This is a genomic window from Thiomonas delicata, from assembly GCF_900088825.1.
Classification (GTDB): domain Bacteria; phylum Pseudomonadota; class Gammaproteobacteria; order Burkholderiales; family Burkholderiaceae_C; genus Thiomonas_A; species Thiomonas_A delicata.
Genome location: NZ_LT592170.1, coordinates 1256294 through 1310381 on the forward strand (window position 1 = coordinate 1256294; position 54088 = coordinate 1310381).

The 54088-nt window shown below is 66.4% G+C and carries 59 protein-coding genes (1 of these 59 only partly in view); 42 read left to right on the forward strand and 17 right to left on the reverse strand.

Annotated features, from left to right (window positions below; genetic code table 11):
* Positions 1–960: the 3' portion of an IS21 family transposase gene (gene istA, locus THIARS_RS05985; protein WP_094158946.1), read on the forward strand. It extends 585 nt beyond the left edge of the window; 960 of the gene's 1545 nt are visible here — the last part of the coding sequence; its start codon lies off the left edge, out of view; its stop codon occupies positions 958–960.
* Positions 961–986: 26 nt separating this feature from the next.
* A complete protein-coding gene (istB, locus tag THIARS_RS05990) occupies positions 987–1766 on the forward strand; it encodes an IS21-like element helper ATPase IstB (RefSeq protein ID WP_094158947.1) in 780 nt (259 codons plus the stop codon).
* 378 nt (positions 1767–2144) lie between these two features.
* On the opposite strand, the gene THIARS_RS05995 is transcribed toward istB, so the two are convergent.
* A complete protein-coding gene (locus tag THIARS_RS05995) occupies positions 2145–3086 on the reverse strand; it encodes an AraC family transcriptional regulator (RefSeq protein ID WP_094159852.1) in 942 nt (313 codons plus the stop codon).
* 105 nt (positions 3087–3191) lie between these two features.
* On the opposite strand from THIARS_RS05995, the gene THIARS_RS06000 reads away from it, so the two are divergent.
* The 7 genes from THIARS_RS06000 (at position 3192) to THIARS_RS06030 (ending at position 8083) form a co-directional block, all read left to right on the forward strand.
* A complete protein-coding gene (locus THIARS_RS06000) occupies positions 3192–3959 on the forward strand; it encodes an iron-containing redox enzyme family protein (RefSeq protein WP_141202341.1) in 768 nt (255 codons plus the stop codon).
* Positions 3956–5119, forward strand: coding sequence for an MFS transporter (locus THIARS_RS06005; protein ID WP_233224691.1), 1164 nt, complete (start codon positions 3956–3958; stop codon positions 5117–5119). Before THIARS_RS06000 ends, THIARS_RS06005 begins: the two co-directional genes overlap by 4 nt.
* A gap of 315 nt (positions 5120–5434) precedes the next feature.
* Complete coding sequence (locus THIARS_RS18900) at positions 5435–5575, forward strand: hypothetical protein (RefSeq protein ID WP_233224692.1); 141 nt, start codon at positions 5435–5437, stop codon at positions 5573–5575.
* 1 nt (position 5576) lies between these two features.
* Complete coding sequence (locus tag THIARS_RS06015) at positions 5577–5882, forward strand: helix-turn-helix domain-containing protein (RefSeq protein ID WP_094159854.1); 306 nt, start codon at positions 5577–5579, stop codon at positions 5880–5882.
* 257 nt (positions 5883–6139) lie between these two features.
* Positions 6140–7354: a hypothetical protein gene (locus tag THIARS_RS06020; protein ID WP_094159855.1), complete on the forward strand. Its 1215-nt coding sequence runs from the start codon at positions 6140–6142 to the stop codon at positions 7352–7354.
* Between the two features lie 134 nt (positions 7355–7488).
* Positions 7489–7800 (forward strand): BrnT family toxin, encoded by a 312-nt coding sequence (locus tag THIARS_RS06025; protein WP_094159856.1) that lies wholly within the window; start codon positions 7489–7491, stop codon positions 7798–7800.
* Positions 7781–8083, forward strand: coding sequence for a BrnA antitoxin family protein (locus tag THIARS_RS06030; RefSeq protein WP_094159857.1), 303 nt, complete (start codon positions 7781–7783; stop codon positions 8081–8083). The genes THIARS_RS06025 and THIARS_RS06030 overlap by 20 nt, the downstream gene beginning before the upstream one ends.
* A gap of 74 nt (positions 8084–8157) precedes the next feature.
* Here the strand turns inward: THIARS_RS06030 and THIARS_RS18215 are convergent, their stop codons facing one another.
* The gene (locus THIARS_RS18215; protein WP_141202342.1) at positions 8158–8652 is read right to left on the reverse strand and encodes a hypothetical protein; all 495 of its coding nucleotides are present in this window, start codon (positions 8650–8652) and stop codon (positions 8158–8160) included.
* Positions 8653–8746: 94 nt separating this feature from the next.
* On the opposite strand from THIARS_RS18215, the gene THIARS_RS06035 reads away from it, so the two are divergent.
* The gene (locus THIARS_RS06035; RefSeq protein ID WP_094159858.1) at positions 8747–9808 is read left to right on the forward strand and encodes a GSU2403 family nucleotidyltransferase fold protein; all 1062 of its coding nucleotides are present in this window, start codon (positions 8747–8749) and stop codon (positions 9806–9808) included.
* Between the two features lie 306 nt (positions 9809–10114).
* A complete protein-coding gene (locus tag THIARS_RS06045; protein WP_094159860.1) occupies positions 10115–10444 on the forward strand; it encodes a PH domain-containing protein in 330 nt (109 codons plus the stop codon).
* A 19-nt stretch (positions 10445–10463) separates the two neighbouring features.
* Here the strand turns inward: THIARS_RS06045 and THIARS_RS06050 are convergent, their stop codons facing one another.
* The 3 genes from THIARS_RS06050 to THIARS_RS06060 all read right to left on the reverse strand — a co-directional run bounded on the left by THIARS_RS06050 (position 10464) and on the right by THIARS_RS06060 (position 14057).
* Positions 10464–10778: a helix-turn-helix domain-containing protein gene (locus tag THIARS_RS06050; RefSeq protein ID WP_222423034.1), complete on the reverse strand. Its 315-nt coding sequence runs from the start codon at positions 10776–10778 to the stop codon at positions 10464–10466.
* Between the two features lie 189 nt (positions 10779–10967).
* Positions 10968–13490: an arsenate reductase (azurin) large subunit gene (locus THIARS_RS06055; RefSeq protein WP_094159862.1), complete on the reverse strand. Its 2523-nt coding sequence runs from the start codon at positions 13488–13490 to the stop codon at positions 10968–10970.
* Positions 13491–13517: 27 nt separating this feature from the next.
* Positions 13518–14057 carry an arsenate reductase (azurin) small subunit gene (locus tag THIARS_RS06060; RefSeq protein ID WP_094159863.1) on the reverse strand — a complete coding sequence of 180 codons (540 nt, stop codon included), beginning with the start codon at positions 14055–14057 and terminating at the stop codon, positions 13518–13520.
* 208 nt (positions 14058–14265) lie between these two features.
* Here THIARS_RS06060 and THIARS_RS06065 point away from each other — a divergent pair, with 208 nt between their 5' ends.
* The 17 genes from THIARS_RS06065 (at position 14266) to THIARS_RS06145 (ending at position 31004) form a co-directional block, all read left to right on the forward strand.
* Positions 14266–15156, forward strand: coding sequence for a PhnD/SsuA/transferrin family substrate-binding protein (locus THIARS_RS06065; protein WP_094159864.1), 891 nt, complete (start codon positions 14266–14268; stop codon positions 15154–15156).
* Positions 15153–16589, forward strand: a complete 1437-nt coding sequence (locus THIARS_RS06070) for a histidine kinase dimerization/phospho-acceptor domain-containing protein (RefSeq protein WP_094159865.1) — start codon at positions 15153–15155, stop codon at positions 16587–16589. Before THIARS_RS06065 ends, THIARS_RS06070 begins: the two co-directional genes overlap by 4 nt.
* Before the next feature lie 68 nt (positions 16590–16657).
* A complete protein-coding gene (locus tag THIARS_RS06075; RefSeq protein ID WP_094159866.1) occupies positions 16658–18013 on the forward strand; it encodes a sigma-54-dependent transcriptional regulator in 1356 nt (451 codons plus the stop codon).
* Between the two features lie 155 nt (positions 18014–18168).
* Positions 18169–20199 carry a ribonucleoside triphosphate reductase gene (locus THIARS_RS06080; RefSeq protein ID WP_094159867.1) on the forward strand — a complete coding sequence of 677 codons (2031 nt, stop codon included), beginning with the start codon at positions 18169–18171 and terminating at the stop codon, positions 20197–20199.
* 37 nt (positions 20200–20236) lie between these two features.
* A complete protein-coding gene (gene nrdD, locus THIARS_RS06085; protein WP_094160650.1) occupies positions 20237–20434 on the forward strand; it encodes an anaerobic ribonucleoside-triphosphate reductase in 198 nt (65 codons plus the stop codon).
* A 37-nt stretch (positions 20435–20471) separates the two neighbouring features.
* Positions 20472–21149, forward strand: coding sequence for an anaerobic ribonucleoside-triphosphate reductase activating protein (locus THIARS_RS06090; RefSeq protein ID WP_094160651.1), 678 nt, complete (start codon positions 20472–20474; stop codon positions 21147–21149).
* 50 nt (positions 21150–21199) lie between these two features.
* Positions 21200–22213, forward strand: coding sequence for a ubiquinone anaerobic biosynthesis protein UbiU (gene ubiU / locus THIARS_RS06095; protein WP_094160652.1), 1014 nt, complete (start codon positions 21200–21202; stop codon positions 22211–22213).
* Positions 22214–22220: 7 nt separating this feature from the next.
* Positions 22221–23210 carry a U32 family peptidase gene (locus THIARS_RS06100; RefSeq protein ID WP_245845555.1) on the forward strand — a complete coding sequence of 330 codons (990 nt, stop codon included), beginning with the start codon at positions 22221–22223 and terminating at the stop codon, positions 23208–23210.
* Positions 23211–23227: 17 nt separating this feature from the next.
* On the forward strand, positions 23228–23755 hold the full coding sequence (gene ubiT, locus THIARS_RS06105; RefSeq protein ID WP_245845557.1) for a ubiquinone anaerobic biosynthesis accessory factor UbiT: 528 nt from the start codon (positions 23228–23230) through the stop codon (positions 23753–23755).
* A gap of 26 nt (positions 23756–23781) precedes the next feature.
* On the forward strand, positions 23782–25422 hold the full coding sequence (gene ipdC, locus THIARS_RS06110) for an indolepyruvate/phenylpyruvate decarboxylase (RefSeq protein WP_094159868.1): 1641 nt from the start codon (positions 23782–23784) through the stop codon (positions 25420–25422).
* Between the two features lie 100 nt (positions 25423–25522).
* A complete protein-coding gene (locus THIARS_RS06115) occupies positions 25523–26191 on the forward strand; it encodes an ArsR/SmtB family transcription factor (protein ID WP_094159869.1) in 669 nt (222 codons plus the stop codon).
* 15 nt (positions 26192–26206) lie between these two features.
* A complete protein-coding gene (locus tag THIARS_RS06120) occupies positions 26207–26557 on the forward strand; it encodes a DsrE/DsrF/TusD sulfur relay family protein (protein ID WP_094159870.1) in 351 nt (116 codons plus the stop codon).
* A gap of 21 nt (positions 26558–26578) precedes the next feature.
* Positions 26579–27310 (forward strand): MBL fold metallo-hydrolase, encoded by a 732-nt coding sequence (locus tag THIARS_RS06125; protein WP_094159871.1) that lies wholly within the window; start codon positions 26579–26581, stop codon positions 27308–27310.
* Positions 27311–27318: 8 nt separating this feature from the next.
* Entirely contained in the window at positions 27319–28686 is a 1368-nt protein-coding gene (locus THIARS_RS06130) for an MFS transporter (protein ID WP_094159872.1), read from the forward strand.
* A gap of 64 nt (positions 28687–28750) precedes the next feature.
* Positions 28751–29887, forward strand: coding sequence for a YeeE/YedE family protein (locus THIARS_RS06135; protein ID WP_094159873.1), 1137 nt, complete (start codon positions 28751–28753; stop codon positions 29885–29887).
* A 3-nt stretch (positions 29888–29890) separates the two neighbouring features.
* Positions 29891–30466, forward strand: a complete 576-nt coding sequence (locus THIARS_RS06140; protein WP_094159874.1) for a DUF4352 domain-containing protein — start codon at positions 29891–29893, stop codon at positions 30464–30466.
* Positions 30399–31004: a TlpA family protein disulfide reductase gene (locus tag THIARS_RS06145; RefSeq protein ID WP_245845560.1), complete on the forward strand. Its 606-nt coding sequence runs from the start codon at positions 30399–30401 to the stop codon at positions 31002–31004. Before THIARS_RS06140 ends, THIARS_RS06145 begins: the two co-directional genes overlap by 68 nt.
* Positions 31005–31015: 11 nt before the next feature.
* On the opposite strand, the gene THIARS_RS06150 is transcribed toward THIARS_RS06145, so the two are convergent.
* Complete coding sequence (locus tag THIARS_RS06150) at positions 31016–32728, reverse strand: multicopper oxidase family protein (RefSeq protein ID WP_094159876.1); 1713 nt, start codon at positions 32726–32728, stop codon at positions 31016–31018.
* 213 nt (positions 32729–32941) lie between these two features.
* Positions 32942–33418, reverse strand: a complete 477-nt coding sequence (locus tag THIARS_RS06155; protein WP_094159877.1) for a MarR family winged helix-turn-helix transcriptional regulator — start codon at positions 33416–33418, stop codon at positions 32942–32944.
* 65 nt (positions 33419–33483) lie between these two features.
* On the opposite strand from THIARS_RS06155, the gene THIARS_RS06160 reads away from it, so the two are divergent.
* On the forward strand, positions 33484–33981 hold the full coding sequence (locus THIARS_RS06160) for a carboxymuconolactone decarboxylase family protein (protein WP_094159878.1): 498 nt from the start codon (positions 33484–33486) through the stop codon (positions 33979–33981).
* Positions 33978–34421, forward strand: coding sequence for a GNAT family N-acetyltransferase (locus tag THIARS_RS06165; protein WP_094159879.1), 444 nt, complete (start codon positions 33978–33980; stop codon positions 34419–34421). Before THIARS_RS06160 ends, THIARS_RS06165 begins: the two co-directional genes overlap by 4 nt.
* 52 nt (positions 34422–34473) lie before the next feature.
* On the opposite strand, the gene THIARS_RS06170 is transcribed toward THIARS_RS06165, so the two are convergent.
* Positions 34474–35340 carry a LysR substrate-binding domain-containing protein gene (locus THIARS_RS06170; RefSeq protein WP_094160655.1) on the reverse strand — a complete coding sequence of 289 codons (867 nt, stop codon included), beginning with the start codon at positions 35338–35340 and terminating at the stop codon, positions 34474–34476.
* Between the two features lie 116 nt (positions 35341–35456).
* Between THIARS_RS06170 and THIARS_RS06175 the strand changes: the two genes are divergently transcribed.
* From THIARS_RS06175 to THIARS_RS19265, 4 genes are read left to right on the forward strand one after another with little or no spacing between them, the layout of a single operon-like run.
* Complete coding sequence (locus tag THIARS_RS06175; protein ID WP_094160656.1) at positions 35457–35804, forward strand: carboxymuconolactone decarboxylase family protein; 348 nt, start codon at positions 35457–35459, stop codon at positions 35802–35804.
* 14 nt (positions 35805–35818) lie between these two features.
* The gene (locus THIARS_RS06180; RefSeq protein WP_094159880.1) at positions 35819–36208 is read left to right on the forward strand and encodes a tautomerase family protein; all 390 of its coding nucleotides are present in this window, start codon (positions 35819–35821) and stop codon (positions 36206–36208) included.
* A 29-nt stretch (positions 36209–36237) separates the two neighbouring features.
* The gene (locus tag THIARS_RS19260; RefSeq protein WP_186436582.1) at positions 36238–36474 is read left to right on the forward strand and encodes a DUF4865 family protein; all 237 of its coding nucleotides are present in this window, start codon (positions 36238–36240) and stop codon (positions 36472–36474) included.
* The gene (locus THIARS_RS19265; RefSeq protein ID WP_094159882.1) at positions 36471–36662 is read left to right on the forward strand and encodes a DUF4865 family protein; all 192 of its coding nucleotides are present in this window, start codon (positions 36471–36473) and stop codon (positions 36660–36662) included. Before THIARS_RS19260 ends, THIARS_RS19265 begins: the two co-directional genes overlap by 4 nt.
* A gap of 258 nt (positions 36663–36920) precedes the next feature.
* Here the strand turns inward: THIARS_RS19265 and THIARS_RS06195 are convergent, their stop codons facing one another.
* The 3 genes from THIARS_RS06195 to THIARS_RS06210 all read right to left on the reverse strand — a co-directional run bounded on the left by THIARS_RS06195 (position 36921) and on the right by THIARS_RS06210 (position 40939).
* Positions 36921–37925, reverse strand: coding sequence for a hypothetical protein (locus tag THIARS_RS06195; RefSeq protein ID WP_094159883.1), 1005 nt, complete (start codon positions 37923–37925; stop codon positions 36921–36923).
* Positions 37922–39475: a bifunctional aminoglycoside phosphotransferase/ATP-binding protein gene (locus tag THIARS_RS06200; RefSeq protein ID WP_094159884.1), complete on the reverse strand. Its 1554-nt coding sequence runs from the start codon at positions 39473–39475 to the stop codon at positions 37922–37924. Before THIARS_RS06200 ends, THIARS_RS06195 begins: the two co-directional genes overlap by 4 nt.
* Positions 39476–39646: 171 nt before the next feature.
* On the reverse strand, positions 39647–40939 hold the full coding sequence (locus tag THIARS_RS06210) for a D-amino acid dehydrogenase (protein ID WP_094159886.1): 1293 nt from the start codon (positions 40937–40939) through the stop codon (positions 39647–39649).
* Positions 40940–41068: 129 nt separating this feature from the next.
* On the opposite strand from THIARS_RS06210, the gene THIARS_RS06215 reads away from it, so the two are divergent.
* Entirely contained in the window at positions 41069–41536 is a 468-nt protein-coding gene (locus THIARS_RS06215) for a winged helix-turn-helix transcriptional regulator (RefSeq protein ID WP_094159887.1), read from the forward strand.
* 93 nt (positions 41537–41629) lie between these two features.
* Positions 41630–42610, forward strand: a complete 981-nt coding sequence (locus THIARS_RS06220; RefSeq protein WP_094160657.1) for an aldo/keto reductase — start codon at positions 41630–41632, stop codon at positions 42608–42610.
* Positions 42611–42625: 15 nt separating this feature from the next.
* Here THIARS_RS06220 and THIARS_RS06225 read toward each other — a convergent pair whose 3' ends face one another.
* The 6 genes from THIARS_RS06225 to THIARS_RS06255 form a co-directional block, all read right to left on the reverse strand.
* Positions 42626–43090, reverse strand: a complete 465-nt coding sequence (locus THIARS_RS06225; protein WP_141202344.1) for a permuted SH3 domain-containing protein — start codon at positions 43088–43090, stop codon at positions 42626–42628.
* A gap of 241 nt (positions 43091–43331) precedes the next feature.
* Positions 43332–43982, reverse strand: coding sequence for a DUF1345 domain-containing protein (locus THIARS_RS06230; RefSeq protein ID WP_094159889.1), 651 nt, complete (start codon positions 43980–43982; stop codon positions 43332–43334).
* Between the two features lie 86 nt (positions 43983–44068).
* Positions 44069–44467 carry a copper-binding protein gene (locus THIARS_RS06235; RefSeq protein WP_094160659.1) on the reverse strand — a complete coding sequence of 133 codons (399 nt, stop codon included), beginning with the start codon at positions 44465–44467 and terminating at the stop codon, positions 44069–44071.
* Between the two features lie 37 nt (positions 44468–44504).
* A complete protein-coding gene (locus THIARS_RS06240; RefSeq protein WP_094159890.1) occupies positions 44505–45878 on the reverse strand; it encodes a multicopper oxidase family protein in 1374 nt (457 codons plus the stop codon).
* Between the two features lie 398 nt (positions 45879–46276).
* Complete coding sequence (locus THIARS_RS06250; protein WP_094159892.1) at positions 46277–47716, reverse strand: TolC family protein; 1440 nt, start codon at positions 47714–47716, stop codon at positions 46277–46279.
* A 150-nt stretch (positions 47717–47866) separates the two neighbouring features.
* A complete protein-coding gene (locus tag THIARS_RS06255; protein ID WP_094159893.1) occupies positions 47867–48247 on the reverse strand; it encodes a hypothetical protein in 381 nt (126 codons plus the stop codon).
* Between the two features lie 167 nt (positions 48248–48414).
* On the opposite strand from THIARS_RS06255, the gene argB reads away from it, so the two are divergent.
* The 6 genes from argB to THIARS_RS06285 all read left to right on the forward strand — a co-directional run bounded on the left by argB (position 48415) and on the right by THIARS_RS06285 (position 54087).
* A complete protein-coding gene (gene argB, locus THIARS_RS06260; RefSeq protein ID WP_094159894.1) occupies positions 48415–49329 on the forward strand; it encodes an acetylglutamate kinase in 915 nt (304 codons plus the stop codon).
* A gap of 28 nt (positions 49330–49357) precedes the next feature.
* Positions 49358–50041 (forward strand): Dph6-related ATP pyrophosphatase, encoded by a 684-nt coding sequence (locus tag THIARS_RS06265; protein ID WP_094159895.1) that lies wholly within the window; start codon positions 49358–49360, stop codon positions 50039–50041.
* Entirely contained in the window at positions 50031–50759 is a 729-nt protein-coding gene (locus THIARS_RS06270; RefSeq protein ID WP_094159896.1) for a pyrimidine 5'-nucleotidase, read from the forward strand. The genes THIARS_RS06265 and THIARS_RS06270 overlap by 11 nt, the downstream gene beginning before the upstream one ends.
* Positions 50756–51373: a nucleoid occlusion factor SlmA gene (gene slmA, locus THIARS_RS06275; protein ID WP_245845564.1), complete on the forward strand. Its 618-nt coding sequence runs from the start codon at positions 50756–50758 to the stop codon at positions 51371–51373. The genes THIARS_RS06270 and slmA overlap by 4 nt, the downstream gene beginning before the upstream one ends.
* A gap of 145 nt (positions 51374–51518) precedes the next feature.
* Positions 51519–52253, forward strand: coding sequence for a TetR/AcrR family transcriptional regulator (locus tag THIARS_RS06280; RefSeq protein ID WP_094159898.1), 735 nt, complete (start codon positions 51519–51521; stop codon positions 52251–52253).
* A gap of 37 nt (positions 52254–52290) precedes the next feature.
* Positions 52291–54087, forward strand: coding sequence for an acyl-CoA dehydrogenase C-terminal domain-containing protein (locus THIARS_RS06285; RefSeq protein ID WP_094159899.1), 1797 nt, complete (start codon positions 52291–52293; stop codon positions 54085–54087).
* Position 54088: the final 1 nt, after the last annotated feature.

The window sequence follows — 54088 nt, forward strand, 5'->3', positions numbered from 1 at the left end:
GGCGCCACGGCGCGCGCGCTGACCTTCTTTGGCGGCGTGCCGCAACTCATCGTCCCAGACAACCCACGCGCCTTGGTCAAAAGCGCCAACCGCTACGAGCCACAGTTGAACGACACCGTGCTCGACTTTGCCCGCCACTACGGCTGCTCGGTGCTGCCCGCGCGGGCTTATCACCCACAGGACAAAGCCAAGGTCGAGCTCAGCGTGCAACTGGTGGAGCGCTGGATCTTGGCGCGCCTGCGCAAGATCCAGTTCGCCACCATCGACGACGTCAACGACGCCATGGCCCCGCTGCTGGAATACCTCAACCAGCGCGCCTTCCAGAAGCTGCCCGGCTGCCGGGCCAGCGTGTTCAAGGAAATCGATGCCCCGGCGCTGATGGCGCTGCCGCTGCAAGCCTGGGAATGGGCGGTCTTCAAAACCGTGCGCGTGCATATCGACAGCCACATCGAGTTCGAAGCCCACCGCTACAGCGTGCCCCACGCCCTGGTGGGCATGGCGCTGGAGCTGCGCATCACGGCCAGTGCCGTGGAGGTGGTGCACCGCGGGCAACGCGTGGCCAGCCACAGGCGCTGTGCGCACCCGGGGGGCTTCACCACCGTGGCTGAACACCTGCCCGATCGGCACCAAGCCCAGGCCCAGTGGACGCCCGAGCGGCTCATCCATTGGGGCGAGCGTGTCGGCGTGGCCTGCGCCCTCACGGTGCGCCGGATGCTGGAGCGGCAGCGGCATCCCGAGCACGCGTACCGAGCGTGCCTGGGGTTGTTGTCCTTGAGCAAACGCTACGGCGACGCACGCCTGGAGGCGGCCTGCGTGTTGGCGTGCGCGTTGGGCACCTCCAAGTACACGCACATCCGCGACATCTTGGTGAACCGGCGCGACCTGCTGCAAGCCAGCACCACGCCCGAGTGGACGAGCCCGTCGCACGCGCATGTGCGCGGCGCGGATTACTACCAATGAACATCCCACACGAGAACGAGACGACCATGATGATGAACACGACCCTGAATCAGCTGCGCGGCTTGCGGCTGGAGACCATGGCCCAGGCCCTGGAGCAGCAACTGCGCACCGGCGGCATGGCCGCCATGAGCTTTGAGGAGCGGCTCGCCCTGCTGGTGGACCGCGAAGTGCATGGCCGGCAGGACCGGCGCTGCGCGCGCCTGCTCAAGTTGGCCAAGCTCAAATACCCACAGGCCGCCATTGAGGACTTGGACAGCCGCAGCACGCGCGGCATTGAGCGCAGCGCGGTGATGAGCCTGGCCCTGGGCGATTGGGTGCAGGCCGGGCATGCGGTGCTGATTACCGGCCCCACCGGGGCGGGCAAATCGTGGTTGGGGTGCGCCTTGGCGCAGCACGCTTGCAGGCGTGGCCACAGCGCCATCTACCAACGCGTGCCCCGCCTGGGCGAGGAGCTGCGCATACGGCACGCCAATGGCACCTTCACGCGTTGGTTGGACACGCTCAAGAACACGGACGTGTTGCTGCTCGATGACTGGGGGATGACGGCCATGGATGCGCAAACGCGGGCCGATTTGCTGGAGATCATTGATGACCGGGCGGCCAGCCGCGCCACGATCATCACCAGCCAGTTGCCCATTGAGCATTGGCACGAATGGATTGGTGACGCCACGATGGCCGACGCGATGCTGGATCGGCTGATGCAAAGCCATCACCGACTCACGCTCACCGGAGAGTCGTTGCGCAAGAAGGTGCCGGCCAAAGGCAAGGCGGGCTCGCAGGCGCCCGCAAGCAAAGATACCGATTGATTCTCTGATGCCTGTCGAGCGGGATCATGCATACATGCCCGATCGGGGGGTGCCTCCGGCGGCCTGGCGGGGGCCTGACGAAACCGTTTCAACAACAATTTGAGAAAGGAAAGCCAACCCTCAAAGCAAGCCAAACCTAAAATCAAGCCGCGCAACACCACCATCGGTCACGATGACCGGAATCAGCGGTCACGTTCGCCGGAATACGCATCTTGCGCTACGGCTGGAGCGCAATGTGCGAGTTGAGTATCGTGCTGGCCTGTTTCGGCTTCGGCCTTACGCTGATGAATCATCGGCGCGCTCGGCGCGAAGACAATCGGATGCCATCATTGGATGATGAAGCTGTTTAGTCTGACCACCGACAAGTGGCAGAGTGCCCTAATCATTCGTTCGGCAGTTCCGCGGCGAGACGCCGTAGCGCTCCTTGAACAGCCTGCTGAAATGTGCGGGATCCTTGAAGCCGCATTGATAGGCGATGGAGGCGATGGCCTGCTCCCGGTAGGCCTCGCATTGCAGCATCGCTTGCGCGGCCTCGAGACGCTTGGCCAGCACGATCCGCGAGAAGCGCAGTCCTCGCTGGGCGAACAGCCGGTGCAGATAGCGTTCTGACACGCCGATCGCTTGCGCGCAGGCCACGGCGGACAGAACGTCCGCGTCGTACAAATGCTGCTCAACGTAGTCGAGCGCCTGTTGCCAGCGCAGTTCATTTCCGGCTCGGATGGCGGGCGCTGGCGCTGAATCACCGTGATAGGCGGCTGCCAACAGCCACGGCAGCGCAAAGGACATGTAGAAATCGGCGGTACCGCACGAGCCATCCATGGCCATGCCAGAGAGAGCCCGGCGGACTGTCTCAGCAGGCAGAGCGGCGCCGCGCGCGATCCGCGGCGCAAGGGGGCGGTACCTCGCGTGGTCCGCACGATGGAGGCGTATGGCCGTTGCCGGCAGGCGTAGGGCGTAGAAGCTGCCGGGCGTCTTGAACACGACACGCGATGGCTCGGCAAGGTTGCGGAACGAGATGTCCCCGGCGCCGAAGGACAGGCGCGTGCCGTTCTGTTCAATGAAGCCGTCGCCTTCGACAACGACGTGAGCGACGATGGATGCGCGTACCTCGGCCGATAGCGTGCCGAGATCTGGAACCGCGTGAGTGATCGACTGCGGGCGAACCGATAGCTGCGCCAACCACAGCCTGTTGAACTTCGCATGCTGCTCCAGGCGGCCGCCGGGGCCGCCGTCATCGAGGATGACCTGGCCTGGCACGAAGCGATCTGCCAGCAGCCGCTCCCATGCGTGCGCCGACGTCCCCTGCGTCTGGTTTTCCACGTGTTCATCTCCTTCCAAAAATTCGGTTCATGTAGCGGCAAGCTCGCCGACTGGTGCTTCTTAGACTGTTTGTCACCCGTTTTCATCCCAAAGGAGAGGGAAACCATGTCCGCCATCATGACCGATTCCCATGCTTCCGTGGTTTCTGCGCCTCCCGTTCAGCCTGATGCCGGATTGGATGACTTGCTGAAATTGCGTACCGCGCTGGTCCTGGAGCATCCCCTCAATCAGGCGGTCGGGGGTGACCCCGGAAGGCTTTTCCTGATGTTCGAGCTGTACGCCGACTTCGTGTACGACTTTACCGAGTACGTCTGCCGCTTGTTCATGGCGTTGCGGGATGAGGAGATGAAATCCGTGATCTATGAGAATCTGGTCGATGAGCTTGGTCTTGGTTCGGCGAAGCCAAGCACTTGGAAGGTACAGCATGGGGAACTCTACCGCCAGTTCATCCACAGCCTACGCTTGATCGAACCCTACCGGGCGACGGGCATCGGACAGCGCATTACCACTATCGAGAACGCGTCGAAAGCCATCTCCAGACGCTTCTACGACGCACACGCGGCGATCATCACCGACGGCGATGACCTGCAAAGCTTTGCCGCGTTCTCAACCATCGAGTGCTGGGTCTGCGACTTGTATGCCTTCTGGAAGCGCGCTCTCGTGGGCATGGGCTGCAGCGAAGAGAGCCTGGACATGCGGACCATCGATCTGCATTGCATCTGTGACGTCGAACACAGCGCTGCGCTGGATGGCCTTCTGCGGAGAAAGCTGTCGCAGGGCGCTGACGCGCTGCACCGGATGAGGAAGGGGGTCGTGCGCGGCATGGCGGCTTCCGAGCGGCTGTTCTCCGATATCCACCGGGAACTGGCATGATGGTGTCGGCCCGTGGCGAGAGCACCGGGTGGCGATGGCCACCCATGCTGCTGCTGGCGCCGTTCCAGTTCATCTTCGGGCTGATCTATTCCTGGGGCGCCATCGCGCCCGCCATCCATGCCCAAAGCGGCTGGCCTCGGGCGACTCTCGACCTGGCGTTCTCGCTGACGCCTCTCGCGTTGCTTCCGGCTGTTGTCCTGGCCGGCCATGGGCTGCGGCGGATGTCGCCCAGGGCGATGCTGGCGGTGGCGCTCGGCTGCTTCACGATCGGTGGCGCGGTCGGTTTGGTGTTCGGGGATTCGCTGCCGTTCATGCTGGGCTACAGCATCGTGGCCCTGGGGATTGGCGCCGGGTTGTCCACGGCGGCCTGCATCGCCGTCGTCGCGCGCCTGTACCCACAACGCCGGGGTGTGCTGGGCGGCGCACTGCTGGCGCTGTATGGCATGTCGTCGGTGGTAAGCGCGCCCTTGTTCGAGTCGCTCAATGGTCACTTTGGCTGGCGCGCGGCGCTGGCTTTGCTGCTCGGCCTGTATGCCGCACTGGGCTGGCTGGCCTGGGCCGGCCTCCCGGTTCTGCCTGCGCAGGACGTGCACTTGGCCCCGCGTATCGGAATGCGGACCATGCTGGGCCATCGGTCGATGCGCTGGGCACTGGGTCTGGTGTTGATCGCCGCCCCTCTGGGGTCGGCGTCATTCGCGACGGTTGGACATCTCACCCGCCAACTTGGCTTCGGCTCGAGCTTCGCCCTCGTTGCGGTCGCTGCCATGGCGATCGGAAACGGCCTGGGGCGGTTGGGCTTCGGCGCCTTGGCCGACGTCCGGGGCGGACGCTTCAGCCGCAAGGTGGTGCTGGCCGTCAACGCCCTGGCTGCGGCGATCCTGCTGGCCGTGCTGCATGGCCTGGACGCGAGGGCGTTCGCCCTGTATCCCTTGCTCATGGGCCTGGCCTTCGGCGGCATGGCAGGCAAGCTGCCGGCGCTGGCCGCACATGTCGTCAAGGATGGCCATGCCGAGACGGCGTTCGGCTTGCTGTTCGGTGCCTTCGCATTGGCCAGTTTCCTGGGGCCGCTGGCCAGCGCTGCATTCGGTACGCGCGAGGCACTGGAAGGTTTCGCCGTCTGTGCGATCGCAGGCTGGTTGTCGGCGCTCGTCGCTCCTTGAACTGGAGGTGAACGCAGTATCCAGGCCGGTAGCGCGAAGGCCAAGGCGTGCCGCATGGGGATTTACGACCAAGTGGCTGAAGCAGGCCTACGGAAATCCAGTACAAAATTTAGCCATGTGCACGGTCATCGAAACGCCGGGCCACCCCAAGTTTCCCTGACCCTCACGGGGGACGGGTCGGCGAGCCGACCCTGGGGGCACTCAGAAGCAGGCCGATCGCATCTGGGCCGAAGGAGGCGGCTGCAGTTCATCACATAGATCGTCGAGCATGCTGACGCGGTCGACGTGATTCCTGGGGCGGATGGATCCCGCAAGGTGCGCTGGCAGCGGCAAGTCCGGCGGGCGCGCCTGATCTACTTGAATCTGACCGACGAGGAGGCCGTGCTATTGGTGGCGGTCTACGCCAAAGTGGAGCAGGACAACATGCTTCCCAAGGACATCCGAAAGGTGGTGTGACATGGACGTGAACAAGATCGCCAAGGCCATCGAGGCCGACGCGGGAGAGCCGCTGCCCGATCTGCTTCAGGCGCTGGACGATGCGCGGACGCGGGCGGGGCGCGTGATGACTCCCGAGCAGCTTCTCGTGCGCAAGGCCCGAGAGGCGTCGGGATTGACGCAGGCAGCGTTCGCGGAACGCATCTCGACACCAGTCGCCACCTTGCGTGACTGGGAGCAGGGGCGTTTCGCTCCGTCCGGCGGCGTGCTGTGCTTGCTGCGCCTCATCGCCCGTCACCCGGACTTGACGCAAGAACTTGCCGCCTGAAGAGGCAAAGAAGGCAAAGGGGGCGCTTGAGGAATGCCTCTGAGTGCGCATCACATGGTTCTAAATTGGGTATCGACCAGGGACTACATCGCAGCCGCGAAGGTGGCGGCGACGCGATCCAGATTTGCCTCGATCATTCGCATTCGGAGTAATGCATGGCGAGAAATGTGCTGCGACACGAGCTGGGGGCTGGAGAATCAGATGCCGACGACGACTGAAGGAGATCGGAGATTTTGGCGACAAACAGAAAAGAGCCCTTGACCAAGCACGCCTGGCAGTTCGCACCGAAGTTTCGCCGTGGCGCGTTCGGCTGGCGGTCGGATCTGCCGATCCAGCGGATCAAGGAAGCGGTCTCCGAGATCAAGGCGATGTCCCGCAAGGAGCCTGTCCTTGCCGCGGAAGGTGCTGTCATCCTGCTGGAAAAACTCTCTCCCGCATTGGAGCAGGTGGACAGTTCTTCGGGGGCGATCGGCTCGGCAGTGAATCGGGCCATCGACACCCTGGTGCCAATCATCGCTGAGGCAACTGTGGATGTCGGTGTGCGGCAGCGTTGGCTGCAGCGTCTATGGGCCGCCGTCGAGAATGACGGCATGTCCTACATCGAAGCACTGGGTGAACTCTGGGGTGATCTGTGCGCAACGCCCGAGATCGCGGTGGCCTGGGCGGAGGAGTTCCTGCCGGGTTTGGAGTCAGCCTGGGGGTCACCTCAAGGTGAGCATCGGTACTACGGCGGCACAGCCGCCTGTCTTGCTTGCCTATACGCAGCAGGGCGCAACGAGCAGCTTCTGGCGCTCCTCGAGAAAGCCCCGTTCAAGTGGTGGCGCGACCGGCGTTGGGGTGTGAAGGCATTGGTGGCCATGGGTCGGCGGGCCGAGGCCTTGCGCTATGCCGAGGAATCGCGCGGACTCAATGACCCGCCCTGGCAGATCGCCCAAGCGTGTGAGGCGATCTTGCTGGAATCGGGTCTCGCGGAAGAGGCGTACAAGCGCTTTGCGATCGAGGCGAATCAAGGCGCCACCTATCTCGCGACGTTCCGGGCGATCGCCAGGAAGTACCCGGGAATTCCGAAGGCGGCAATCCTGCGCGATCTCGTGGCCAGCACGCCGGGCAGCGAGGGCAAGTGGTTCGCCGCGGCCAAGGATACGGGGCTATTCGCCATGGCGACCGAGTTGGCCAGGCACCGGTCGGCTGACCCGCGCACCCTGACGCGTGCTGCCCGTGACCATGCGGAAATGCAGCCGGGGTTCGCGCTCGCCGCCGGTCTGGCTGCATTGCACTGGATGGCGCTCGGGTATGGCTACGACATCACCGGAGCCGATGTGCTCGATGCCTACACGGCGGCGCTGCGGGCTGCACCGGCAGCGGGCGTTGCGGTCGACCATGTGCAAGCGCAGGTCCGTGACCTGATCGCGGCGGCCCACCCAGGGAGCAAGCTGTTGGCGACAATGCTCGGGCAGCGCGTGGGTAGATAGTCTGGCAACTGAATGTCCAAATTACCCGCTGGGGGTCGAACGGAACGAGCTGCTGAGCCGCACCGCTCTGTGTGCCTCAGCGTCCAGGGGGATTTGCGAGTGTTGATTGACAAAAATGCAACTACAATAGCGGCATGACAACCAACTTGCGCTTTGAGTGGGATGAGGCCAAGAACCGCGCCAATCAGCGCAAGCATGGGGTGAGCTTTGAAGAGGCTGTTCACGTCTTCCACGACCCATTGCAGGTCTCCATCCAGGATCGCATTGAAGGCGGCGAGCAACGCTGGCAGACCTTCGGTCTGGTCAGTGGTGTGGTTCTGCTGATGGTGGCGCATACCGTGCGCGAGGACGATGAAAACGGCCACGCCATCGAGGTCATCCGTATCATCTCGGCGCGTCGCGCCGACCGCATGGAAAGACAACGCTATGAAGAGCAAAATCGTTAGACACACTATGGACTCGCTGCCGCCCCTGACGGCGACACAGCAGGCCCACCTGAAGGCGCTGGCTGCGCAGCCTGACAGTACCATCGATACGAGCGACAGCCCTGTGTTGAGCGCAGCGCAATGGGATACCTCCGTGCGTGGGCGGTTCTATCGACCGATCAAGCAGCAGATCACGGCCCGCATCGATGCCGATGTGCTGGACTGGCTCAAGGGCCAGGGCAAGGGCTACCAATCGCGCATCAATGCCATCTTGCGCAAAGAAATGCTGGCACAAAAGGCTTGAGCGAGCTGCGATTTCAGCGCTGGTCATGTCGGTGCGGCACCACTGAATATGGTACCAATCATGGTATCAATACACTAAGTGGATGATTTTATGAACAAAACGAATCCCCCTCTCTCCGCCAATGATTTCCTAAGCCATTGATTCGTAAGCGCATTTTTTTTACGATTCAGTGGCTCGCTTTCCGGGTTGCTGTACTTTTTGTTGTACACGCCATTCGACGCTAGGCTTCCGCGACGTTGTTTTTCAACGCTTCCGGAGGCCATCAGATGGTGTACATGACCCAGCAGCGCGGCGCTTATTTCTTTCAGATGCGCGTGCCGCGCAAGCACCGCGTCGAGTTCGGCGAACTCATCCGCGTACAGCTCAACACATTCGACCGCGAGGTTGCGCGCATCCTGTCCATGAGCCTGGCTGCTCAGTGGCTTGCACGGTTCTCGGGTTTGCAATTGCCCGCCGGGGGCGTCAGCCCCGCAATCGACCACGCTCCGAGCGCGCCTTTGATGGACCCGTTGAGTGAGCGGCATCAAGCATGCCCAGCAACTGCGTCTCCTACCACTCATGCGCTGCATGGGGCTAGCCTCCACGAAACCCGGGGCGGTTCAGTGAGAGACGCCATCGATCTTTCAGTAAACTATTTGAAATTACTGAAATTCGCGCAACGCCATGCATGCCTTTGCCCTGTACCGGGTGCACGAACAGGCCTACAGCACGCTGTTTGCCAGTCTGGCTCAATCGGCTGCCACGCAGGAGCAGGTTCTCTTGGGCGCGCCCGGCACCATCATCGAGCACAAACGGGGCGCACACGTCTATTTCGCGCGGCAGTTCATGAGTCCGGAAGGCAAGCGGTGCGAAGAAACCCTAGGGGGCACCGCCAGGGACCCTGACGTGCTGCAGCGTGTACAAACCATGCGCCAACGCATGGAGCGCAGCCACGGCCTCATCGCGCGCATTCGCGAGCTTGGGCGGCTGGGCTTTCAACTCGCCGACAACAAAACGTGTGCCACGGTTGGTGTCTTGTACAACCATGGTCTGTTTGCCGCCGGTGCCGTCCTCGTGGGCTCACATGCCTACGCCGTGCTGCTGAACATGCTGGGCATCCAGGCCGTGGCTTACCGCACCGAAGACGTCGACATCGCTCGCGGGCACCCCTTGGCCTTGGCCGGCGTACCCGACGATGGCCTCTTGGGCATGTTGCGACAAACTGGTATTGCGTTTGTGGAGGTTCCCGGCCTGCATCCGGCTGAACCCGCAACATCGTTCACCCAAATCGGCCCCTCTCGCTTCCATGTGGACCTGTTGGTGCCGGCCAGAACGCAGGACTTTGCCACCGTCCCGGTACCCGAGTTGCGCGCGCATGCCACGGCGCTGCCCTATCTGGGCTACCTGCTTGAAAACACCCAGATGAGCGTGCTGCTGGCCCGGCACGGCGCAGTTCCGGTCCGCATTCCTGACGCCGCACGCTTTGCCCTGCATAAGCTGGTTGTCGCGCGGATGCGTCCTGCTGCGATGCACGCCAAAGCCAGCAAGGACCTCCAGCAAGCGGCCACCTTGTTGGCCATGCTTGCCGAGCAGCGCCCGGGGGACATCGAGGACGCCTGCCAGGCCTTGCCAAGTGCCGCGCGCGCGAAGGCTCGAGGTGCCTTGTCTTTTGTGAAGAGCCTTTTGCAAAACGCGCACCCTGCGGCCATTGAGGCGTTGCAAGCTGGCCTGAGTGCCAAGGCCTGAGACCTTGTGGCGACGATTTTGCAGGCTTCGGGGCCGGCGATTTCAATCGTGGAAGCGCATGGCTTTGTCGTTACGTCGTTACGCGGTTACAGCGTGACGCCGCCGCATCAACATCGGCTCGCGCTTTGCCCGGGGCCGCCCATTGCATCTCCAATCCGACGACGCCTCTGACCTCCGCATATTGCCGAATCGCGGACTTCTTCCGTCCCCCCGCTACTTTCGCCGCTAAGCTAGCCACACGAAGGCGGCCACGGCGCAAGACCAAGCCGCCAGCCGCGCCAGGCGCGGTCCAACAAGGGGTAGTTGATGAGCCACATCGACCAGCATCTGCAGGCCAACGAGCAAGTCCTGCACCGCGGTCACCTTAACGGTGCCGTGTTCATCTCGCCGTGTCTGCTTTTGCTCCTCGGCTTCGCCGTTCTCGCGCTCGACGGCGATGTCGGCGTCATTCTCCTGCTCGCAGGTTTGGTTGGTTTGCTCAGTGGCTTCATCCGCTACAAAACATCCGAATTCGTCGTGACGAACAAGAGAGTCATCCTGAAGACGGGGCTCATTCGCAAGACCACGGTGGAAATCGCGATCAACAAGGTCGAGGGCAGCACAGTCGACCCCGGCGATTGCGAGAAAGGTTGTTGATTTCGGCGTGCCGGGGACTTCAACGCCCTTCGCGGTGGTTGGGCTCGACGATATGAAAACGTGACATTTGCCGATACAGCGTCGACCGGCTGATCCCCAGCTGGCGCGCCGCCGCGGAAACATTCCATCGATAGCGCTGCAGCACCTCGACCAGTGTGGATCGCTGGTACTTCCCCTCCGTGGCATGGCCTGGCGCGGCGGCCGAGGCGGCATCATGCGCGCACGGTTCTTGTGGTGCGTGCGGCTCGCTCAGGCAAGGCTCGTCAGGCAGGTGTTGCAGGTGCCATTCCACCCCCGTGCGCCGCGGCAACGACTCCGCAGCGTCGCGCAACACGATGGCATCGACCGCACCATTTGCGACGGTTGTCGCGGACAGGTGTCGCAATAGTTCTGCGGCACGGCCGATCCTCGTCGCGTGACAAAAAAACGGGCTCCCCTGCAGGGGAGCCCAAGGGAGTCGCCACCCGAGGAGGAAATCGGCTCTCCCAAGCCCGTGGGAAACTCCGGGAAGACGCTTGAGACTTCAAGCGCCGTACATGCGGCTCTTGGTCGAGACGGTGCGTTGCCAGTCCGGCATCGAGCCGACGCGGCGGATATTGCCCCAGCTTCCCTTGTAGTAGGGGAGAAAGTGTTCGTCCAACGCCGTCGTCGTCACCGAGCCCTGTACGCCCTTGGGGGCGCCGAACACCATGAAGGTTTCGTGCCGCTTGAGGGTGGCTTCGGGGTAGGCCATCGCCGTGGTGGTTCCGTAGTCGTTGTAGATCTCCACCACGTCGGTCGGCTTGACGCCGAGCGCGGCCATGTCGTCCGGGTGCATCTGGATGATGGCCACCGGATAGCGGTCGGTGATGAACTTGTCATACTGGTTGTTGAACCAGGACTGCCAGACTTCGTTGAGGCGGCCGTTGTTGATCCAGAACTTGTATTTCGCCTTCTGTTCGGCTGCGGGCTTGAGCAGGCCGTTCCACTTGGCTGGGAACACGTGCACCTTACCGTTCGGCGTGTCGAACTTGCCGTCCGTGTACAGCATCTCGGTGCCGACCAGCGTCTCGCCCTCGACCTTCTGCACCGGCAACTGCACGCCGTTGTTGGCAGCCTTGCGCAGCAAGGGATAGGTGGCCATGTAGCCGGTCTTGCCGCCCTGGCTGTCGATCTCGCCGACGCCGGGCTGGCCGGCACGCCGGAAGCCATCGTTGAAGGCGTCTTCCTCGGTGGCCCACTCGAACCCTTCGAAGCGCTTGGCCATCTTGACCTTGCCCTCGGCCTCGTACAGGACGCGGACGGTGTTGGCGATGCGCGCGGCGATCAGGCAGTCGGGAAGCGCCTCGCCGGGCGGGTCGATGAATTTCTCGGAGAGGCGCATGCGGCGCTCGCCGTTCATCGAGGTGAGGTTCATCTCGCCCGAGACCGCGGCCGGGAACATCACGTGGGCGGCTTCCGCGAGCATGGTCGGATAGATGTTCATCATGCCGACGAACAGGCCACCCTTTTGCGTCGCAGCGTAGATGACATCGACCATTTCCTTGGGGCTTGCACCCCGCGCCTTGGCCATGGCCTGCCTGACGATCTGGCTGCGACGGATCACGGCTTCGCGCAGGGCCTGGGCGTTGTTCGTCGTCTGGAAGCTGTTGCAGGCCCAGTAGGTCATCATCTTGCCCTTGCCGTTGATGAGGTAGTCATCCACCTCGATCAGCTTGTCGTGCATGGGAATGGGGAAGCTGGCCGCCGGGTAGCGGTGTGCGGGCTCCGGATAGCCCGGGCGGCAATAGCCCTCCTGGTGTCCTCCCATGCGCACCCAGCCCGTGCCGCGCCGTCCCACGTTGTGCGTGGCGACCACGACGGCGCCCATGGCTTGTTCGGTCAGGTAGTTGTTGTTGCCCCAGATGATGCCCTTCTCGAACGCATGCATGACCCGAGGCAGCTTGCCTGGCGCCTTGGGCTTGTAGCTCCACGCCGCGGCCTGCTGGATCTGCGCCACGGGGAGTCCGGTGATGCGGCTGCACTCGTCGAGCGACATCTTGTTGGCCTTGACCGCAGCGTCGAAACCCTCGGTGTGGTTGGCGATGAAGTCCTTGTCGATCCAGCCCTGGTCGACAATGTAGGTGAGCAGGCCGTTCCACAAGGCACCGTCGGTGCCCGGATTGATCGCCAGATGCAACACCTGATCCTTGGCGATGCTTTCGCTGATCGAGATCGACGGCGTGCGGCGCGGATCGACGAAGATGAACTTGCCTGCGGCGACGGGCTCGTCCGGGAACATCTTTTTCTTCTTGTCCAGCGTGGCGCCCTGCAGATTGGGCAGCCAGTGCACGAGGAAGTAGTTCGACTGGTTCTCGTAGGGGTTGTTGCCGTTGGACCAGATGACATCGGCGAGTTCGGCGTCTTCGTAGCTGTTGTTCAGCTCGAATATGCCCATGTCGCGGTTGCCGAAGCATTCGGAGTTGTACGCCGGGCGGTTGTGGATGCGCACCGTCGGGGTCTGGATCGCCGAGAACACGAGCTTGCCCGTGCCCCAGGTGTTCTCGAAGCCGCCGCCCGATCCGCCATGGTCGAACATCGCCACCGCGATGGCGTCCGGGCCGTCCTTGTCGAGAATCTTCTTGACCAGGCCGCCATAGATCTGCAGGGCATAGTCCCAGGAGGTGTCGAGCCATTCGCCGCCTTGGTAGACGCGGGGATGGAGCAGGCGTTCCCGGGTGATGCCGTCTGCGTTGTAGAAGTAGGACGCCATCTTGCCTCCCCGGGTGGAACTCTGCCCTTGGTTGACCACGCAGTCCTTGTCCGGCACGATCATGACGTTGTAGCGCTTGCCGTTCTTGTCGGTCAGCACATTGGTCATCGCCGGGGTCATGATGGTGGCGAAAGGCGGGAGCTGCTTGCGGAAGTCCAGTCCCAGCGCGTTCTGATTCGGGGCCCGCCCGCCTTCGCGCTCAGCATCCCACTTGTACGCGTGGTAACCGCAGCCAACGATACAGAATTGGCAGGTCAGGTTGGTCTTCTTAGCATCGACTGGCGGCAGCGCGACGCGATCCTTGAATTGCGACATGGTGTTCGTCTCCTCGGTGGTTCGGGTTTACAGCACGTTGGCCTGGCGGCCGTAGATCAGGCCGGTGACGGCCACGGCGTGCACGGTATCGGTGGCCGCGTCGTAGCTGAGCTGGATCTGGGGCAGGTCCTCGGTGGCCTGGCCGCAGATCATCTGGCCCGACTTCTCGGGGTCGAACATGCTGTAGTGGCAGGGGCACTTGAAGCTGCGCGTTTGGGGGTCGTACATCAGCGGACAGCCCATGTGGGTGCACAGATTGCTGTAGGCGACGACGTCGCCGTCCGGGCCGACGCCGCCGGCCACGCGCTGGCCCATCTTGATCGCCACGCAGGGCGAATCGGCGTCCGGGTAGCTGAACGACACCGGGGTGTTGACCTGCATGCTCCTGGCTTGGCCCACCAGCGCCTTGGGATACGGCAGCACCGCCGCTCCTGCTGCGGCCTGGATAGCGGCCTGGTTGTTCCCCGCAGCCATGGCGGGGCCGACCGGACTGACGGCGGCGCCCACGCCTGCTACGCTGGTTCCGGCGACTTTGAGAAAAATGCGACGCGATACTTTTTCGGTCATGATGCCTCCTCGTGGTTGTGAAACGCTCAATCGCGCGCTCTGCATTGCAAGCGTCATGCCAACGTCCGCCGTGCAGCCCCACGAACCACCGATCAACGCGTTGCGCGCCTTTTCAAGCCCAAGACGCAAGCTGAAGCGTTGTGTGCGTTACCTCCACGTAACGCGTTTCGCTCGGCATGTTTCCATCTCGTAACGACGGAGCCCGGCCATGGACCGCAGAACCCTGCTCGCGCTGTTCGGTGCCACCGCCGCGCTGCCGGCATGGGCACAGGGCAAGAGCGTCTTGCGCGCCAATCCGTTTCGCTTCGGCGTGACGGACGTCTTCCTGCACGACGGGGCGATTCACCTCTGGCAGGACTTCTTGCAATCCAGGCTCGGCATGCCGGTGCAGATCATCCAGAAATCCAGTTATCAGGAAGCGCTCGAAGCCTTGCGCTCCGACGAAATGGAGGCGGCATGGATCTGCGGCTTTCCCTATGTCGTGGCCAAGGGTTTCGTGCGCCTTTGCGCGCAACCCGGCTGGCACGGGCAGCCTTGGTATCAAAGCTATCTGATCACTTCGGCCGGGCGAACCCAGGCTCACACCCTTGCCGACCTCCAAGGCGATGTGTTTGCATTCGACGACCCGCTATCCAATTCCGGTTACCTGGTGCCGGTCGTCGCCTTGCGGGCGATGAACCAGACGCCGCAGCGTTTTTTCCGAGGCACCTTCTATACCTACTCGCTGCACAAAGTCGTCGAGGCGGTCGGCAGCGGGCTGGCCGATTCGGGCACGGTCGATGGCTATATCTGGGAAATCCTGCATCAGAAGCGATCGCCGTCGGCTCTCAAAACCCGGATCGTCGCCAAATCGACGCGCTACGGTTTCCCGCCCATCGTCACGCGCAAGAACCTCGATCACGGCCTGCATCTGCACCTGCAGCAGGCGCTGCTCAGTGCGCAAAACAGTGAGGAAGGACGGCGATTGCTGCAGAGCCTGGACTTGAGGAACTTCCTCATGCCGCAGGAAAACTGGTTTTCGGGCATCCAGGAACTGGTTGAAATCCTGGATGGAACGCATGCTCCCATACCGTTGAGCAAGATTTACGAAACAGCATGAGCACGGCGCGCCCGAGCCTGGGCAATTCCCTCCTGCTCCGGCTGCCGCTCGCCGCTGCGACCCTGGTGGTCTTGACGGCCCTGCTGATGGCCGCCGGCTTGGGTCTGCTCACCCAGCGCTACCTGATCGAAGACGTCGACTCGGGCGCTTTCCAGGCCATGTCGTCCTGGACCAAGAGCCTGCCGACGCTGATCCAGCAGGACAATGTCTGGGCCGTTTACGAAGCCCTGACCTCGGTGACGGGCGCGGATGCGGAGCAGCACCGCAACCAGGCGCTCGCCGTGGTGCTGGGGCCGGGAGGCCGGGTGTTCGCCAGTTCCGACCCCCGCGCGTTTCCCACCGCGCGCGCGCCGGACTGGTCGCCGCTGTGGAGCCCGGGAACGCTGAGGCTGTCCCCTCCGGAACAGGCGACACGTCGCGGGCGTTCCGGCCTGTCCCCACCCATTCAAAGCGGACATTGGCGCATCTATATCGGCGCGCTGCGCGGCGGCTCCGGCCCTGGCGTGGGCACCTTGGTCTATGCCGTGAGCGACACCTTGTATCGCTCGCGCTTGCTGTCCATGCTGTGGTGGATCGCCGGCATCACCGCCCTGGCCGTCGCCGTGTTCGTGCCGGTCATCTGGGGCCTGAGCCGGCGCATGCTCCACCCCCTGGGGCAACTGCGCCGTTCCATGACCCAGGATGGCGAGCAGGCGCAGCGCGTGGGCGCCGCACTTGCCCGCCGGCCTGACGAGGTCGGCGCCCTGGCCGGCGCCTTCGTCCGGCTGCTGGAACAGGTCGATCAAGCGCGGCAGGCCGAAAAGCTTGCCGCGGTCGGCAGCCTGGCGGCGGCCACCGCGCATGAAATCAACAATCCGCTCGGCGGCATGATCAATGCGGTGAGGACGGCCGAGCGTTTCGGAACCTACGACGGCACCACGCGTCAGACGCTGGAACTGCTCGACCGCGGCCTGGAACAACTGCGCACCATCGCGCAGGCGCTGCTGGCGCAGACCCGGCCGGCCGAGCGTGATCTGGCCCGGCAGGACTTTCATGATCTGGTCGAACTGATCGGCCCTTGCCAGCATGAGCGCGGGATCGAACTGCAGACCGGGTTCGACATCCCCGCGCGCATCCCGGTGGCCGCCGGTCCGGTTCGCCAGGCCACCCTGAACATCCTGCTCAACGCCTGTCACGCCGCATTGCCGGGCTCCGTCCTGGGTTTCAGGGCCGAGGGCTCGAGCGCGGGGCTGCTGCGCATCGCCGTGCGCAACCAGGGACCCGCGCCACCGGCCGCCATGTTGTCCAGTCTCGCCCCATCGAGCATGCCGATGGCCTCCGGTGTCGGTCTCTGGGAAAGTCGTCGGCTGTTGTCGGACATCGGCGGCAGTCTGGCGCTTTCGCATGAGGCGGGCTGGACCACGGCACTGATCGAAATCCCGCTACGCGCTTGATGCCGGACGGGATTACATTTCGCTCACACGGCCATCAGAGCCGAGAACGAAGGCCCGAGGAGACAGTCGTGCGCGATCAGCCCATTTTGTTGGTGGAGGACGATCCCATCATGGGCGAATCCCTGCTGCAGCGGTTGCAACTGGAACATTACCGCTGCCAGTGGGTTCGCGATCTCGGCCAGGCGCGCGCCGCACTGCACGAGCGGCTCTATCCCCTGGTGCTGAGCGACATTCGCCTGCCCGATGGAGACGGCGAAAGTCTGCTTGCCGCCATGATGCAGCGCTACGGCGGGTGCTGTCCGCCGGTGGTTTTCATGACGGGCTATGGCTCGATCGCCCAGGCGGTGCGCCTGGTGCGCGAAGGCGCCTGGGACTACATCCAGAAACCCTTCGATGTCGATGTCTTGATGCAGCGCATCGGCGAATGGCTGCCGCTTTGCGGCGCGTCCCCTGACGCCTGGTTCGGCGTCTCGCCGGCTTCCCGCGCGCTGGAGCAGTTGATCGCGCGGGTCGCCACCCTCGATTTGCCCATCCTGATCCACGGAGAATCGGGCACGGGCAAAGAGATCGTCGCCCAGCACATCCATGCCCGCATGTGCCAGGATCGCATCGGCAAGGGAGTGCCGCCGCTGGTGGCGATCAACTGCGCCGCCATCAGCGAGGGCCTTCTCGAGTCGGAGCTTTTTGGCCATGAGCCCGGCGCATTCACAGGCGCCGGCAAGCGGCACATCGGCGTCTTCGAACAGGCCGACGGCGGCATCCTGTTCCTCGATGAAATCGGGGATATGCCGCTCAACGTCCAGGCCAAGCTGTTGCGCGTGCTGCAGGACGGTCAAATCAGGCGGGTCGGCAGCGAGAAGACTATCCAGGTGGCCGTGCGGCTGATTTGCGCCACGCATAAATCCCTGGACGCACTCGTCGATGCGGGCGAATTCCGGCAAGACCTCCTGTTCCGGATCAGCGGCGTGCCCATCCACCTGCCACCGTTGCGCGAACGCCAGGAAGACATCGCCTGGCTGGCGCATCGGCATGTCGACAGTCTCAACGCCAAGCTGTGCCAGACCAAGCGCCTCGACCCTCAGTTCCTCGCCTGGGCCAAGGTGCAGCCCTGGGAGGGCAACGTGCGCGAGCTGTTCGCGGTCATCGACCGCGCCTATCACTTTTCCGCGGATTGCTGGGTCCGCTGGGAACGATCCGGCCTGCCCTGCTCGGAGCGCGCGCACGCGGCCATGTCGGCCGAGGCAGCGCAGCCCCACGAGCGCCTCGACCAGTACCTGGCGCGGATCGAGCGCGACTACCTTGAGAAGTGCGTCTCCGAGCACAAGGGACAGATCGTCAAGACCGCGGACAGTCTCGGCATCAGCCGGAAAACGTTGTGGGAAAAGATGAGGCGCCACAGGATCAAGGCGTCAACCGCGCCGTGAACGCCCGCTGTGGAGTGGCTCGCTCGGACCTAGGCGCGGGGTGTCGATCCGGGGTCGAAATCTGCATCTTGTTTGACCCATGTCATGACTACATCTAGTTGATTCCATGGGTCTGTAACGCTAGATATAGTGTCTCCTGTTGTCAGGAGACCAAGATGCATCGAACAGCCGCAGAGCGCAGTCTGACCCTTCCGCGCGAGATCATCAAGCGCAACGGCCTTCGCGTCGCATTCGATGCGGGCAAGATCTTCTCGGCGCTGTCGAGGGCGGGCGAGGCCAGCGGCGAGTTCGGGTCCGAGCAGGCGCAAACGCTGTGCGACGCGGCGGTCAAGGTCCTCATCCACCGCTTCGGCCATCAGGCCGCGAGCGTCGAGCAGGTTCAGGACGTGGTCGAGCAGACGTTGATCGCGGCGGATCACTTCAAGACCGCGCGCGCCTACATCGTCTATCGCGAGCAGCATGCCAAACTGCGCCAGGACCACAAGGCCCTGGTCGATGTGGAAAGCTCGGTGAATGAATACCTCGGCCGCACCGACTGGCGCGTGAATGCCAATGCCAACCAGGGCTATTCCCTGGGCGGGCTCATCCTCAACGTGGCCGGCAAGGTCACGGCGAACTACTGGCTGTCGCACGTCTACCCGGCCGAGATCGGCGAGGCGCATCGCAACGCCGACATCCATATCCATGATCTGGACATGCTGTCGGGGTATTGCGCCGGCTGGTCGCTGCGCACCTTGCTCAACGAGGGGCTGAACGGCGTGCCGGGCAAGGTCGAGTCGGGGCCGCCTCGGCACATGAGTTCCGCGGTCGGGCAGATCGTCAACTTCCTGGGGACCTTGCAGAACGAATGGGCGGGAGCGCAGGCTTTTTCCTCGTTCGACACCTATATGGCCCCTTTCGTGCGCAAGGACCGGATGCCCTACGCGGCCGTGCGGCAGTGCATGCAGGAACTGATCTACAACCTCAACGTCCCCTCGCGCTGGGGGACGCAGACGCCTTTCACGAATCTGACCTTCGACTGGACCTGTCCCGAGGATCTGCGCGCGCAGACGCCCCGCATCGGCGGCGAGGACATGCCTTTCGCCTACGGCGATCTGCAGGCCGAGATGGACCTGATCAACCGCGCCTACATCGACGTCATGACCGCCGGTGACGCGAAGGGCCGTGTCTTCACCTTCCCGATCCCGACCTACAACATCACCAAGGATTTCCCGTGGGAGTCGGAGAACGCGCAGCGCCTGTTCGACATGACCGCGAAATACGGTCTTCCCTACTTCCAGAATTTCATCAACTCCGAACTCTCCCCCAACATGGTGCGGTCGATGTGCTGCCGTCTGCAGCTCGACCTGCGCGAGTTGCTCAAGCGCGGCAACGGGCTGTTCGGCTCGGCCGAACAGACGGGTTCGGTCGGGGTCGTCACGGTCAACTGCGCGCGGCTGGGCCATCTCCATCGCGGCGACGAGGCGGGCCTGTTCCGCCGGCTCGACACCCTGCTGGACATGGGCAGGCAAAGCCTGGAGATCAAGCGCAAGGTCATCCAGCGACTCATGGACCAGGGCTTGTTCCCCTACACCAAGCGCTACCTCGGCACCTTGCGCAACCACTTCTCGACCCTGGGGGTCAACGGCGTCAACGAGCTGATCCGCAACTTCACGGCGGACGGCCACGACATCACCACGCCATGGGGGCACGACTTCGCCGTGCGCCTGCTCGATCATGTGCGCGGGCGCATCGTCGCCTTCCAGGAACAAACCGGGCACCTCTACACCCTCGAGGCCACCCCCGCCGAGGGCACGACCTACCGTTTCGCCAAGGAAGACCGCAAGCGCTACCCCGGCATCCTGCAGGCCGGCACGCCCGAACAGCCCTACTACACCAACTCGACGCAGTTGCCGGTTGGTTTCACGGACGACGCCTTCGAGGCGCTGGAACGGCAGGAACCCCTGCAGTCCAGGTACACCGGCGGCACCGTGCTGCACCTGTACATGCGCGAACAGCTGTCCAGCGGCGCGGCATGCCGGGAGCTGGTGCGGCGCGCGCTCACGCGCTTTCGCCTGCCGTACATCACCGTCACGCCGACGTTTTCGATTTGCCCCAGGCACGGCTACCTGTCCGGCGAGCACCGCTTCTGCCCGAAGTGCGACGAAGAGGCGCTCGCGCGCAAGCGCAGCCTGCTCGCCGCCTGAGGTTTGCAACGCGCATCACCCACCCCGGAGGACCATGATGAACCCTGTTTCCAACCCCGTCCCGAGCCACACCGCCCTGGAGCCCCAGCTCCGCGACGACGAGCGCCAGCCTTGCGAGGTCTGGACCCGCGTCATGGGTTATCACCGTCCCGTGTCGAGCTTCAACATCGGCAAGCAAGGCGAGCACCATGAGCGCCGGTTCTTTGCGGAACAGCGCTGTGCCCTGGGGGCCTGAACCGACGCGTCGCGAGCCCACGCTGCGCGTGGGCGGCATGACCGCGCTGACCAGCATCGACTTTCCGGGCCGGCTTGCCGCGGTGATCTTCTGCCAGGGCTGCCCATGGCGCTGCGGGTATTGCCACAACCCGCATCTGCTCGACGCCGGCGCCGCCGCCGGCATGCACTGGAGCGCCGTGATGGCTTTCCTGGCGCGGCGGCGGGGTCTGCTGGACGGCGTGGTGTTCTCCGGCGGCGAGCCCACCCTGCAGGCCGCCTTGCCCGAGGCGATGCAGCAGGTGCGCAGCCTGGGCTTCGCCGTTGCCCTGCATACGGCGGGGATGTATCCGGAGCGCTTCGCCGAGGCGCTCCATCTGGCCGACTGGGTCGGGTTTGACGTGAAGGCGCCCTGGGATCGCTACGACGCGGTGACCGAAGTCCCCGGCAGCGGCGAACGCGTGCGGGCGTCCCTGGACCGGCTCTTGGCCGATGACGTGCCCTTCGAATGCCGGACCACCTGGCACCCCGGCCTTTTCGATGAGACGGAACTCCTGGCCATGGGCAAGGCGCTCGCCGGCCGCGGCGTGCGCCACTGGGCGGTGCAGGCCTGCCGGCTTCCCGGGGAGCCGGCAACGGGCGGCGCCGGCCTGGACCGCGCGCGTCTGCGGGCGCAGATCGAGACCCTGCGGATGCCGGGCTTCGTGCTGCGCGGCGCAGACGCCCAAGCCGCTTGAAGACCGCCGTCCCCGCCGAAACCCCAAACCTGTCTCGGATGGAACCCACGATGTCGACAATGAAGCGCCAACCTGAACTCGTCTGCCCGGCGGGCTCGCTGCGGGCCCTGGAAATGGCGGTCGATGCGGGCGCGGACGCCGTGTATCTGGGCCTGCGCGACGCCACCAACGCGCGCAATTTCGCCGGCCTGAATTTCGATGACGCCCAGGTTCGCGCCGGCGTCGCCTACGCCCACGGGCGCGGCGCCAGCGTTCTCATGGCGCTCAACACCTATGCCGACGCCCGCGACCCCAGGCCCTGGTTTGCCGCCGTCGACCGCGCGGTCGACATGGGGGCCGATGCGCTGATCGTGGCCGACGCCGCCGTGATGGCCTACGCCCGGCGTCAACATCCGGCCATGCGCCTGCATCTGTCGGTGCAGGCTTCGGCGACGACCTACGCGGCCATTGCGTTCTACCGCGAGCGCTACGGCATCCAGCGCGCGGTTCTGCCCCGGGTGCTGACGATGTCGCAGGTGGCGCACGTCATCCGGAACACCGAGGTGGACATCGAGGTGTTCGGCTTCGGCAGTCTGTGCGTGATGGTCGAGGGCCGCTGCGCGCTGTCGTCGTACGCGACCGGGCAGTCCCCCAACAATGCCGGGGTGTGCTCCCCCCCTTCGGCGGTTCGCTGGATCGACCGCAGCGGCGCCGTGGAGGCGCGCCTGAACGATGTCCTCATCGACCGCTACGCGCCCGACGAGCCTCGCGCCTATCCCACCCTGTGCAAGGGCCGCTTCGACGTCGGCGGCGTGCGCGACTACGCGCTGGAAGAGCCCACCAGCCTGAACACGCTGGAACTGCTGCCGCAGCTGATCGATGCCGGCGTCAAGGCCATCAAGATCGAGGGGCGCCAGCGCAGCCCGAGCTACGTGGCCGAGGTCACGCGGGTCTGGCGCGCCGCCATCGATCTGGCCGCCTCGTCCAGCCGTTATGCCGTGCAGCCCGCCTGGTCGGCCGAGCTCGGCCGGTGGGCCGAAGGCCAGCAGCACACGCTGGGCGCGTATGACCGGCCGTGGAGATAGCGATCCGATGCCGTCTGAATGGATGAACGATATGCCCGAAGCCTCGACCCCCGCAAGAATCGCGCTGACCGTGGGACCGGTCCTGTACTGGTGGCCCAAGCCCGCGCTGATGGATTTCTACGCCGGCATCGCCGACAGCCGCGCGGACGCCGTCGTCCTGGGGGAAACCGTCTGCTCGCGCCGCCACGAGGTGAAGCTGGCGGACTGGCTGGCCCTGGCCCGCGAACTCCGCGCCGCCGGCAAGGACGTGATCCTGGCCTCGCAGGCCCTGGTGATGAGCGAAGCCGAGCTGCGTTCGGTGCGCGATCTCGTCGAGCAGGCGGAATTTGCGGTCGAAGCCGGCGACGTCTCGGCGGTCCAGCTCCTGGCGCAGCGGCGGCGCGCGCATGGCGATTCGCGCCCCTTTGTTCTCGGCCCGCACATCAATGTCTACAGCCGGGAGGCCCTGCAGGAATACGCCGCCGCGGGGGCCGGGCGATGGGTCGCGCCCGCGGAGCTGGCGCTGGATGCGATCGCGGCGGTCAATCCGGCGCATGCCCCCGTGCGTGGGGTCGCCGGAGACCTCGCAACCGAGGTCTGGGCCTTCGGCCGCCTGCCGTTGTCGTTCTCGGCGCGATGCTTCACCGCGCGGCATCATCATCTGCACAAGGACTCCTGCGAATTCCGTTGCCGCGACGATGCCGACGGCCTGCTCCTGCGCAGCGGCGAGGGCCAGCCCTTTCTCAGCCTGAACGGCACGCAGATCCAGTCCGCAGGCGTCCAGGCCCTCATCGGCGAGGCCGGCATGCTGCGCCAGGCGGGCGTGTCGCGCATTCGGCTCTCGCCATGCAGCCGCGGCTTCGCCGAGGTGCTCGATCTTTTCGAGGGCGTGTACAACCAGGGGGCGGCGGCCGACGGCGCGCTGGCCAGCCTGCGCGGGATGGATTTGCCAGGCGCCTTGATCCATGGTTTCGCGCATCGCCAACCCGGCATGCAGCTTGCGCCGGACAGTCCATGAACCTGGAGCAAGATCCCATGCACAACGCCACGAAGCGAACCTGGGCCATCGGCGCCTCGCAGGATTGCGCGGCTGCGCCGACCGCCATCGACGCGCGCGCTTCCATGCCTTGGTTGAGCGATGTGGGCGACGCCGCCGTGCGTCTCGCCGCGACGATGCCCGAACCCCTGCGCAAGATCCTGCGTGCCTTGCCGCCGCAGCCGCCGTCCTTCGTGCTGGCGCGTCTGCTCGATCGCGTCCTGCTGCCGCGCCTGGACTCCCCGGCGCGCGCGGCATGGTCCGGCCGGGTCGTGCAGTTGGATCTGGACGATCTCGGATTGCGGCTGCGCATGCGGCTCGATGCCCGCGGCTTCGGGGTGGCGCCTGCGGGCGCCTCCCCCGCGGTGACCGTGCGCAGCACGAGCGCGGCGCTCTGGCGCCTGGTGCGTGGGGTCGACGACGCGGATCGTTTGTTTTTCGAGCGCGCCCTGGTGATGGAGGGCGACACGGAATTCGGGCTGCTGTTGAAAAACACCCTCGATGCCATCGGGCCGCTGTGGCGCTGAGCATCGGGACCTCGTGAAGGAATGCGATGCAAGCCACGCTGACAGAACAGCTGCTCCGGGCCTTGAAGCAACGCGGCGCGACGGAGATTTTCGGGATTCCCGGCGACTTCGCCTTGCCGCTGTTTCGCGAGTTCGAGCGCAGCGCGATCCTGCCCCTGTACACGCTTTCGCACGAGCCCGGCGTCGGCTTCGCCGCCGATGCCTCCGGCCGGGTGCGCGGCGGGCTGGGCGTGGCCGCCGTCACCTATGGGGCGGGGGCGCTGAACATGGTGAATGCGGTGGCCGGCGCCTACGCCGAGCGCGTGCCGGTCGTCGTCGTCTCGGGGGCGCCAGCCACGCACGAGGCCGCCAGCGGGTTTCTCCTCCACCACCAGGTCAAGACCCTGGACTCGCAGTGGAAGGTCTATCAGGAGATCACCGTGGACCAGGCGAGGCTGGACGATCCATCGACCGCGCCCCAGCGAATGGCGCGCGTGCTGGACGCCGCGCTGCGCGCCTCGCGTCCCGTCTACATCGAGATTCCGCGCGACATGCCGGCGCGGCTTTGCGATGCGGTGCCGGTCTTGCCGTGGCCGCAGCCGGACGCCGAGGCGCTGGCAGCCTGCGCCGACGAGCTGCTGGCGCGCCTGCGCGCGGCGAAGCGTCCCATCCTGATGGTCGGCGTCGAGGTGCGGCGCTACGGGCTGGAGTCGCGGGTGGCCGAGCTGGCGCGCAGACTGGGCATCCCCGTGGTGACCAGTTTCATGGGGCGAGGCTTGCTCGCGGATTCGAACGCGGCCCTGCGCGGCACCTATCTCGGCCTTGCGGGCGACCCCGAGCTCGCGGCCGAGGTGGAAGGCGCCGACGCGCTGCTGCTTCTCGGCGTGATCGTGTCGGACACCAACTTCGCCGTGTCGGCCCGGCGCATCGATCTCCGGCATGCCATCCAGGCCCTCGAGGGCCGTGTCGTGATGGGGCACCATGTCTATCCCGAGTTGCCGCTGGCCGCGCTGATCGACGCCCTGCTCGAACGGATTCCCGCCGGCGAGGCCGCGGCCGCCGTGGCGCAAGCCATCGCGGCGCCGGCCCCGGAATGGATCGCGGACGAGGCGCCGGTCGCCCCGCTCGACATCGCCGCCGCGGTCAACGATCTGTTCCGCCGCCACGGCCCCATGCCGCTCGCCAGCGACGTCGGCGACTGTCTGTTCACCGCCATGGACATGGGGCCGGCCGAATTGATCGCGCCGGGCTACTACGCGTCGATGGGCTACGGCGTGCCCGCGGGGCTGGGCCTCCAGGCGGCGACCGGGCAGCGCTCGATCATTCTGGTCGGCGACGGGGCCTTTCAGATGACGGGCTGGGAGCTGGGCAACGCCGGGCGCTATGGCTGGGACCCGATCGTCCTCGTGTTCAACAACGCCGCCTGGGAGATGCTGCACGTGTTCGAACCCGAAGCGCGCTTCAATGCCCTGCCAGCCTGGGACTTCGCCTCCATGGCGGCCGGCATGGGCGGCGACGGCATGGTGGTGCGGACGCGTGCCCAGCTCAAGGCCGCATTGGCGCGCGCGCACACCACGCGCGGGCGCTTTCAGCTGCTCGATATCCGGCTGGCCCCCGGTGCGTTGTCGCCGACCCTCGAACGCTTCGTGAACGCGGTGCGCCGCCTGTCGGCGCCGACAGCGGCGTGATGCCGCAGTGAGCCGGCGCCCGCCGGCTTGAGCTCTGCCCCTGGCGCCTGGGTTTGGGTGCCCCGCTTGACGACATTCGTTTAATCGTTAGAATGTGCGCATGAATTCACGCGAACTCAAGAACCATCTCTACGAGCAGGTCGCCCGCATCGGCCGCGCCGTCTCCAGCCCCAAGCGCCTGGAGTTGCTGGAGTTGCTTGCGCAGGGCGAGAAGGCCGTCGAGACGCTGGCCCGCGAGGCGGCCATCGACGTCAAGCTCGCCAGCGCGCATCTGCGGGTGCTCAAGGCGGCGCACCTCGTGGCCGTGCGCCAGGACGGCAAGAGCCGCATCTACCGCCTGAGCGGGGCGGACGTCTCGGCCTTGTGGGTGGCGCTGCGCGGAGTGGCCGAAACCCATGTGGTCGACCTGCAGATGGTCATGCAGCGCCTGTTCTCCGGGCCCGAGCGCCTCACCCTGGAAAGCAGCCGGACCCTGCTCGACAAGGTTCGCGCCGGCCGGGCCATGCTCATCGACGTTCGGCCCGAGGTCGAGTTCCTCGCGGCCCATCTGCCCGAGGCGCGCTCCATGCCTTTGGATGAACTCGAAGTCCGGCTGCGCGAACTGCCCCGGGACAAGGAGATCATCGCCTACTGCCGCGGCCCGTTTTGCGTCATGTCCGACGCGGCGGTCAAGCTGTTGACCCAGCACGGCCTGCGCGCCCACAAGATCGCCGAGGGCGTGGCCGAGTGGCAGGCTGCCGGGCTGCCCGTCGAATCCCTCGCCTCATAACCACGGGAGCCCTTGATGAGCACCTTTCTATTCATCCTGAACGAAGCGCCCTATGGCAGCGAACGCACCTACAACGGCTTGCGTCTGGCGGCGACCCTGACGGCCCAGCCCGAGCAGCAGGTGCGCGTGTTCCTGATCGGCGACGCCGTGCTTGGCGCCAAGGCCGGGCAGAAAGTGCCGGCGGGTTACTACAACGTCGAGACCATGCTGGCCAAGGTCGCGCAGCGCGGCGAGGTCGGCCTGTGCGGAACCTGCATGGACGCCCGCGGCTTGCGCGACGAGGAGATGAGCCCGGGCTGCCGCCGGTCCACGATGGTGCAGCTCGGGCAGTGGACAACCCAGGCCGACAAGGTCCTGGTTTTTTGAAGACCGTCGAGGAGATCATCCATGTTTTTCAAGCAACTCCCCACCAAGGAATCCAGCCTGTCCTATTTCTTCGGCTGTGGCGGCCTGGGCAAGGCCGTGGCGGTGGACGTGGTGGCCGGCGACGAACCCTGGTTCGTGGAGCAGGCGGCGCAGGCCGGCGTGACCATCACCCACGTCATCGACACCCATGTGCACGCCGACCATGTCTCGGGCGGACGCAAGCTGGCCGAGCTGACCGGAGCGCCCTATTGCCTGCATGAAAGCGCGCGCGACCTCGTGCACTTCGACTTCGAACCCCTGCGCGACGAACAGGCCATCGTCGCCGGCAATGTGACGGTGCGCGTGCTGCACACCCCCGGCCACACGCTGGATAGCACCTGCCTGCTGGTCACCGACAAGCGGCGCGGCGAGGCGCCCTGGTTCGCCATCACCGGCGACACCCTGTTCGTCGGCGCGGTGGGCCGTCCCGATCTGGCCGGGCGCGAGCGCGAGATGGCCGGCATTCTGTATGACAGCCTGCACCGCAAACTCCTCAACCTGCCCGACGACGTCGAGATCTACCCTGGGCACCAGGCCGGCAGCGCCTGCGGCGCCGGCCTGTCGGGCAAGCCCTCGTCGACCTTGGGCTTCGAGAAGCGCTGGAACCCCGCGCTCAGCCTGCCGCGCGAAGCCTTCATCGACGCGCTGACGGCGCAGATCCCGCCGCGCCCGGCCGATATGGACCGCATCGTCGCCGCCAACACCGCGGCTTGAGCTTGCCCATGCCACGCAGCCTCGACACCTCCCCGGCAGCGCGCGCCGGGCTCGCACCCGCATCGCCGCACGACCGCTACGTGCAGGGCATCCGCATCAACCTGCACCAGTTCGTCTGGCAGGCGGTGCAGGTGATGTTCGTCGGCCTGGTCATCGGCATGGAGCGCAACGTCCTGCCGGTGGTGGCCAGCCAGGACTTCGGCGTGCCCAAGACCTCGTTCCTGTACCTGATGTCCTTCGTCATCTCCTTCGGCCTGGTCAAGGGGGCGCTCAACTTCATCGCCGGCCGGCTCTCCGAGCGCATCGGGCGCAAGACCGTGCTGGTGATGGGCTGGCTGGCGGCGATTCCGATTCCCTTCCTGATCTACTTCGCGCCGAACTGGTGGTGGATCGTCGCCGCCAATCTGTTCCTCGGCGTCAACCAGGGCTTCGCCTGGAGCATGACCGTCACCAGCAAGGTGGACATCACGAAGGCCGAGCAGCGCGGCCTGGCCACCGGCATCAACGAGTTCGCCGGCTATGCCGCGGTGGGCCTGGCGGGCATCGCAACCGGCTATCTGAGCCATCTGTACGGACCGCGCGGGGCGTTGCTCGGCTTTGCCCTGGTGGTCATCGCGCTGGGGCTGGGCACGGCGCTGCTGTTCGTGCGGGAGACGCTGCCCTGGGCGCGCGCCGAGAGCCATCGTCACGCCACCAACCAGCACGCCGGGCCCCGGCCGCGCTTTGCCCAGGGCCTGCCCGACCACCCGAGTTCCAAGCTGGTGTTCCTGTTCGTCTCGTTTCGCCACGCCACCTTCTCAGCCTTGTGTCAGGCCGGGGTGGCCAACAAGGTGGCCGACACCCTGCTCTGGGTGCTGTTCCCCTTGTATCTGCACCAGCAGGGCCTGAGCTTGGTGCAGATCGGCTGGGTGACGGGAGTCTATGGACTGGTCTGGGGCGCGTCGCAGTTATGGACCGGGCCGCTGTCGGATCGCATCGGGCGCAAGAAACCGGTGGTCGCCGGGTTGTGGCTGCTCGGCGCGGGGGTCGCCAGCGTGATGCTGGTCCACGGCATGGCGGCCTGGCTAGCCGCGGCGGCGGTGATGGGCGTGGGCATGGCCCTGCTGTATCCGAATCTCATCGCCGCAGTGGCCGACATCTCGCACCCGAACTGGCGCAGTTCCTCGCTCGGCACCTACCGCTACTGGCGCGACACCGGCTATGCGCTCGGGGCGCTGGCGCTGGGCTTGATCGCGCAGGCCCGCGGCGACATGGCGCCGGCGTTCTGGTTCACCGCGGCCTTGCTCTTGGTCTCCGGCGGCTGGGTTTTGCTGCGGGCCGAGGAAACCCATCCAAGGCTGCCTCCGCGCAAGGTTCGCGGCGCCGACGCACCTTAGCCGCGTCGAGCTGAGCGTTCGCCGCGAGGCGAGCAAGAGACTGGATTCATGAGGAGATTGTTCGATGACGGCCATCACTGAAGTCTTGTTGGGCGGTTTCGCTGCCGCCCTGGTGCTTGGCGCCTCGGCCCAGGCCACGCGCTTTTGCCCGCAGGGCGGCCTGCGCGAATCCTTGCAGGAGGGCAAACCTGCCCGCATGGCCGCCTATGCGGCCGCCATCGGCGTGGCCATGCTGGCTGTGGCCGGGCTGCAGCTCGTCCTCGGGCAGGCCCTGGCGCCGTCGCGTCCGGCCTACCTGGGGCCCGAGCTGCAGTGGGGGCGCTACGTCCTGGGCGGGCTGTTGTTCGGCGCCGGCATGGTGTTGGCGCGCGGTTGTCCGCTGCGCACGCTGGTGCGCGTGGGGCAGGGCAGCGCGCAGGCCTTGGTCTTGCTCGTGGTGATGGCCGTTGCGGCGTATGTCATGACGCGCACCGCGCTGTACGGCGCGTGGTTCGCCCCCTGGCTGAGTCACCTGTCGGTCGACTTGCGCCGCTGGGGGCTGCAGGGCCAGGGGCTGGACGCCCTGCTCGGGCTCCACGGCCTCGGCGCGCGCGTGGCGCTGGGCGCCTGCCTCGGTCTCGGCCTGCTTGCGCTGGCCTGGCGCGGGCTGCCATGGCGGCAAACCCGCCTACTGTGGCTCGGCGCGGCGCTGATCGGCCTCATGGTGGCGGCGGGCTATGCCATCACCGCCGGGCCATGGGGCTCGCGCGCCCTGGACGAAGCGGCCTTCCTGAGCCAGCCGCCCGACGGCATGGGGGTACAGTCCTTCAGCTTTGCCGGGCCCCTGAGCGACGCGGCCTATTTCGTGCTGCATCCGTCGAGCCAGACCCTGAGCTTCGGCGTCGTCGCCGTGCTCGGCGCGCTGAGCGGGGCGCTGCTGGCGGCGCTGCTGCGGCGAGAATTCAGCTTCGAGGGCTTCGCCGCCCCGCGCGACATGGCGCGATCCTTGTTCGGCGCGGTGTTGACGGGGGCTGGCGCGGTCCTGGGGCTGGGTTGCACGGTGGGGCACGGCCTGAGCGGCATTTCGGTCCTCTCGGTCGGTTCGATGCTGGGGCTGGCGTCGATTTTCGTCGGTGCCTGGCTGACCATGCGCCTGGAGGGCGGACTGACGGGGACGAAGTTGCCGCGCAGTCGCCCGTCGGCGCTGTTCTTACGGAGTTGAACGATGGATGGTCGTGTTTTTCCCTTGCTCGCCGCACTCGCCTGTGCCGGACTTTCGCCCGGCGCCGCCCAGGCCGCGGATGCCGCCCCGGCCGCAGCGGCGAGTGCGGCGCAACCGTCGTGGACGAACGCCAGGCACGCCTTCACCGTGCAATTGATCCAGCTCGGCCCCGACAATGTGCGCGCCTTTTACGAGAACATGGGCTATCCGCCCAAGGCCATCGATGCCATCGCCAAGGTCTGCGTGTTCGGAACCTCGATCCGGAACGACGCCAAGGCTCCCATCACCTATGACGTGGCCGACTGGAAGGCCGTGACCCCGGATGGCAAGCGGCACCCCTTGATCACCAAGACCCAGTGGCTGCACCGCTGGCAGCCACTGGGCGTGAGTTCGGATTGGTCGATCCTGCCGGCGCAGCAAACCCTGCAGCCCGGGGATTGGGCCCAGGGATTCACCACCGTCGACTTGCCGCGCGGCACGCGGTTCAAACTTGTTTATTTCTGGAGAGAGCATGGAACGCAGCATCAAGCCACATTGGTCGGACCGCAATGCGCAGCGGCCCCGCATGCCCAACCCTGAGCGCCGCCAGGTGCTGTCCTGGCTCGGCGGCGCCGGGCTGCTGGCCGTTGGCGCGGCGCGCACCGCCCGCGCCGCCGACCCGGTGCAGGACCACGCGCTCGCGGTGGTGCAGCCGCCGCGCCCGGCGCCGGCATTCAGTCTGCAGGACATCAACGGCAAAACCCACCGCCTGGCCGATTACCGCGGCAAGGTGGTGCTGGTCAATTTCTGGGCCACCTGGTGCCCGCCTTGCCGGCAGGAAATGCCGTCCATCGAACGGCTTTACCTGTCGATGAAGGGGCGTCCCTTCGAGGTGCTGGCGCTGGACCAGGGCGAGACCCTGAACAATGTGTTCGCGTATATGGGGCAGCTCAACCCCTCGCCCACCTTCCCGGTGTTGCTGGACCAGCATAGCGAGGTGGCGCATGCGTTCGGCGTGATGGGCATTCCGACGACCTATCTGATCGACAAGCAGGGCCTGATCGTCCGGCAGGCCGTCGGCGGGCGGGATTACGACAGCCCAGCGATTCGGCAGGTCATCGAGGCTCTGATGCGCTGAACAGGACCTGATCAGGCCACGGTGAACTGGCCCATCATGCCGTTGTCCTCGTGCTCGAGGATGTGGCAGTGGTACATGAAGGGATGCGCCCGGCCCGCAGGCTGGTCGAAGCGGGCGGCGAGGCGCACCGTTTCATTGCGGCGCACGAAGACCACGTCCTTCCAGCCGCGCTCGTGCTCGGGCGGCACGCTGCCGTCGCGATCCAGAATCTGGAACGAGGTGCCGTGCAGGTGGAAGGGATGGGCCATCTCCGCATCATTGCTCACCTCCCAGACTTCGGTGCTGCCCAGGCGTACGCGCTGATTGATCACCGCCATGTCCATGAACTGGTGGTTGATGGAAAACAGATGCTGCATGCCGATGCCCAGGCTCATTCCGCCGGGACCGGCGTTGGCGGACGCACGCGCTGCGCCCGCCATGCCGCCCATGGCCTGCATGCCGCCGGCCATCATCGAGCCCATCATGCCCTGCAAGCTGAAATGCCGCACGGGCGCATCCGGCCGCAGCGCCGGGATGGAGACGAGCTTGGCCGGCAGGCGCGCGGACCTTGCCAGCGGCGCGCCGACGCGCAGTTGCAGCAGGTCGAAACCCTGGTGATCGAAGATGTCGGCGTCCATCGGCATGCTGCTCAAGCCGGGAACCACCGAGCCGGAGTCGCTGCGCAGCACCAGGGCCTTGCCCTGCAGGCGACGCAGATCGAGCAGGATCTCGGCGCGCTCGGCCGGGGCCAGCAGCAGGCTGCGCATCTCCACCGGACGCGCGAGCAGGCCGGCGTCGCCGGCAATCACGTGAAAGGACTGGCCTTCGGCGAAAGCCAGGTTGTAGACCCGCGCGTTGGAGCCATTGAGCACGCGCAGGCGTACCCATTGCGCCGGCACCTGCACGTAAGGCTGCTCGCGGCCGTTGACCAGGAAGCGGTTCCCCTTCATGCCCATGCGGTCCATCATGCTGGGCATGTACAACAGGCGGCCGCCGGCGTCCATGCGACGGTCCTGCAGGATGAGCGCAATGTCGTCCACGCCCCAGGTCCGGGGCAGATCCAGGGCCCGATCCACGCCGTCGTCCACCAGCAGCATGCCGGCCAGTCCGGCATAGACATGCGCCCCGGTCAGCCCGTCGGGATGGGGGTGGTACCACAGGGTCGCCCCCGGCTGATCCAGCGCGAAGTCATACACCAGCGATTGACCGGGCGCAATCAGGCTCTGCGGGCCGCCGTCCATGCGCCCCGGCACATGCGCGCCGTGCCAGTGGGTGGTCGTGGCCTGGTTCAGATCGTTGCGCACGGCGATGCGGACCTGTTTGCCGCGCGGCACCCGCAACGCGGGCCCGAGGTAGGCGCCGTTGTAGCCCCAGGTCGGCGTGCGCACCCCGGCCAGCAGTTCGCTGTGGCCGGCAGACATGCGCAGGGCGTACCCCAGGCTGCCATCGGCCCGCGGCTGGCCTTGCAACTGCGCGGGGATGACCAGGGGACGCTCGAACCGGGCGGGCCTGGGGGCGTGCGCCGGCGCGGCGCCCATGCCTGGCATGCCGGCCATGCCGCCTGACATCGGCCCCATGGGCATGCCCGCCATGCCTTGGGCGTGAGCGCGTCCGGCCATCCACAAGGCGCCGCCGGCGGCCGCCGCGCCCAGCATCTGGCGCCGCGTGGGGATTGGCAGGGCCGGCGTCGCGGCGGTCCTGGACGGCGAGGTCTCGTCTGCATCGGGGCGTCGGGTGTCGGGCATGTCGGGCTCCTGGGTTCGTGCCGTGTGCGGTTCGGCGTTGCGTTGCGGTCTTGAACACGCGGATTGCGGCGGTTCAGCCCGTTTGGGCGGGTTCACCCCTACATGGACCTGGCGCGCCTCGAGATGTTCCGCCGCGTGCGGTCGCGGCCCGCCGGGCCTAGGCATCCGCGCGGGCTGGCGCGGCAGCACGACTTCCTCGGCATGGCCGAAGACTCATTCCGTGATCTGCCGCGTGGCCACCTGAACCAGCCAGCGCCGGATCACGGCTTCATCCTGTGCGCTGAGCCCGGAGCGTAGCGCGGCGTCGACCGCGTTGACCCGCGCGCGGCATCGGGCCAGAAGTTGCGCGCCCGCGGGCGTCACGTCGAGGTGCTGAATGCGCCCATGCACGGCATGCGCGCGTCTCGCCACGGCTGCGCTGCGCTCCAGATTGGCCACGATCACGCTCACGGTCTGCGGCGTCAGCAACGACAGTCTCGCCAGGTCGGCCCCGGATGCGCCAGGGTAGGCCGCCAACATCGTCAGCACCGAGAACTGCGGCAACGTCAGACCGGTCCCGGCCAGCGCATGCTCCATGTTCTGGCGATGCGCGACCTGGGCCTGCCGCAGCAGGTAACCGAGATAGCCCCGTTCGCCGCGCTTGGCTTCCCCGACAGCCGGAACTTGGGCGGAATGGCCGCGCTTGCTCATATTGATCGAATTCGAATATAGTGTTCGAGTGCTGATATTAATGGATTTTCCCCGGAGCCACGACCATGACCATTCCAGAGCATGCCCCGCGCATCGCCTGGTCCGACTTTGAGCGCATGGCACCCGAAGTGCCGGCGGCGCTCCGCGCTCTTGGGAAGGCCGTGGACGACAGCGGGCTGGACAAGGCGCTGACGGAGCTTCTCAAGCTGCGCGTCTCGCAGCTCAACGGCTGCGCGTACTGCATCCAGTTCCATCTCAATATCGCACGCCGGCTGGGCATCGCCGCGCCGAAGCTGGACCTGGTTGCGGCGTGGCGTGACGCCGGTGTGTTCTCGGCGCGCGAACGCGCCGCCTTGGCCTGGGCCGAAGCGCTCACCGGGATGGCGCGTGCGCATGTCTGCGACGCGGTCTATGCCGAGGTGCAGCATCAGTTCAACGCGGGAGAGATCGCCGCTCTCACCACGGCGGTCGCCACCATCAATGCCTGGAACCGCATCGCCGGCGCATTGCAGTTCGCTGCGCCCATTCCCCAGGCGTGTTCCAGCCCAGGCCCCAAGGCATGAACGTGCCCGCGGCTCGCTTCCAGCGCATCGACGACGAAGCCCAGGCGCGGCGCTGCTACCCGCTGATGGCGCAATTGCGCCCGCAGCTCGGATCGGAAGACGCGTTCGCGGCGCGCTGGCGCCGGCTCGCGGAAGGCGGCTATCGGCTCGTCGCGCTTGTCCAGGGCGAATGCGTGCTGGCGCTCGCGGGTTATCGGGTGCAGGAGAACCTGGTGCATGGCCGCTTCCTTTACGTCGACGATCTCGTCACCGACGCTGACGCGCGCCGGGCGGGCCACGGCGCGTGGCTGTTGAACCGGCTCAAGGACGAGGCGCGGCTGCTGGGCTGCGAGAAGCTAGTGCTCGACACGCCGCTGTCGAATGCCCTGGGGCACCGGTTCTACTTCCGCCACGGCTTGCTGGCCACGGCGCTGCGTTTCAGCGGGCCCACTGAACTTTAGGGTTGCGCTGGGCTATGCGCCTGCGAAGCTGCGGAGGTAAAAAGATCCGTCATCATGCCGGAAGGCGCTCCTTGAGATGGGCCAAGAGGATGTCGCCGAGTTGCTTAACTGATGGGGAGGGATTGGATTGAGCCCAGTGCAGATTCAGGCCAAGTTGAGGCAAATCGGGAAGCCCCTCCAATACGGAGAGTTGCGCAGGAAGCCCCGCAGTAGTGCGGACAGTCACGCCGAGCCCTGCGCTCACGGCAGCCCAGATTCCACTGAGGCTCGGGCTGGTGAAGGCAATGCGCCAGGGAATCCCGGCTCGGTCGAGGGTGCCTGTCGCCGCGCTACGTATGAGGCAGGGCGGTTCGAATGCCACCAGGGGCAAGGGTTCGCGGCGCAGCGCGTGCGTCCAATCGGGGCGCCCGATCCATCGCATGGGCAACTGAGCGACGAACTGGGCATGTGGCATGTCGCCACCGGCGCCCCAGGCGAGCGCGAGATCGAGGCGCCCACTCATAACATGATCGATCAACTCCGCATTGCGTGCGACCCGTGCTTCGATGTGCACGCGCGGATGGGCACGGACAAAACTGCCCAGAACTTCAGTCAACAGACGTTCGCCGAAGTCTTCCTGAAGCCCGAGCCGTACGTGGCCCTGGAGAGTGGCGCCACGTACGGCGGTAGAGGCTTCGTCGTTCAGTTCAAGCAGCCGCTTGGCATAACCGAAGAGCGTCTCGCCGGCTGGCGTCAGCACCATGCCACGCCCTGATTTCCGCAGGGCGGGCACATCCATCTGGTCTTCGAGCTTCTTGATCTGGGCGCTCACGGCAGAAGTGGAGCGCCCGAGGCGGTCTGCGGCCTTGGCAAAACTACCCAGCTCGATCCCGAGAACGAAGCTACGCAGGACTTCCAGATCGAACGTCGGGCGCCTCATGCAAATCATCCATTTTTTCGGGATTGTTGGTCAAATATTTTCTGATTTTCAGGATGATGTTGTCTTGCTATCGTGGCGGCGTCAAGTCGTTTCGACATTCAACGAGGGCAAGCACCATGTCATCAGCAGAGAGTCACGCACAACGCGTACTAGGCCAGGACGCCCACAAGTTGGCGCAATTGACCGACGAGGTTTTGTTCGGCGATGTCTGGGAGCGAGCCGAGCTCTCAAAGCGCCATCGCAGCATGGTGACGGTTGCCGCGCTGGTGGCCATGTACCGGCTTGAGCAGTTGCCCTTTCATCTCGCTCGCGCGCTTGAGCATGGCGTCACGAAAGAGGAATTGGTCGAGATCATCACGCATCTGGCGTTCTATTCAGGCTGGCCAACAGCGGCTTCGGCCATGCAGCTATTGAACGCGACGATAAGTCCGGATGGCCGGGTGGACCAGGATTCACGCGCTTGAAGGAGCCGTTGCACATGCCCTACGCCCGCATATCGTTGTTGAAAGGAAAGCCTCCCGCGTATTTGCGCGCGATTTCAGACGGCCTGCAGCGCGCGCTCGTGGCGACGTTCGATGTTCCGGAAGCGGATTGCTTCCAGATTTTTGATCAGCTGGAGCCGGAGGAATTCGTGTTTGACCGCAGCTATCTGTGCGGCCCGCGCAGCGATGCCTATGTGCTGATTGCTTTGACGGCGGGCAAGCCGCGCAGCCAGCAAACCAAGAAGGATTTTTATCGGCGCCTTGTCGAATTGCTGGAGAAAGCGCCCGGGCTTCGCCGCGAGGATGTGATGGTGGTCATTCACATGACAGAGCCAGAGGATTGGTCGTTCGGCAACGGTCTTGCGACGTTGGTGCAGGATGCTTGATGGATGGAATGGAGGACAGGATGTCGGCCATGCAATACAGCTTCACGCTCCCGTCAGACTATGGCATGTCGATCATCCGGCGCCGGATCGAGGCCAAAGGGCACATCACAGACGGATTTCCGCAGTTGGTGTTCGAGGCCTTTCTGCATGCTGGCCGTGATGCTCGGCGCAGCCACGCGACGGAGAATCTTTACGCGCCGTTCTACCAGTGGGATCGCCCGGAAGGCATGAACCGCTTTCTCGGCAGTCAGGGGTTTACGCAGTGACGCAGACCTTTGGCTGGCCTTTCGTCAAGATCTGGTCGGTCTGGCATGCGCGCGTGCAGCCAAACATTGCTGCCGCGAGGCGTGCAACGCGAGAGATCATCCCGATTCGCCCCTATGCGGACCTGTCGGATCTCGGCATGACCGAAACCGATCTTTCCCTTTCCGCCAATGGGGGCACGCACGTTTGAGCGCGCGATGCATGCAGAAGTCTGACGTGGGCATCCATCGCATGGACGGCATAGGCTTGCGCCAGTGCTCGTTGGCCGCGCACGACGAGCAACTTCTCTCTCGCCGTCGTCGTCGCATGCGCGTCACCCTGGTCGTGGATGTCGGTGTCGGCGACGCTATCCACGCAGAACGGGGCGGTGACAGCGCCACGCACGAACAGGGCCGGATTGGCGTTCGCCTGTCAGCGATCAACGCATTGTTCGATCAGGCGCACCCAGCTATCGCCGTGCCCGACCCCAGCGCATGGCTGCGAAGGCGTCGAGGAAGCGCCCGAGCGCGGCTTGCGGCAAACGGTCGATGCCTGCGGCGGCGGCGCGGCCGGTGCCGCCGAAGCGGGCGCACAGGGTGTTGGCGCCGGATGCGGCGTCGAGCGGCGCGCGCACGCTGACGGTGAAATCACCGCTGGCGGTTTGACGCAACACGGCATGCGCGCGCCGCGGCTGCTCAAACGCCAGTTCGTTGGCGAAGGTGCCGATCACGCGCCGGCTCCACGCCGCGTCGGGCAGCAGCCAGACGCCCGCGCGCGCGTCGTCCCGGTGCGGACGCAGCGCGCGGGCGCGGTCGAGGTCGGCCCGGCGCTCGGCGTCGAGGCGCGCCGCGATGGTTTCGCCGTCGAGAAAGTCCAGCGGATCGCGGTAGCGCGCCATGATGGGGTAGAGCCGGGCCGGCGCGATGGACACGTCGCGCTCGTCCTCGCCGTAGGCGTTGTAGTTGATGGCCTCGCCGAGGCGGCGCAGGCGCTCGCGCCGCGTCGGGTCCAGGCCGTACGAGGCGGCCATGGCGTCGGCGACGCCGCGCAGGTTGTCGCCATAGGCGCCGACCAGGGCCCAGGCGCGCCAGCGCCCGTGCAGATGGCGGTCGACCAGCAGGCTGGAGCAGGCGTCCGGGGCGAAGTCGAGATGGGCCTCGAGCCCCGGATGGCGTGGAACGGCGCGCACCATGTGGTGGTCGAAGTAGCGCACCCGCACGCCGGCGGCAAGCAGCCGGAGCAGGGCGGCACGATTGCGCTGCATCGACAGGTCGCACACCAGGACCTCGTCGCCGGCGCATGCCTGCACGCGCTCGAGCAGGGCGATGTCGCGCTTGAGCCCGGTGATCAGTTCCGCGTCGGCCGGGGCGTCGAGGCGCCACTGCAGCACCGCGCACAGCCCGTCGGCGTCGCCGTTGCAGACGTCGATCTGCCGCGGCGCGCGGGCGCCCGCAGGGCTGCCGGTCGTGCTCATCGCATGTCCAGCCAGCGCTTCGCGATGGCGCCGATGTCCAGCGGTTGGGCCGTGTCCACCGTGATGCAGGCGCCGCACTCCTCGGGGCGCAGGGCCTCGAAATCGGCGCTTTGCCGTTCGAGCACGGCGAGATCGGCTTCGGAGGCGTCATCGCGCCGCAAGCTGCGCGCCAGCACGCGCGCGCGCAACGCGGCGGGTTCGGCGCGGCAGTCCAGGATGGCGAAGGGGGCGCCCTTGTCGCGCGCGAGCTGGCGAAAGGCGTCGCGCTCGTGCGCTCGCAGGAATGCGGCGTCGACGATCGCCGGATAGCCGGCATCGAGCGCGGCGGCGGCCCATGCGCGCAGACGCGCATAGGTGCGCCGGGTGGCGGCCGGCGCGTAGACCTCGCGGACCATGGCGGCCGGGGTTGCGTCGAGCGCCTGCCGGCCGAACAGGCGCTTGCGCTCCACGTCCGAGCGCAGGCGTATGGCGCCCGCAGCCTCCAGCAGTCGCGCGGAGACGTAGCTCTTGCCGGAGCCCGACAGGCCGTGCGTGATGAGCAGGCGCGCGTCGCGCGCCGCGGCCAGCCGCCGCGCGGCGGCGACATAGTCGGGTCCCGGAATGGTCGTGCCCTGGGCCTGGCGCAGGCCGCTGACCAGCGCGCGGACCAGGGCGCGGTAGACCTCGTAGTAGCGCAGCACAGCGATGCCGGCATGGTCGCCGCAACCCTCCAGCCAGCGGTCGAGAAAGCGCAGCGCCAGATCGCGCCGGCCATGGGCGGCGAGGTCCATGGTGAGGAAGGCGATGTCGGATTGCACGTCGATCCAGCGCAGGCCGGGATCGAACTCGATGCAGTCGAACGCCGTGACATCCTCGCCGAGTGCCACCACGTTCGCCAGGTGTAGGTCGCCATGGCCTTCGCGCACCCAGCCCTGGCGCCTGCGCGCCGCGAAGCACGGCGCCAGGCGTCGGCCCTCGGCTTCGCACCAGGCGCGCAAATCGGGCAGGCGGCCGGCGCCGGGCGACGACTCCAGGCCGTCCAGGACCTGTGCCGTTTGCGCCAGAACCTGCGGGGCATTGCCGTAAGGCGCAGCGTTGCCGGCGGCGGGGGCATCGCGGTGGAATGCGGCCAGCCTCGCCGCCAAACGGTCGATCGCCGTCGGGACCAAGATCCCGGCGGCCAGCTTTTCGCTCAGCAGCGCGCCGGGCGCGAACTGCTTCATGCGCAGCACGTACTCGATCGGCTCGCCGGCGCCGTCGAGCACGGGCATCGCGGCGCTGCCGCGGATCGGCAGCACGTCGAGGTAGATTCCTGCCGCGAGCCGGCGATTCAGGCGCAGCTCATCGTCGCAGGCCTGGTGCCGGGTTTGCAGCGACGTGAAGTCGAGAAAACCGAGCCGCACGGGCTTCTTGATCTTCCAGGCGTGTTCGCCATCGAGCAAGACCCAGGAAATATGCGTTTCGAGACGCTGCACGGCGCGCCCGGTCGAGGCCTGCAGCAGCCTGCGCAAGCCTTCGACCAGGGCGTCAGGCGCGCTGTTGCGGGCGGTTTGGGGCGGCGGCATGGGCATGGCGCAATCGGGCTGGGGCCGCAACGGGGCCATGCGCACAGCCATGGCCACGGCGCGGGGGCTGATCCTGGCGCTTCGGTCCTGCAAGCTTACAGCCGGCGACGCCCAAGGCCTGCCGGCGTGGCGCGCCGTTCCGCAATGCGCGCGGCAAGCGCGCGCCCGGGCTGGGAGTCAGGCGGACACGGTTTTCATGCGCGAGCTGGGCGTGGCGGCCTTGTCGTAGCGGTCGAGCGCCAGTCCTTGCGTGCTGATGTCCGGCGTCCTGCCCAGCACCAGATCGGTGACCAGCCGGCCCGAGCCGCAGGCCATGGTCCAGCCCAGCGTGCCGTGGCCGGTGTTGAGGAAGAGATTGGCGTAGCGTGTGCCGCCGAGGATGGGCGCGCCGTCGGGGGTCATCGGGCGCAGGCCGGTCCAGAAGCTGGCGTTGGGCAGGTCGCCGCCGGGGAACAGATCCTGCGTGACCATCTCCAGGGTTGCGCGCCGGCGCGGGTTCAGGCGCAGGTCGAAGCCGCCCAGTTCGGCCATGCCGCCGACGCGGATGCGCCGGTCGAAGCGGGTGAGGGCGATCTTGTAGGTTTCGTCGAGCACGGTGGAACGGGGCGCCAGCGCCTCGTCGACCAGCGGCACCGTCAACGAATAGCCCTTGACCGGATAGACCGGGAGATCCAGGCCCAGCGGGGCGAGGAAGCCGCGCGAGTAGCTGCCGAAGGCCAGCACGTAGCGGTCGGCGCTGAGCATGTCGCGTCCCAGCCGCACGCCGGCGATGTCGCGTCCCGCCATGATCAGGCCGTCGACCGGCTGGCCGAAGCGGAAGTCCACGCCCAGGCCGCCGGCCAGCCGGGCCAGCTCCTGCGTGAACATCTGGCAGTCGCCGGTTTCGTCGTTGGGCAGGCGCAGCCCGCCGACGAGCTTGTCGCGCGCATGCGCCAGTCCCGGCTCCACGGCGGCGAGCTGGTCGCGGTCCAGCAGTTCGTAGGGCACGCCGCATTCCCGCAGCACAGCGATGTCGCGCTGCACGGCGTCGAGCTGGGCTTCGGTGCGGAACACCTGGAGGGTGCCGCCCGCGCGCTGCTCGTAGGCGATGCCCGTTTCGGCGCGCAGCTGGCGCAGGCTGTCCAGGCTGTACGCGGCCACGCGCATCATGCGCTCCTTGTTGACCGCATAGCGCGCGGGGGTGCAGTTGCGCAGCATGGCCGCCATCCAGCGCAGCTGCCACAGGCTGGCGTCGGGCCGGATGGCCAGCGGCGCGTGGCGCTGGAACATCCACTTCAGCGCCTTGCGCGGAATGCCGGGCGCGGCCCAGGGCGTGGCGTAGCCGGGAGAGATCTGCCCGGCATTGGCGTGGCTGGTTTCCTGGGCCGGGCCGGGCTGGCGCTCGAGCACCGTGACCTCGGCGCCGGCGCGGGCCAGGTAGTAGGCGGTGGTGGTGCCGACGACACCCGCACCGAGAACGATGACTTTCATTGCATAGCGCTTTAGAATTTCGAGATTCGATGACTATATGAATCTCATCGGAATGAATTTCATTGTTTTTTTATGGATGCGCAGTGAAATTCATGTCCATTCTGGTGCGCCGACGGCGCCGCAAGTGAAATGCACGAACTGGACCGCCTCGATCGCAAGATCCTCGACCTCCTTCAGCGCGACGGGCGCATGTCCATGACCGAACTGGCCAGCCAGGTCGGGCTGTCCGCCTCGCCCTGCACCGAGCGCGTCAAGCGCATGGAGCGCAGCGGCGTGATCGCCGGCTACCACGCGCTGGTGAAACCCGAAGCCCTGGGCAAGACCCTGCTCGTGTTCGTGGAGATCAAGCTCTCGGCCAAATCCGGCGACGTGTTCGAGACCGTGCGGCGCGAGTTGCTGCACATGCCCGAGGTCATGGAATGCCATCTGGTCTCGGGCAACTTCGACTACCTGGTGAAACTGCGTCTGCGCGGCATGAAGGAATACCGCGTCCTGCTCGGCGACATCCTCAAGCGCCTGCCCGTGGCAGCCGAATCGCACAGCTATGTGGTGATGGAGGAAATCAAGGAAAGCCAGTACCTGGCGGTCGACCGCTAGAGCCTGTTCACGCCATGTCTGCACCCGCGCCAAGCATGGCCTTGGGGCTTGCGCTACAACGTCCGTCTTGCGACGGAGGATGGAGCCATGACGATGCAATACACCAAGCTGGGTTCGACCGGCCTCGAGGTTTCCCGCGTGTGCCTGGGGTGCATGACCTTCGGCGTGCCGGAGCGCGGAACCCACCCCTGGACGCTGAACGAGGAGCAAAGCCGGCCAATCATCCGCCAGGCGCTCGAACTGGGCATCAATTTCCTCGACACCGCGAACGTGTACTCGGACGGCACGTCGGAGGAGATCGTCGGGCGCGCCGTCAAGGACTTCGCGCGCCGCGAGGACGTGGTCATCGCCACCAAGGTGTACAGCCGCATGCGACCTGGACCCAACGGCGCGGGCTTGTCGCGCAAGGCCATCCTGGCCGAGATCGACAACAGCCTGCGCCGACTCGGCACCGACTATGTCGACCTCTACCAGATCCACCGCTGGGACTACGCCACCCCCATCGAGGAGACGCTGGAGGCGCTGCACGACGTCGTCAAGGCGGGCAAGGCGCGCTACATCGGCGCCTCGTCGATGTACGCCTGGCAGTTCGCCAAAGCCATCTACACGGCGCGCCGGCATGGCTGGACCGAATTCGCCAGCATGCAGAACCATCTCAATCTGCTGTACCGGGAAGAAGAGCGCGAAATGCTGCCGTTCTGCGCCGACCAGGGCATCGGCGTGCTGCCCTGGAGCCCGCTGGCGCGCGGCCGCCTGACGCGGCCCTGGGAGCAGTCCTCCGAGCGCGCGCGAACCGACGCCTACGGTCAGTCGCTCTACGCCAAAACCGAAGACTCCGACCGCCGCGTCGCGCAGGCCGTGGCCGCGCTCGCCGAAGCCCGCGGCGTGCCCCGTGCGCAGGTTGCGCTGGCGTGGCTGGCGGGCAAGCCCGTCGTCACGGCGCCCATCATCGGCGCATCCAAGCCGCAGCATCTGACCGATGCGGTGGCGGCCTTGTCGCTCGAACTCAGCGCCGAGGAGGTCGCGGCGCTCGAGGCCCACTACATTCCGCACGCCATCGCGGGATTCGAGTAACCACGGCCGCAGCGCTCAGGGCGCCGGCTGACGTTCGGTGGCGCGGCTCGCAACGCGCGCGCCATCGTCGAGCGTGTCGTCGGGATAGACGACGACCTTCTCCCCGGCGGAGAGTCCTTGCATGACTTGCGCGGCAAGGCCGCTGCGGTGGCCCAGTTCGATCCACCGGCGCTGCGCGCGGCCGTTGTGCACCACGAACACGGCCCAGCGGTCGCCCACCCGAAACAGTGCGCTCGACGGCACTTGCAGGACATCGTCGCCGCGCCACAGGATGAAGCGCGCCTCGACGCGGTAACCGTCGCCGAGTCCGCGCCAACGCTGCGGCGCGGTGGCGAGGTTGGAGATCACGCGCACCCGCTGCTCCTCCACGCCGCGCAAGGCCTGGACGGTGACTTCGCCCATGCGGTAATTTTTCATCAGGCCGGCGGCATGGAACACCACGCGTCGGGATGCGGACGGCGAAGACGGTTGCGCGCTCATGTCCTGGCTGTTTCCTCGCTTTGCCGGTGTCGGCGCGTCAGCCGTCGCTGCGCAAGCGCTATTCCGCAGGGCCGAGCGCCGTAACCGTCCGCTGCGCAGTATCGCAGACGTTCTTGTCAATGTTTGCGCGGGCCGGGAAAGGGGGGCTTCGTGCGCCGTCGATCCAGGGGGCGCCTGACTTCTTGATGGCGCCCTGGGCCCTGCAGGCAGCGTCCTCTCCGGCTTTCTGCGTGAAAAGGCCCTAAAGCAGGCCGGCGACGACGTTCACCGTCAGGGCGATGATGAACACGTTGAAAAAGAAGGCGACGATGCTGTGCAGCAGCGCCATGTGCCGCAGGCCGCGGTCGGCGATGTCCACGTCCGAGGTCTGGAAGGTCATGCTCAGCACGACGGCGAAATACAGGTAATCCCAATAGTCGGGCGTGGCGTCGCCGGGAAACAGCAGGCCGGGCTTGCCGTGGAGACGTTCCAGGTGGTCGCTGTGCGCATACTGCTGGGCGAACACGACGCTGAAAAACAGCCAGGACAGCACGATGCTGGTCCCGGCGAGCGCCAGATCAAGACCGGAAGCGCTGCCTTTGCTGGCGTGCAGTTCCGTCCTGAGCGACAGCAGGATCACGCCGGAGATGACGAGGCTGAGCACCAGAACGGTCCACTTGCCTTCGACCTGCCGTTCGGCGCGGCGGCGAAAGCTCTGCGGCGTGGCGCGCACCATCATCCAGGCGACAGAGCCGAGGTAGATGGCGCAGGCGATGTCGAAGGTCAGCAGCAGGGCCTGGCCCCGGGCCATCATCGTGTCGAGCGCGGCGAAGAGGACAAGGGCGAAGGCGGCCGCGCCGCTCAGGCGAGGGCGTTGCAGGAAGGCATGGTGGATTCGGATCAGGCGCGGCATGCGCGCAGTGTAGGCGCAGGCCTGCGCGCCGGAAAACACCGCACGCCCGGGCGTCAGGCCAGACCCGGGCGTGGCAGCCGCAGGCCTTATTCGGCCTTTTCGATGCGGGTGACGATGTAGCTGCCGTCAACCTTCTCGGCCGCGAAACGCACCTTGTCGCCGGCTTTCAGGCCGTCGAGCATGGCCTTGTCCTTGACTGCGTAGACCATGGTCATCGCGCCCATGCCCATGCCGGGAATGGCGCCGTGGCGCAGGGTGATCTTGCCGGCGGCAGGGTCCACTTTGCGCACCAAGGCCTCGGCCTCGTGTTGCCCGGCGGCCTTTCCCTGCTGTTCCTGCTGGATCAGCTGCATGTGCTGCTGCATGCCTTCGGGGGTGGAGTGGTCGTGGTCGGCATGGGTCTGGGCGACGGCCATGGTGCCGGTGCCTAGCGTCATGGCCACAGCGAGGGCCAGGGCCGTGCGGGTGGAAAGGGTCGTTTTCATCATGTGCTCCTGTCGAGGGCGTGGTGGGAAAAGGGTTTCAGTGGCCTTGATGGTCGTGCGCGGGTTTGCGCACATCCAGCGTGGCCGGTGTGGGCGCGGGTTCCGTGGCATCGGTCGCCGCGGGGGGGATGCCGGCCTGCGTCGCATGCGCCTGGGTGCCTGGCGGCATGCGGTACCAGCCGGGGTCGGCGTAGCTGCCGCGCGGCAGGTCGTCGCGGACCTTGAGCACCGTGAACATGCCGCCCATCTCGATCGGCCCGTAGGGTCCGCGGCCGGTCATCATCGGCAGGGTGTTGTCGGGCAGGGGCATTTCCATGGCGCCCATCTCCGCCATGCCGGACGAACCCATGCCCATGTAGTCGGGCAGCAGTTTCTGCAGCCGTGGCGCGAGGTCGTCCTGCCGCACGCCGATCATGGTGGGCACGTTGTGGCCCATGGCGTTCATGGTGTGGTGCGACTTGTGGCAGTGCAAGGCCCAGTCGCCCGGATTGTCGGCGACGAACTCGATGGCGCGCATCTGGCCCACCGCGATGTCCACCGTCACCTCGGGCCAACGCGCGGTCTTGGGCACCCAGCCGCCGTCGGTTCCCGTGACCTCGAAGCTGTGGCCGTGCAGGTGGATGGGGTGGTTGGTCATCGTCAGATTGCCCATGCGCAGGCGCACCCGCTCGCCGGTGCGGGCCAGCACCGGGGCGATGCCGGGAAAGGCGCGGCTGTTCCAGGTCCACAGGTTGAAGTCCAGCATGGTGTTGACGCGCGGCACGCTGCTGCCGGGGTCGATGTCGTAGGCGTTGATGAGGAACACGTAGTCGCGGTCCACCGGCATGAAGCGCGGATTCTTCGGATGCACGACGAAGAACCCCATCGCTCCCATCGCCATCTGCACCATCTCGTCGGCATGCGGGTGGTACATGAAGGTGCCTGGGTGCTTGAGCACGAATTCGTAGACGAAGGTCTGGCCGGGCTTGATCTGCGGCTGGGTCAGGCCGCCCACGCCGTCCATGCCGTTGGGCAGGATGAGGCCGTGCCAATGCACGGTGGTGTGTTCGGGCAGTTTGTTGGTGACGAAGATGCGCACGCGGTCGCCCTCGACGGCCTCGATGGTGGGCCCGGGGCTGGAGCCGTTGTAACCCCAGAGCTTGGCCGTCATGCCGGGGGCGATTTCGCGCACCACCGGTTCGGCCACGAGGTGGAATTCCTTCACGCCGTCGTGCATGCGAAAGGGCAGGCTCCAGCCGTTGAGCGTGACGACAGGGTTGTAGGGCCGGCCTGCCTGCGGCTGGCGTGGCGTGGCGGTTTCGGCGCTGTCGCGGCTGGCAGCTTCCGGCGCGGCGGCCAGCGCATGGCGGCTGGCGGCGCCGGCGGCGAGCAGGCCCGCGGCGGCGCCGAGGAAATGACGTCGGGTGTTCATGGTTGGGTTCCAGTGAGGTGGGAGGGCCGGTCAATGCCCGCCGGATGAAGACGGGGATGGCGCAGTGGCGGCGGCCGAGGCGGTCCCGCTGCCGGCGGGCGGCTCTACGCCCCATTGCGCGGCTTGCCAGTCGGCCTCGGCGAGCCAGTAATCGCGCTCGGCGGCGATGACTTCGCGCACGGTCTGCGCCTGCGCCGCCGCGCTGGAGACGAGCTGGAACACGCCGATCAGCATGCCGTTGTAGCGTTGCTGATTTTCGTCCAGCACGGTCTGCGCCAGTGGCACAAGATGCTGGCGCGAGGTGCGCGCCAGGGTCCAGGCCGCGTCGCGCGCGGCTGCGGCCTCGCGCANTGACGTCGGGTGTTCATGGTTGGGTTCCAGTGAGGTGGGAGGGCCGGTCAATGCCCGCCGGATGAAGACGGGGATGGCGCAGTGGCGGCGGCCGAGGCGGTCCCGCTGCCGGCGGGCGGCTCTACGCCCCATTGCGCGGCTTGCCAGTCGGCCTCGGCGAGCCAGTAATCGCGCTCGGCGGCGATGACTTCGCGCACGGTCTGCGCCTGCGCCGCCGCGCTGGAGACGAGCTGGAACACGCCGATCAGCATGCCGTTGTAGCGTTGCTGATTTTCGTCCAGCACGGTCTGCGCCAGTGGCACAAGATGCTGGCGCGAGGTGCGCGCCAGGGTCCAGGCCGCGTCGCGCGCGGCTGCGGCCTCGCGCAGCTGCGAGGCCGCGCCCGCCGCCACTTCGGCCACATGGTTGCGTGCCGCCAGAACCTGTGCCGAGGCCTCGGCCCGCTGCGCGTCCCCGGGATCGAAGACCGGAAGCGGCAGCGTCAGGGCGAAGCCGTTCTGCGGCGTGGCGTCGCTGAAGGTCTTGCGGATGCCGGTGAGTTCCAGCGCATCGACCACGCTGGTGGTGCGCACGAATCCGGCCGTGCGCGCTGCGGCTTCGTATTGCGCGCGCGCCACCTGGACGTCGAGCCTGGCCTCCAGCGCTTGCTGCGCGTCCTGCCTGGCCGTTGGCAAGGCGGCGGGAATGTCTGGCAGATGCTCCGGCAGGCGCAGCTTGGCGGCCTGTGCGGCATTCAGGCCCAGCGTGCGGACCAGGGCCTCGCGCGCACGCAGCGCGGCGAGCTGCGCACGCTGCGCGCGCATGCGGCTGTCGGCGGCGAACAGCGCCTGCTGCGCGGCGTCGAGCTTGGTGAAGTTGCCCGCGGCCTGCATGCGCTTCGCCAGTTCCGCGGTCGCCGAGGCCGCGTCTTCCACGTCGTTGTCGTATTGCAGCGCCTGTTGCGCGGCCAGGGCACGCACCCAGGACGCACGCGCCTGCGCCGCCAGGCGCAGGACGTCGCGCGCCAGGTCCAGGCGCAGTTGCTGCTGGCGCGCGGCGTCGATACGGCCACGCACCGGAAGCGTGACGAGGTCGAGCAGGCCGAAGCTCAGGGATCGGGTGATTTCCACGCTGCCGCCTTGCAGCAGGCGCTCGAAACCGAGCACGGGGTTGCCCAGGCGCGCGTTGCGGGTGGACGCCGCCGACTGCGCCGCGTTCTGCGCCAGCAGGGTTTGCAGCGCGGGGCTGCCGAGGAGGGCGATGCGCACGGCCGCGTCGGCGCTCAGTGGCTCGCGCAGGAGCGCGTCGATGCGGCTTTGGGCCTGTTGTTGCGCTTCGGCGTCGGTCCAGAGCTGGGCCTCCTGACCGATGCGCGGCTGGACGATGGCATTGGCCGCGCGCAGGTTGTCGCGCGTTTGCAGCGGCGCGCAGGCAGCCAGCAGGGTGGCGCTCAGGGCCAGGGCCGGCATCGCGACGCGTGGCAGGGCCCGGGAAGGGGGATGATGCATGGTGAACCTCGCAAGACGGGCGTGGCCAGGCGGGGCCTGGACGCACGCGGTTGGGCTTGGACGCAGGGCATGCGGGAAGCCATGCCCTGGACGCGTACCGCGGGCCGAGACGGCCTCGTCATGTACGCGCGTCGCGTGGTCGAGCGGGTTCTACAGGCGGGGCGGACGCAGCAGCGCGCGCGGATCGGCGCTGTCCCACGAGGTGCAGGCTGCTGCCGGGCGAGGAACCTGCACCTGACCGCTTTGGGGCAGGAAAAGAGCCGGGACGCTTGCCGCCGCCATATTGCAGACCACGCACAGCTGGTGTTCGTGGTCGGCGCAGGCCTGATGCGCGGGGCCGGGATCGGCGGCAGGCATCTGCATCGCCTCGTGCGCATGTGTCATGGACGCAGCCGGATCTGCGTCCATCGACATGGAGGCGCAGCTTGCCTGGGGCATGTCCATGGTGCCGGCCATCAAGGCTTGCGTCCAGCCGCGCAGGGGCAGCAGGATCAGCATGACGATGAGCAGGTGACGAGTCCAGGCCTTCATGCAACAAAGTTTAACAAGTGTCCGCTCGACCCTAGCGGGTGTCCGGGTATCCCTAGAATTCGCAAGCACACAGGCGCTCGCGGCCGGCTGCTCAGGCGCAGCGCCGCGGCAAGCCAGGCACGACGGTCTTTTTCCCTTCCCCACCCCGCACTGCTACCTCCGACACCATGCCCGATTCCCCCTTGCAGACCGCGCCCGAACTGGCGCATGTCTCCCCACGCGACAAGGCCGAGATCCTGGCCCAGGCGCTGCCGTACATCCGCAAGTTCCACGGCAAGACCATCGTCATCAAGTACGGCGGCAATGCGATGACCGACCCTGCGCTGCAGCAGGACTTCGCCGAGGACGTGGTGCTGCTCAAGCTCGTCGGTATGAACCCGGTGGTGGTGCACGGCGGCGGCCCGCAGATCGACGAGGCGCTGGCCAAGATCGGCAAGAAAGGCACCTTCATCCAGGGCATGCGGGTGACCGACGACGAGACCATGGAGGTGGTCGAGTGGGTGCTGGCGGGCCAGGTGCAGCAGGACATCGTCGGCCTGATCAACGTGGCCGGCGGCAAGGCTGTCGGCCTGACCGGGCGCGACGGCGGCTTGATCCAGGCGCGCAAGCTGCGCATGCGCGATCGCGAGAACCCGGCGCTCGAGCACGATGTCGGCCAGGTCGGCGAGATCGAGTCCATCGACCCCAGCGTGGTCAAGGCCTTGCAGGACGATCAGTTCATCCCGGTCATCTCGCCCCTGGGTTTCGGCGCCAACAACGAGAACTACAACATCAACGCCGACGTCGTGGCCGGCAAGCTGGCCGAGGTGCTCAAGGCCGAAAAGCTGGTGCTGCTGACCAACACGCCCGGCGTGCTCAACAAGCAGGGCGAACTGCTGACCGACCTCACCGCGCGTGAAATCGACGAGATGTTCGCCGACGGCACCATCTCCGGCGGCATGCTGCCCAAGATCGCCTCGGCGCTGGATGCGGCGAAGTCCGGAGTCAATTCGGTGCACATCATCGACGGCCGCATTCCCCACGCCATGCTGCTGGAGATTCTCACCGAGCAGGCCTTCGGCACCATGATCCGATCGCATTGAAACCGATCGGCCATTGCCAAGCATCCCCATGCCCGAACTGGCGCTGGCCTCCTGGAGCGGAGGCAAAGACTCGATGCTCGCGCTGCTGGCGGCGCGTGCCGCTGGAGTCGAGGTGCGCTGGCTGCTCGCCATGCTGGACGAGACCGGAGCGAAGTTGCGCAGCCACGGTGTTTCGCTGGCCTTGATGCGGGCGCAGGCCCGCGCCCTGGGTGCCGAACTCGTGGCGCCGCCAGCCAGTTGGGACGATTACGAAGCCGTATTCACCGCGCGGTTGCGCGAATTGGCGGCGCTGGGAGCAAAGTCCGTCGTGTTCGGCGATATCGATCTGCAAGCACATCGCGACTGGGAGGAGAGGGTCTGCTTGCAGGCCGGCCTGCAAGCCATGCTGCCGCTGTGGGGCCGGCAACGTCCGGGTCTGGCGCATGAGTTCATCGCGCTGGGTTACAAGGCTCGGGTCGTTTGCGTGGACAACCGGTTTCTGCCCGGCACCTTTTGTGGTCGCTTGTTCGATGCCGACTTCATCGCCGACCTTCCACATGGAGTGGATGCCTGTGGCGAGAACGGTGAATTTCATACCTTCGTCTTCGACGGTCCCGGTTTCGTGCAGCCGGTCGCGCATCATGTGCGCGCATTCTCCGCCTACACCACGCCGCAGCGTTTCGGCGCCGTGCGCTACACGTTCGCGCAATTGGAGCCCGAGCATGCCGGTTGAGCGCGGCAGTCCCAATGCGCTCACGCCGACCTGGTTGTTCGACATGGACAACACGCTCCACGACGCATCCTGGCGCGTGTTCCCGATGATGAACGCCGAGATGACGGCCTATATCCAGCGTCATCTCGGCGTGGACCGCGACGAGGCCCATCGCATCCGCAGCCACTTCTGGCGGCGCTACGGCGCCACCCTGCTCGGACTGATGCGCGAGCACGGCGTGCGCGCCGAGCATTTCCTGGCCGAAACGCACCGCTTTCCGAACTTGCCGCGCATGCTGCGCGCCGATGCCAGCCAACGCGCGGCCATCGCCCGTCTGCCGGGGCGCAAGCTGGTGCTGACGAATGCGCCGCGTGATTACGCTTTGCGGGTGCTGACGCACCTGAAGCTGCTGCGCCTGTTCGACGGCGTCATCGCCATCGAGGACATGCGCCAGTTCCGCCATCTGCGCCCCAAGCCGGATGCGCGCATGCTGCGCCATGTGCTGCGCAAACACCGGCTGCGCCCGGCGCGATGCGTGCTGGTGGAGGACACCTTGCAGCACCTCAAGGCGGCGCGCTCCATCGGCATGCGCGGCATCTGGTTCACGCGCTACGCGCATCGCGCCGCGCGCAGGCGCCGCGAACTGCCGATGGAGCGTACCGGCTTGCATGGCCGACCGCCCTATGTGTATGCGAGAATCGGCTCGCTATGCTGCATGCGATCAAGCCCGCTTCGATGAGTCCGGCCACCGCCATGCCCCGGGACGCAGCGCCGCGCAAACGCCCCAAGCCGGGGGAGCGCCGCGAGCAGATTCTGCAATGCCTGGCCGGCATGCTCGAAGAGCCCGGTGCGGAACGCATCACGACGGCGGCCCTGGCGCAGCGCCTGCAAGTGTCCGAGGCGGCCCTGTATCGCCATTTCGCCAGCAAGGCGCAGATGTTCGAGGCGCTCATCGAGTTCATCGAGCGCAGCATGTTCGGCATGATCAACCAGATCGTGCAAGCCCAGGAGTCAGGCCTGGTCCAGGCCTCGCGCATCGTGCAAGCCCTGCTCGGTTTCGCCGAGAAAAATGCCGGCCTGTGTCGCGTCATGGCGGGCGATGCGCTGGTGGGCGAGCATGCGCGCCTGCAGGTACGCATGAACCAGTTTTTCGAACGCGTCGAAGCCGCCTTGCGCCAGAGCCTCAAGCTCGCGGTGGAGCAGGGCGCGACGGGTGCCGAATTCGATCCCCTGCAGCGTGCCCAGCTCCTGGCGGCCTATGTCAGTGGGTGCCTGTTCCTGTTCGCCCGCACGGGGCCTGGGTGCATGTCGGCCAATTCGGTCGAGCGTTCCCTACGCGTTCTCCTGGCCTGATCCCGTGTCGGCTTGACCGCGGGCGCGGCGTGCTTCTGCGCCTGAGCCATGCGACCTCCCAGCGCATGGCCAATTGCAGGTTTGGGTTGACAAACCGCAAGGATTCAGAAATAGTACGACCGTTCGATTTTTGGAATCCCTTGTCATGCCCCGCAAATCAGCTTCGGCCGCACCCGCACCCGCCATCATGGAAGCCCTCCCCAGGACGGCGGCGGCCGTGGTTCTGGGCGCCGACCCCGCCGAACCCCAGGGCAAGGGACGCCAGACACGCCGGGCCATTCTCGACTGCGCCTTGCAAATGGCCGGCCGCATCGGCCTGGAGGGGCTGTCGATCGGCGTGCTGGCCGACCGCATGGGCATGAGCAAGTCCGGCGTGTTCGCGCATTTCGGCTCGCGCGAGGAGTTGCAGATTTCCGTCATCCGTCACTACCACGCGCTGTTCGAGGCGGGGGCTTTCTATCCCGCGCTGGAGCAGCCGCGCGGCCTGCCGCGCCTGCACATGATGTTCGGGCGATGGCTGGCCCAGGTCAGCCGCGAGGTGGAAACCGGTTGCATCTACATCTCCGGCGCCGTCGAGTTCGACGATCGCCCGGGCCCGGTGCGCGACGCCCTGGTCCATATGGTGCAGACCTGGCATGACGCCCTGCTGCGCGCCGTGCGGCAGACCATCGAGGTTGGGCACCTGCGTGCCGACGCCCAACCCGAGCAGTTGCTGTTCGAACTGCATGGATTGATTCTTGCCCTGCACCACGATGCCCGGCTTCTGCGGGTGCCGGGTAGCGCCCAATTCGCGCGGCAGGGCTATCGCCGTCTGATCGGTCATTACGCCACGCCGGCAGGTCAGAAGCTGCTGCAGGCGCTGCTGGACGCGGCGGACTGACCACGTTTCATCACCCTTCATCCTCGAGGAAAACCCGATGCCCCAATACCACCCACCGCTGCGCGACATGCAGTTCGTCATGCATGAAGTGCTCGACGTCGTGCCGAAACTGCAGGAACTCGCCGCGCACGCGGACGTGGATGCGGACCTGATCAACCAGGTCTGCGAGGAAGCCGGCAAGTTCTGCAGTGAAGTCCTGCTTCCCATCAACATCAGCGGCGACAGCGAGGGCTGCCATTACGACCCCGCAAGCCATGCGGTGACCACGCCCAAGGGCTATAAGGAAGCCTGGCGGCAGTACGTCGAGGCCGGTTGGCCGTCGCTGAACGCGGCACCCGAATACGGCGGGCAGGGGCTTCCGCACATCGTCGGCAGCGTGGTGCATGAAATGGAGAACGCCACCAACCAGGCCTGGACCATGTATTCGGGGCTGACCCAGGGCGTCGCCGAATTGCTCTCGGCCCACGGTGACAAGGCGCAGAAGGATCTCTACCTTCCCAAGCTCGCCTCGGGCGAGTGGACCGGCACCATGTGCCTGACCGAGCCGCATTGCGGCACCGACCTCGGACTCATCCGCAGCAAGGCCGTGCCCCAGGCCGACGGCAGCTACAAGATCAGCGGGCAGAAAATCTTCATTTCCAGCGGCGAGCACGATCTGGCCGCCAACATCGTCCACATGGTGCTGGCCAAGTTGCCGGACGCGCCCGAGGGTTCGAAAGGCATCTCGCTGTTCGTGGTGCCCAAGTTCCTGCCAACGCCAGAAGCCGGGGTGGGCGCGCGCAACGGCATTTTCTGCTCCGGCATCGAGCACAAGATGGGCATTCACGGCAATGCCACGTGCCAGATGACCCTGGAGGACGCCACGGGCTGGATGGTGGGCGAGCCCAACCGCGGCCTGGCGGCGATGTTCGTGATGATGAACAGGGCGCGTCTGGCCGTGGGAGTGCAGTCGCTCGGGTTGACCGAAGTGGCCTACCAGAACGCGCTGGCCTATGCCAAAGACCGCCTGCAGATGCGCGCGCTCTCTGGCCCCAAGGCGCCGGACAAGCCGGCCGACCCCATCATCGTCCACCCGGACGTGCGACGCATGCTGCTCACCGCACGGGCGTGGGCCGAGGGCGGACGCTTCCTGGCTTACTGGGTGGCGCTGATGCTGGACCAGTCCCACCTCCACCCGGACGAGGACGTGCGCAAGGACGCCGACGACCTGGTCGCGCTCCTCACCCCCATCGTCAAGGCCTTCATCACCGACAACGGCTTCGCCGCCGCCAACGAATGCCTGCAGGTGTTCGGCGGCCACGGCTACATCCGCGAATGGGGCATGGAGCAGTACGTGCGCGACGCGCGCATCAACCTGATCTACGAGGGCACGAACACCATCCAGGCGCTCGACCTGATCGGGCGCAAGGTGCTGATGGACAACGGCGCCAGGCTGAAGAAATTCGGCAAACTGGTGCAGGAATTCGTCGAGGCCGAGGGCGTGGTCGAATCCATGCAGGAGTTCGTCAATCCGCTCGCCGATCTTGGCGACAAGGTGCAGAAACTCACCATGGAACTCGGCATGAAGGCCATGGGCAACCGCGACGAGATCGGCGCCGCCGCCATGCCGTATCTGCGCGTGGTCGGGCATCTGGTGTTCTCCTATGCCTTCGCCCGCATGGCCAAGGTGGCACAGGACAAGATCGCCGCCGGCAGCGACGAAACCTTCTACCAGGCCAAGCTGCAGACGGCACGTTTCTACTTCGCCAAGCTCTACCCGGAAACCGCCGCAGCCATTCGCATGGCCCGCAGCGGCCTCAAGCCCCTGATGGACACCGAGGCGGTGTTCGCCTGAA

What these genes read in the sequence shown, in the direction of transcription:
- istB (WP_094158947.1), top strand. Translation starts at nt 987, where the DNA reads ATGATGATGAACACGACCCTGAATCAGCTGCGCGGCTTGCGGCTGGAG.
- THIARS_RS06000 (WP_141202341.1), top strand. Translation starts at nt 3,192, where the DNA reads ATGTCCGCCATCATGACCGATTCCCATGCTTCCGTGGTTTCTGCGCCT.
- THIARS_RS06005 (WP_233224691.1), top strand. Translation starts at nt 3,956, where the DNA reads ATGATGGTGTCGGCCCGTGGCGAGAGCACCGGGTGGCGATGGCCACCC.
- THIARS_RS06015 (WP_094159854.1), top strand. Translation starts at nt 5,577, where the DNA reads ATGGACGTGAACAAGATCGCCAAGGCCATCGAGGCCGACGCGGGAGAG.
- THIARS_RS06025 (WP_094159856.1), top strand. Translation starts at nt 7,489, where the DNA reads ATGACAACCAACTTGCGCTTTGAGTGGGATGAGGCCAAGAACCGCGCC.
- THIARS_RS06030 (WP_094159857.1), top strand. Translation starts at nt 7,781, where the DNA reads ATGAAGAGCAAAATCGTTAGACACACTATGGACTCGCTGCCGCCCCTG.
- THIARS_RS18215 (WP_141202342.1), bottom strand. Translation starts at nt 8,652, where the DNA reads ATGCAGCGCATGAGTGGTAGGAGACGCAGTTGCTGGGCATGCTTGATG.
- THIARS_RS06035 (WP_094159858.1), top strand. Translation starts at nt 8,747, where the DNA reads ATGCATGCCTTTGCCCTGTACCGGGTGCACGAACAGGCCTACAGCACG.
- THIARS_RS06045 (WP_094159860.1), top strand. Translation starts at nt 10,115, where the DNA reads ATGAGCCACATCGACCAGCATCTGCAGGCCAACGAGCAAGTCCTGCAC.
- THIARS_RS06055 (WP_094159862.1), bottom strand. Translation starts at nt 13,490, where the DNA reads ATGTCGCAATTCAAGGATCGCGTCGCGCTGCCGCCAGTCGATGCTAAG.
- THIARS_RS06060 (WP_094159863.1), bottom strand. Translation starts at nt 14,057, where the DNA reads ATGACCGAAAAAGTATCGCGTCGCATTTTTCTCAAAGTCGCCGGAACC.
- THIARS_RS06065 (WP_094159864.1), top strand. Translation starts at nt 14,266, where the DNA reads ATGGACCGCAGAACCCTGCTCGCGCTGTTCGGTGCCACCGCCGCGCTG.
- THIARS_RS06070 (WP_094159865.1), top strand. Translation starts at nt 15,153, where the DNA reads ATGAGCACGGCGCGCCCGAGCCTGGGCAATTCCCTCCTGCTCCGGCTG.
- THIARS_RS06080 (WP_094159867.1), top strand. Translation starts at nt 18,169, where the DNA reads ATGCATCGAACAGCCGCAGAGCGCAGTCTGACCCTTCCGCGCGAGATC.
- nrdD (WP_094160650.1), top strand. Translation starts at nt 20,237, where the DNA reads ATGAACCCTGTTTCCAACCCCGTCCCGAGCCACACCGCCCTGGAGCCC.
- THIARS_RS06090 (WP_094160651.1), top strand. Translation starts at nt 20,472, where the DNA reads ATGACCGCGCTGACCAGCATCGACTTTCCGGGCCGGCTTGCCGCGGTG.
- ubiU (WP_094160652.1), top strand. Translation starts at nt 21,200, where the DNA reads ATGTCGACAATGAAGCGCCAACCTGAACTCGTCTGCCCGGCGGGCTCG.
- THIARS_RS06100 (WP_245845555.1), top strand. Translation starts at nt 22,221, where the DNA reads ATGCCGTCTGAATGGATGAACGATATGCCCGAAGCCTCGACCCCCGCA.
- ubiT (WP_245845557.1), top strand. Translation starts at nt 23,228, where the DNA reads ATGCACAACGCCACGAAGCGAACCTGGGCCATCGGCGCCTCGCAGGAT.
- ipdC (WP_094159868.1), top strand. Translation starts at nt 23,782, where the DNA reads ATGCAAGCCACGCTGACAGAACAGCTGCTCCGGGCCTTGAAGCAACGC.
- THIARS_RS06115 (WP_094159869.1), top strand. Translation starts at nt 25,523, where the DNA reads ATGAATTCACGCGAACTCAAGAACCATCTCTACGAGCAGGTCGCCCGC.
- THIARS_RS06120 (WP_094159870.1), top strand. Translation starts at nt 26,207, where the DNA reads ATGAGCACCTTTCTATTCATCCTGAACGAAGCGCCCTATGGCAGCGAA.
- THIARS_RS06125 (WP_094159871.1), top strand. Translation starts at nt 26,579, where the DNA reads ATGTTTTTCAAGCAACTCCCCACCAAGGAATCCAGCCTGTCCTATTTC.
- THIARS_RS06130 (WP_094159872.1), top strand. Translation starts at nt 27,319, where the DNA reads ATGCCACGCAGCCTCGACACCTCCCCGGCAGCGCGCGCCGGGCTCGCA.
- THIARS_RS06135 (WP_094159873.1), top strand. Translation starts at nt 28,751, where the DNA reads ATGACGGCCATCACTGAAGTCTTGTTGGGCGGTTTCGCTGCCGCCCTG.
- THIARS_RS06140 (WP_094159874.1), top strand. Translation starts at nt 29,891, where the DNA reads ATGGATGGTCGTGTTTTTCCCTTGCTCGCCGCACTCGCCTGTGCCGGA.
- THIARS_RS06145 (WP_245845560.1), top strand. Translation starts at nt 30,399, where the DNA reads ATGGAACGCAGCATCAAGCCACATTGGTCGGACCGCAATGCGCAGCGG.
- THIARS_RS06150 (WP_094159876.1), bottom strand. Translation starts at nt 32,728, where the DNA reads ATGCCCGACACCCGACGCCCCGATGCAGACGAGACCTCGCCGTCCAGG.
- THIARS_RS06155 (WP_094159877.1), bottom strand. Translation starts at nt 33,418, where the DNA reads ATGAGCAAGCGCGGCCATTCCGCCCAAGTTCCGGCTGTCGGGGAAGCC.
- THIARS_RS06160 (WP_094159878.1), top strand. Translation starts at nt 33,484, where the DNA reads ATGACCATTCCAGAGCATGCCCCGCGCATCGCCTGGTCCGACTTTGAG.
- THIARS_RS06165 (WP_094159879.1), top strand. Translation starts at nt 33,978, where the DNA reads ATGAACGTGCCCGCGGCTCGCTTCCAGCGCATCGACGACGAAGCCCAG.
- THIARS_RS06170 (WP_094160655.1), bottom strand. Translation starts at nt 35,340, where the DNA reads ATGAGGCGCCCGACGTTCGATCTGGAAGTCCTGCGTAGCTTCGTTCTC.
- THIARS_RS06175 (WP_094160656.1), top strand. Translation starts at nt 35,457, where the DNA reads ATGTCATCAGCAGAGAGTCACGCACAACGCGTACTAGGCCAGGACGCC.
- THIARS_RS06180 (WP_094159880.1), top strand. Translation starts at nt 35,819, where the DNA reads ATGCCCTACGCCCGCATATCGTTGTTGAAAGGAAAGCCTCCCGCGTAT.
- THIARS_RS19260 (WP_186436582.1), top strand. Translation starts at nt 36,238, where the DNA reads ATGCAATACAGCTTCACGCTCCCGTCAGACTATGGCATGTCGATCATC.
- THIARS_RS06195 (WP_094159883.1), bottom strand. Translation starts at nt 37,925, where the DNA reads ATGAGCACGACCGGCAGCCCTGCGGGCGCCCGCGCGCCGCGGCAGATC.
- THIARS_RS06200 (WP_094159884.1), bottom strand. Translation starts at nt 39,475, where the DNA reads ATGCCCATGCCGCCGCCCCAAACCGCCCGCAACAGCGCGCCTGACGCC.
- THIARS_RS06210 (WP_094159886.1), bottom strand. Translation starts at nt 40,939, where the DNA reads ATGAAAGTCATCGTTCTCGGTGCGGGTGTCGTCGGCACCACCACCGCC.
- THIARS_RS06215 (WP_094159887.1), top strand. Translation starts at nt 41,069, where the DNA reads ATGCACGAACTGGACCGCCTCGATCGCAAGATCCTCGACCTCCTTCAG.
- THIARS_RS06220 (WP_094160657.1), top strand. Translation starts at nt 41,630, where the DNA reads ATGCAATACACCAAGCTGGGTTCGACCGGCCTCGAGGTTTCCCGCGTG.
- THIARS_RS06225 (WP_141202344.1), bottom strand. Translation starts at nt 43,090, where the DNA reads ATGAGCGCGCAACCGTCTTCGCCGTCCGCATCCCGACGCGTGGTGTTC.
- THIARS_RS06230 (WP_094159889.1), bottom strand. Translation starts at nt 43,982, where the DNA reads ATGCCGCGCCTGATCCGAATCCACCATGCCTTCCTGCAACGCCCTCGC.
- THIARS_RS06235 (WP_094160659.1), bottom strand. Translation starts at nt 44,467, where the DNA reads ATGAAAACGACCCTTTCCACCCGCACGGCCCTGGCCCTCGCTGTGGCC.
- THIARS_RS06240 (WP_094159890.1), bottom strand. Translation starts at nt 45,878, where the DNA reads ATGAACACCCGACGTCATTTCCTCGGCGCCGCCGCGGGCCTGCTCGCC.
- THIARS_RS06250 (WP_094159892.1), bottom strand. Translation starts at nt 47,716, where the DNA reads ATGCATCATCCCCCTTCCCGGGCCCTGCCACGCGTCGCGATGCCGGCC.
- THIARS_RS06255 (WP_094159893.1), bottom strand. Translation starts at nt 48,247, where the DNA reads ATGAAGGCCTGGACTCGTCACCTGCTCATCGTCATGCTGATCCTGCTG.
- argB (WP_094159894.1), top strand. Translation starts at nt 48,415, where the DNA reads ATGCCCGATTCCCCCTTGCAGACCGCGCCCGAACTGGCGCATGTCTCC.
- THIARS_RS06265 (WP_094159895.1), top strand. Translation starts at nt 49,358, where the DNA reads ATGCCCGAACTGGCGCTGGCCTCCTGGAGCGGAGGCAAAGACTCGATG.
- THIARS_RS06270 (WP_094159896.1), top strand. Translation starts at nt 50,031, where the DNA reads ATGCCGGTTGAGCGCGGCAGTCCCAATGCGCTCACGCCGACCTGGTTG.
- slmA (WP_245845564.1), top strand. Translation starts at nt 50,756, where the DNA reads ATGAGTCCGGCCACCGCCATGCCCCGGGACGCAGCGCCGCGCAAACGC.
- THIARS_RS06280 (WP_094159898.1), top strand. Translation starts at nt 51,519, where the DNA reads ATGCCCCGCAAATCAGCTTCGGCCGCACCCGCACCCGCCATCATGGAA.
- THIARS_RS06285 (WP_094159899.1), top strand. Translation starts at nt 52,291, where the DNA reads ATGCCCCAATACCACCCACCGCTGCGCGACATGCAGTTCGTCATGCAT.